The following is a 54,395-nucleotide window of genomic DNA, read 5'->3' on the forward strand; positions in this document are numbered from 1 at the left end:
GCAACACGCTGCTGCTGACGGACTGGTTCACACACACGCCCCCGGATGTGCTGGCCAAGAACTTCGGCGTCGCCCAGGAGGCCTTCTCCGACATCCCGCTGCACAACCTCTGGATCTTCCCCGGCGACGTGCCGGGCGACCTCGAGGCGGACCAGCTCTCCGCCGGCGTTCAGTGGGGCGGCACCGAACCGGTGATCTTCCGGCTCTCCCAGTCCAAGCCGGTCCACGAGAACAGCGGCGGGAGCATCCGGATCGCCGACAGCACCAATTTCCCCGCGGCGAAGACCGTTGCTGCCGCCCTCAACATCGTCGAACCGGGCGCAATGCGCGAACTGCACTGGCATCCGAACGCCGACGAATGGCAGTACTACCTCAAAGGGTCGGCGCGCATGACCGTCTTCAACACCGGACCGCACGCGAACACGACCGACTTCCACGCCGGCGACGTCGGACTGGTGCGCCGCAACCTCGGGCACTACGTCGAGAACACCGGGGACGAGCAGCTCATCTACATCGAGACGTTCCGCAGCGACCACTACGAAGAGGTCTCCCTCGCGAACTGGCTCGCCCACCTCCCCCCGAAGCTCGTCAGTGCCCACCTGAACATCCCGGAGGAGGTGCTCGCCACGTTCCCACGGGAGACCCAGGGCATCACCCCGATCCGGTGAGCGACGAGCTCGTCGGCCTCAGAAGTCGGTACCCGTGCTGAGTTCTGCCCACCTGTCCGCGTCTGCGAGCTGCTGGGTGAGCGCATCCCGGAAGCCGTTGAGCGCGTCCGATCCCAGTGTCACCAGCTGCGGGGGGTCGGCGGACTCGACCAGAACGATGATCGCTTTCGCCGCTTTGCGCGGATCTCCGGGCTGGGTGCCGTCGACCGTGTCGTTCTCGATCCGCCTCTTTCCGGCCGTCTCCGCGTAGTCGCCGATCGCCGCGGCCGACTGCGTCAGGGAACGACCGGCGAAATCGGTGCGGAAACCACCGGGCTCGATGGCGATGACCGCGATACCGAGAGGCGCGACCTCCTTTCGCAGGGAGCCGGAGATCCCCTCCAGTGCGGACTTCGTCGCCGCGTAGAAGCCGGAGCCCGCGGGCATCCATCTCGCTGCGATCGACGAGATGTTCACGATGACCCCGCTGCGCCGGGCGCGCATGCCCGGCAGCACTCGCTGCATCAACGAGACCGGGCCGAACACATTGGTGTCGAAGAGTCGCTCGACATCGCCCAGGTCGGCCTCTTCGACCGCCGACCTGAAGCCGTAGCCTGCATTGTTGACGAGCACGTCGACACCACCGAAACGATCGTTCGCCGCCTGGACTGCATCGGCGATGGCCCGCTCATCCGTGACATCCAGTGCGATTCCGATCGCCGTCTCCGGGAACCGCGCGACCAAGGCCGAGATCGACTCCGCATCGCGCGCGGTCACCACGACGCTGTGACCCTGGGTCAACGCCTCCTCGGCCAGCGCACGGCCGAGACCCGTCGAACATCCTGTAATCAGCCATCTGCTCATAGCGGCACCTTTCTCACATCACGCCACGTCATGTCACGTCCACGGGAAACGCTACGCGTCGGGATGCGGAGGAGACAGGCGCGAATCACTCCGTTCGGGTGATGCGGCCGCGTTCGCGCGCGCCGTAGCTTCATCCCAACGCGGATGTGATGGACACTCTGCGAAGGAACGGAGCTGTCATGACCATCTGGGACTTTTTCGTCTGGTTCTTCTGGTTCTACATCGTGATCGCCTGCATCTCGATCTTCATCCGGGTCATCATCGACGTGTTCCGCGACCCGGAGCTCAACGGCTGGATGAAGGCCCTGTGGGTCCTCTTCCTCGTGTTCCTCCCCTTCCTCGCAGCATTCATCTACCTGATCGCACGCGGGAACAGCATGGCCCAGCGAAGCGCCATGGGATCGCGACGGGCCGAGGCCGAGAACGCGGACTACATCCGCTCGGTCGCCGGTTCGGGGAACTCCGCCGCCAACGAGATCGAGTCGGGCAAGAAGCTGCTCGACAGCGGCGCGATCACTCCCGCCGAGTTCGACGCCCTCAAGGCCAAAGCGTTGCAGGGCACCGCCTAGAGGAAGTGGGTTCGGCGGTGTGCACCGAAACCGGCTTCACCGTGAGACCAGGTGGTAGCGGATGAGTGCGCCGCACGACGCGCCCCAGACCGTGGCGTTCAACGGGAGGCTCGCCCTCCTGCTGGCGATGGCGATGTTCGTGCTCGTGGTCGACACCTCGATCATGAACGTCTCCATCTCCGCTGTGGTGAAGGACATCGACGCGGCCGTCAGCGACGTGCAGTCGGCGATCGCTCTCGAGGCTCTGGTCTCGGCAGCGTTCATTCTCATCGGCAGCAAAGTCGGCGACCTCATCGGGCGCAAGCGCGCGTACGTGTTCGGACTGATCGGCTACGCCATCGGCGCCATCGCCATGACGCTGGCCCAGTCCATCGTGCCGATCATCATCTTCTGGGCGGTGATCGGGGGGCTCGGCGCTTCGCTTCTCCTTCCCGCCATGCAGTCCCTGATCCACGGGAACTTCGAGGGGGCGTACCGGCAGCGGGTCTACGCGCTCGTCGGCGCGTCTGCGGCGATCGCCGCCGCGGTCGGGCCCCTGGTCGGCGGCGTCATCACGACGTTCCTCTCGTGGCGCGTCGCCTTTCTGCTCGAGGCGGTGATCATCGCCATCGTCCTCTCGGGCATCCGGCTCGTTCACGACGTCCCGTACACCGGGGACCGGCACGTCGACGTCGTGGGGTCGATCCTGTCCGTCGTGGGAATGGGCGGAATCGTCCTCGGCATCCTCGTCTGGCAGGAGGGCGGTGAATGGGTCGGCCTGCTCCTGATCGTCGGTGCTCTCGCACTCGTCGGGCTCGCCTTCTGGCTCATCCGTCGAAAGCGGCACAAGAAGGCGACGCTGCTGGATCCCGAGCTCTTCCGGCTGAAGACGTTCCGATTCGGGGTCTCGCAGCAGATGCTCCAGCAGATCACACTCGGCGGCACCATGATCGTGCTGCCGCTGTACCTCCAGATGGTGCTCGAATACAACGCCCTCCTGGCCGGACTGTCGATCGCTCCCCTCTCGCTCACGATGTTCGGAGTCGCGCTGCTCGCCGGCAAACGCGTCGGCAGACGCCGCCCGGCCGTGCTGATCCTCTGGGGATTCGCCCTCCTCACCGTGGGACTGGTGATCCTCATCCCGATCGTGCCGCGCGCGGACTCCGGCTGGTGGCTCTTCGTCCCCCTGGTCATCTCCGGATGCGGACTGGGTCTGCTGGTGTCCCAGCTGAACAACTACACGCTGTCCCCGATCTCAGACGAACGCGTCAGCGAGGCCGCCGGTGTGAACTCCGCCGCGGGTTCGTTCGGGCTGTCGTTCGGGCTCGCCTTCGCCGGCGCCATCATGCTCGCCGCGCTCGCGCCCATCTTCACCAGCATGGCGAACTCGAGCACTGTGCTCCCGGCCGCCGAGCAGCAGCAGGTCGCACAGGCCCTCGACGAGGACGCTCAGATCTTGAGCAACACCCAACTCGACCAGCAACTCGAAGGCCAACCCCAGAAGATCCAGGACGAGATCATCCGCATCAATACGGATGCACGCCCCATCGCCCTGCAGATCGCGCTTCTGATCCCCATCCTCGCGGGCCTCGTCGGCCTGGTCCTGTCCATCCGGATGCTGCGCATCCCCGATCCGAAACCCGCGGGCGAAGGAGCAGGAACCGTCCTGGGGTAGGGATCGTTCCGCCGTGTGAGAGGAAGAGGTTTCACCATGAGCCAGTCCGTTCCGATCTCGCGGCTTCTTCGCCACCCCGTTGCGAACTCGGAGTCGCTCGAATCGTCTGCCCTCCTCATCGGCGCCGGCGTCTTCGTCGTGGCAGGGATCGTGGGCACGCTCGTCTTCTGGAACCAGTCCGCTCCGATCGCCGGGCCGGGCTCGGTCGGACAGTTCGTGGCCATCGGCGGAGGAATCGTGGCCGTTGTCGTGCTCGTCGCGGCGAGGATCCTGGTCACCGCATCCTCGACCTCGCCGCCGAACCCTCTCGACGCGACCGGCGTCAGGATGCACTGGTTCGACATCGCCGCGCTCGCCCTCGCATACGGCGTCATCGCCCTGCTGGGCTGGACGGCGATCGCCGATGTGGTGAGCAAGAGCTTCATCGGCGCTGTCGTGTACACGTTCTCGGCGTCCATCCTCGGCGGCGTCGCGATCGCTTTGACCGCCTACGCGGTCTTCTTGTCGGCGGTCTCGCTCACACCGATCATGCTGTCCTACATCCTGGCTGCGTTCCTCGCGGTCGGCACGTTCGCGAGCATGCTGAGCGCCTCCGATCCGCTCTGGTGGAAGGAGAACCTGAGCACGCTGGGCATCTCCGACGACTTCTCGGCGCGCGCGTTCAACATCACGCTCATCATCGCCGGTGTCATCGTGACGACGATCGCCCACTACGCCACCGCCACGATTCCGGCGAGCACTCCCAAAGAGATCCGCGGGCGCACGCTGGTGCGAACCGCCCTGATCGTCATGGGCATCCTGCTCGCCTGCGTGGGGCTCTTTCCCCTCGACGAGAATTTCGGCCTGCACAATGTGTCGGCGAGCGGGATGGCCGCCATCTTCGTCGCGATGGTGATCGGATTGCGCGGGCTCGTCCCGGCGATGCCCCGGGTCTTCATCCTGCTCGGCTACGTCTTCGTCGGTGTCATCGTCGTGCTGGCCGTGTTCTACATCACGGGCTACTACACCCTCACTGCGGTCGAACTGGTGGCGTTCCTCCTCATCTTCAGCTGGCTCATCGTCTTCCTCCGCAATACCGACGCCATGCGGGGTGGGAACGCCGCCTGACGGCGTTAGCCCCGGAGGCCGACGATGATGGTGGGGTGCCCCGTCTGCTCCTCGAGCTTCTGCCGCTCGCCCTGACCGTCGCCTTCACCCTGCTGCCCATCATCGGCACGCTCATCGTGCTTCTCAGCTCGGGACGCGCATCCCGCGGCTGGCTGATCACGGCCGGATACGCCATGGGACTCGCGCTCACCGCGACGGCGGCGACCATCGGCCTGGTTCGCGCGGATCTCCCCGCGCTCACGGGCGCCGGCTACGTCGAGTTGGCCGCCGGCGCCGCGCTCGTTGTCGTCGGGGTGGTCCGCTACCTGCGGCGGAGGGCGAGCCCGACCCATCCCGCGAACCAGTCGGCCCTGGCTCGCCGCCTGGAACACCTCTCGGGCGGAGGCGCGGCCGCGTTCGGATTCCAGTTCGCGTTCCATCCCGAGAATCTCGTTCTCGTCGCCGCTGCGAGCACACGGATCGTGGCGGCGGAGCTCACCCCGGCGGAAACGGTCGTGGTGATCGCTCTGTTCTGCGCGGTGGCGGTCTCGACCGTCGCCGTCCCGACGTTGCTGTTCGCGACGGCGGGCACCCGGGTCCGTTCCCGGCTCGCGGCGACGCGCGACTGGCTCCTTCGCAATTCGTCGATCATCACGGTCGCGGTCCTCGTGCTGGTCGGCGTCGTCCTCATCGTGATCGGGGTGTATCAGCTGGCGCGCGACGCGGGCTGATCCGCCTCGGGAACAAACCGGCATCGATCACGGTTGACTGACGTGTCAATTACTTTTCGACATGTCAAGGTGAGGTCCACATGGTCAACGATCGGCTGACGGAGCACGAGCTCACGGTCTGGCGGTCCCTGCTCGACACCACGACCGAGCTGCGGAGGCTCCTGGCCGCGCAGCTCCAGGAAGTGGAGCTGTCGCCCGGGGACTACTCGGTGCTGCTCGCGCTGACGGAGGCGTCGGAGCGCACGCTCCGCTCCTCGGAGCTCGCCGACGCCATCGACTGGGAACGCAGCCGGCTCTCGCACCAGCTCGGGCGGATGGAACGCCGCGGCCTCGTGCGCCGCGACGAGTGCCCCGGCGACAACCGCGGAGCCCTCATCGTGCTGACCGACGACGGTGCCGGTGCGCTGCGTCGCGCCGCCGGTCCCCACCTCCGAGCGGTCAAGCACTACTTCGCCGATGCACTGAACACGGATCAGGTCGAGAACCTGGGCGACGTGCTCGGCAGCATCCGGACCCACCTCGACGAACTCACCACCACCACTTCTGGAGGAAACTCATGACCGGCATGGAGGTCGGCCGCCCACGCATCGCGATTCTCGGTGTGGGACACGTGGGGTCCGCGCTCGCGCGCACGATGCTCGACGCCAGCTACGAGGTCGCGGTCGCCGCATCCGGAGACCCGAAGAAGATCGAGCTGATCGCGTCGGTGCTCATGCCCGGTGCGCGTGCACACTGGGCGAAGGACGCCGTCGCCGACGCAGACATCGTCGTGCTCGCGATCCCGCTTCACCGGTTCTCGTCCTTGGACCACCGGATGTTCGACGGCAAGATCGTCATCGACACGATGAACTACTGGGCGCCGACGGATGGGGTGCAAGCGCTCTTCGAGGACACTCCCCTCAGCAGCAGCGAGGTCGTGCAGGGCGCACTCGCCGGCGCGACCGTCGTCAAGACCTTCAACCACATCGGGTACCACGAGATGGAGGAGGAGCGTCGCCCGGCCGGCTCCCCCGACCGGCGTGCGCTCGGTGTCGCGTCGGACGACCCGCAGGTCGCCGCGCTGGTCGGAGAACTGGTCGACGCGATCGGATACGAGCCCATCGTGCTCGACGGTCTGGCCGAGGGCAACGCCTTCGAGCCGGGCGGCCCGGTGTTCGGTGCGCGGCTGACCGCGCCCGAGTTCGAGCGCGCCGTGACGGTGGACGCCGTCGCCTGACCCAGGAAGAACCACAAATGAACACCGCAGCAGACCTCACGCCGGCCGAACGGCCGTTCCCTCTGACCTTCGGACTCGACACCTTCGGTGACGTGACCGCGGACGCCGGCGGGCGACCGATCTCGCACGCTCAGACCATCCGCAACCTCGTTGAGCACGGCGTCGCTGCCGAGAGGGCCGGCATCGACTCGTTCAACATCGGCGAACACCACACGCCAGACATGCCGTTGTCGGCCGCCGACCTCGTGCTGGCGGCGATCGCAGCGCGCACCGAACGCATCCGGCTCGGCTCGGCCGTCACCGTGCTGAGCTCCGACGACCCGGTGCGGGTGTTCCAGCGCTACTCCACCCTGAACGCGATCTCCGACGGCCGCGCAGAGGTCATCCTGGGCCGCGGCTCGAGCATCGACTCGTTCCCGCTGTTCGGTTTCGACCTCGCCGACTATGAGGACCTCTTCGAGGAGAAGACCAACCTGTTCGCCCAGCTCCTCGAGGGTGGACCAGTCACCTGGGAGGGTCGCACCAGAAGCGCCCTGCACTCGCAGGACGTGGTGCCCCACCTCGACGCGGACCTGCACACGTGGATCGGCGTGGGCGGGAGCCCCGAGTCGGTCATCCGCGCCGCCCGCTACGGCTTCTCCCTCATGCTCGCGATCATCGGCGGACCCGTGGCCCGGTTCGCGCCGTACTCCGACCTCTTCCATCAGGCGCTCGAACAGTTCGGCCACACGCCGAAGCCGATCGGGCTGCACTCGCCGGGACACGTGGCCGCGACCGACGAGCAGGCGCGTGATGAGTTCTGGCCGCGCTACCTCGAAATCATCCGCAACGTGAGCAAGACCCGTGGCTTCGCGGTTCCGACCGAGGCGTCGTTCCTTCGCGAGATCTCCCCGGAGGGCGCCCTCTACGTCGGCTCCCCCGAAACGGTCGCGGCCAAGATCGCGGCGAACATGACGACGGTGGGAGCCAACCGCTTCGACCTGAAGTACGCGATGGGCGGGCTGGCCGACGACGCACTGCTGACCAACATCCACCTCTACGGAAAAGAGGTCGTTCCGCGGGTGCGCGAGCTGCTGGGGTGACACTCTGAGCCTCGCGGACGCACGGACATCAGAAGCCCACGCAGTTCTCATACGGCATGTCGGTTGCACCTGATTGCATCTTCGTATGACCGACACAACCGAAACATCCGAGCCAAGGCCGGCCGCCGCCCAACGGACTCGGTCGTTGGTTCTCAACCGCCACGACCGTGACGCGGTTCAACGCAGCGCGATCGCACATTTGTACAACGACCTCCAGGACATGGACCGGAGAATCGCGACGTTCTTGGCGGCTGCCCCAACCGTTCAGCGTCAGGTGCTCCGCGAACTCGAATACCGGAATGAGATCCGTCAGCCCGGGAACAGTTCTCCGGCGTTGACCGGGCTCATCACTGCGGTCGGGACAATCGTCACGCTCGTTGTCGGCTTCTACCTGGCAATCTTCAACGGATGGTTTGGCATGCTCACTGTCTTGACCGACCCGACAACAGGGAAGATTCATGGCGTCACTGAGGCGCAATCGAACAGCTTCATCGGAAGCGTGTTACCCAATGCCCTACTTTTCTGCGGCCTTCTCATCGGGATCGGATATCTCGCGGTACGGTTCGCCCGCTCACGAGACCGAGCTCGTGCCACAAGTCAGGTCTGGCATCGGGCCTTCGAAGATGCAACGACTCGGCACTAGTTCCCGGGTCAGCGACCTCCGCGCTTCGACCGCCCCGCGACCTCCGGTAGCAGCGCGCCCACCGACCGCCCCTTGAGCGCGCCCCACCAGACCCCGGCGCCGTACGCGAGATCGTCGAGTCGGCGAGCGAGCGCGAAGCGCAGCGGGTCGAGCTGCGGCCGCGTGCGGGCATACTCCACAACGGAATCGACCACGGCGGCAGCCACGACAGCCCTCCGGACCCTCCGCGAGACGAGGCTTCCGACCAGCGCCAGCGGCCACCAGTGCCGCAGGAGCAGCGCGCTCGCCTGAGTGAGCGACGCCGAGACACCCTGCGCCGTGAGCCCGGCCGCCACGCGGTACGGATGCTCACTCCGGCCGAGGCGAGCCGCGATCCGGACGGCCGCGAAGACCGAGATGAGAAGGGCCGCCGGCAGCGACCATCGTCGTTGCGCGAGCAGCGCCAGGAGCACCCCGGCGCTCCACGGTGCGAGCACGGCCGGCGCGATGTCCCGGCCGTGGCGCTGCGAGAGGGGATGCGCCGAGCTGCCGTAGAACGATTTGCGTCCCAGCCATGCCCCGAAGCGCGCCCGGTGGTCGTGATACACGGTGGCGGACGGTTCGTAGCGCACGCGCCAGCCCGCGTCCGCCAGACGCCAGACCAGGTCGACGTCTTCGCCCTCGCGCATCCCGGGGCTGAAACCGTCGCCGAGCGCGGACACGCGGGCGACGATGAACGTGCTCGGAACCCAGGAGACCGGGGAGCGCTGCCGCACGAGACCGGGGCGCTCGCCGAGGTCGAGCGACGAGCGGGCGTTCTCGTAGCGTCCGATCCAGTTGGTGTCCCTGCCCTGGAAGAGACCCCTCACGCGCGGAGCGGCGAGGGCGACCAGCGGGTCGCTGAAGTGGCGCAGCAGGGTGGCGAGCGCATCCGGGGCCACGACGACGTCGGAGTCGACGAACGCGACGAACGGAGTGCTGACCTCGCGCAGTCCGGCGTTCCGGGCACCGGCCGGCCCGACATTCGTCTCGAGCGGCAGATACGTCGCGTTGTGCGCAGCCGCGACCGCAGCGACGGCCGGGCGGTCGGGCGAGAGGTCGTCGACGACGATCACGGACGCGCCGGAGCCGAGGCTGTGCAGCAGCCGGTCGAGCATCTCCTCGCGTCCGAACACCGGCACGACGAAGGTGACGAGTGCCGGATCGAGCGGCGCGAGCTCGGCGAAGATCGGATCGGCCATACCGGCGTCGACCAGCCGGTCGGCGAGAGCTCGCGAGCGCGGGTCCCGCACGGTGATGGTGTCGCCGTCGAGCAGTGCGAGCGCCTCGTCAGTGAGGAAGAGAACGCGCGTCGGCGACCCTCCAACGAGCGCCCTCCCCCGGTCGCGTCGGCGCACCGAGCTGTTGAGCCGCACCGTGAAACCGTCCGGAAGGCGGCCGGATGCGGGAGCAGACGGGATCACGCGCGCCCCGCATCCGGGTCGATGAGGCACCCGGTGCTGTCGCGGGTGTCGTACCGGATGCGACGCACGGCCTCGTCGACCATCGCGCGGAGAACCTCGGCCCCGTCTCGCGCGTTCGCTGCCGTCGGATCGCCGAGCACGCCCGTCGGGGCCACGGAGCGCACACCATCCCGGGTGAGGTCGCCGAGCAGTTCGCCCAGGGGGCTGACGTTTCCCGCCTCCGCTTTGGCGAGATCGACCGAGCCCGGACGGAGAAGGGCCAGCACCGAGGTCTCGCCGTGGCCGGCGTGCGATCCCGCATCGTCGACGGTGCTCGCCGACGAGCACGGGATCCAGGCGAGCGCGTGACCCTGCCCGATCAGCGCCGGCACCACCTCGACGAGAGTCGGCACGTTGCCTCCGTGGCCCGTGACCAGAACGACACGGCCCGCCCAGGTGGCGATCGAGCGCACCGCCTCCGTGAGCACCAGAGCCAGCGCATCCCGGCCGATCGAGATCGTGCCAGGGAAGTCCTGGTGCTCGCCACTCGATCCGAACGGGAGGGTCGGCGCGACGATGCAGGGCAGCCTCTCCGCGATTCCTTCGGCGACCGCCGTCGCGATCACCGTGTCGGTGTCGAACGGCAGGTGGGGGCCGTGCTGCTCGGTCGATCCGAGCGGAAGCAGCACGGTCAGCCGCCCGTCGACCTCGGGCCAGGCCAGGTCGCTGAGTCGCGCGCTCATCCGTCTCCGCTCATTGCTCTTTCAGCAGGGTCGGGGCGCCGAGGGTGTGGAAGAAGCCGTCGGGGACGACCAGGTCTTCCCTGCTCAGCTCGTGCACCGAGGTGTGTGCCAACCCGAGCACCGCTGAATCGAGACCGCCGCGCATGATGTCGAGCACGTTCTCCACGCCCGCCTGCCCGTTCGCGGCCAGTCCCCACAGGTAGGCGCGGCCGATCATCACCGCGCGGGCTCCCAGTGCAAGGGCCTTCGCGACGTCGCTCCCGCGCCTGACACCACCGTCGAGGAGCACCTCGACCTGGCCTCCTACGGCTTCGACCACCGAGGGGAGCATCCGGATCGTCGCCGGCGTGCTGTCGAGGTTGTTGCCTCCGTGATTCGACACCGAGACGGCGCTCACTCCCGCATCCACCGCGCGCTTGGCATCGTCGACCCGGGTCACACCCTTGAGCATGAACGGCCCGCCCCAGGCCTCGCGCAGCCAGGCCACGTCCTCCCAGGTCGGAGGCGGGGTCTGCATCCACTCGTAGTACGCGCCGAAGAAGGTCGGCGCCTCGCCTCCCGGAGGGGCGAGATTGGGCGTGGTCAGGTCGGGGATGCCGCGCCGGGCGAAATCGAGCAGCCAGCGCGGGTGCGGGAGAACGTTCGGAGCGAACTTGACCATCGTCTTCAGGTCGATCTTGTCCGGGATGCTCGGGCTCCCCCAGTCCCTCCCGTTCGAGAACGACCAGTCGAGCGTCGCGATGAGGCCCTTGGCGCCGGCGGCCCGGGCGCGGTCCATCCGCTGCACCATCTGATCGCGCGTTCCAGTCCAGTACATCTGGAAGAACGTGTTGCCGTTCGCGGCGGTCACCTCCTCCACCGGCTTGCTCGCGAAGGAGCTGAGGCCCATGATCGTGCCGCGGTTCGTCGCCGCACGCGCCACCGCGACCTCTCCGTCGGGGTGGACGGCCTGCACGCCCGTCGGCGAGATGATCACCGGAAACGAGATCGGGATGCCCATGACCGTGGTCGAGAGATCCCGCGTCGCAGAATGCCCGGCCACGTGCGGCGCCAAGCCCAGCTGCGAGAAGGCCGCCATGTTGTCGTCGTACGTGATCCCCTTCTCCGAGCCCGCGAGCAGCGCGCCGTACACCGACGACGGAAGCCGCCTCTTCGCCCGGCGCTGCGCCTCGGCGACCGTCTCGAACCACCCGTTCCTGGCCATCGCTGACCTCCTTCTCTCGATTCTCGTCCCCGAGCGCTCATCCGGCCGTCAAGCGCGGAAGATCGCCCCGAGCGCGGGCGCGACATCGCGGTAGGTCCGCACCAGTTGCGCCATCCCATGTCCGACCCTGGCCAGCTCCCGGCCCAGTTCGATGTCCTTCTCCCCGCTCACGTCGATCAGCACGTCGAGTCGCGCGAGCCGCGCGGCGGCCTCCCGCGGGTCGGGGCCGGCGTTGTGCACGCAGTCCGAGAGCAGGATGACGCGCGCATCCCTCGCCGGAACCGTGGCGAGCTGCCGTGCGGCCAGTTCGAGGGGGAACGACACGTTGGTGAGCCCGCGCGCGGGAAGGCGCAGCAGAGTGTCCAGCAGCTCCATCGGTTTCACCGGACGGCCGAGCGGCAGCAGGAGGGCCGCATCCGACCAGAACGCGACCACCGCGAGGGCGTCGCGATGCAGTTCCGCGGCCAGTGCACCGACGGTCGCCGCCGCCGTCTGCACCCGTTCGCCCTTCATCGAGCCCGACACGTCGACCGCCAGCACCACCGACCTGGTCGTGCGGATGCGGTCGCGCACGACGATGTCCTCGTCATCCGGAACCGGGCGCTCGGCCAGCACCTCGATCGTCTTGTCGAGGTCGATCTCGTCGGACCCGCCCCGGTACGGGAGGCTCGCCAGCGTACCCGCGCCCCGCCGGGCGGTCGCGTCGTTGCGCGGCCGCGGGATCGACAGCCGCGCGGCGATCTGCTGCGCGCGAGCGCGCACCGCGGGGTCTGGTTCTTGGCTGTCGGCGGTTGCGAGCACGAGCTCGCCCTCCTCTGCGGTGAACCCCGGCACCACCGTGCCCGCCGGCAGCTTCACGGGCGCTCCGGTGCCGGGGCGGCCGGCGCGCAGCACCGTACCGCTGCCACCCCGTCCCGGTTCGAACACCGTCGGCTCCTCCTCCAACTGTTTCGGTCGCCGTCGCAGCGGCTCGCGCGCCGGACGCCCGCGGTCGGCGCTCTCGCGTCGCAGCGGGGAATCCGCCTCGACCTCTCTTCAGCCGGGAGCCGCTGCCGCGGGCTCGAGCACGAAATGGTCTTCCCAGATCTCGCGCAGCACCCTCTCGGGCGTGGTCTCCGCCGCCTCGTCGAGATGGATGCGCCCGGACAGCGACACGATCATCGCGTCGAACACCGCCTCGCGATAGCCCTCGTCGTCCGGGTCCCGGATGCCGCGCAGTCCGGCCAGCTGCTCGGCGACGAGAACGCAGTCGATGGCACCCCGAACGCTGCTGCCCTGACGCACCTCGGGATGCCGGCGCGTCGCACGCGTGACGGCGACCGCATCGTCCACGAGCCGGTCGCCGAGCGCACCCGACGCTCGGGTGCGGAGCGCGACGATGGCGCGCTCCGCCTGCTCGTCCTGGTAGCCGATCGACAGCCGGTTGAGCCGGTCGTGAACGCTGGTCGAGAGCCTGGTCGTGCCGACATTGTCGTACGGGTTCATCGACGCGATCACCCGGAACGTCGGCGCCGCAGCGATCGTTCCGACTCGTGGCACGGCGATCGAACGGTCGGCCATGGCGGTCAGCAGCGTGTTGAGCGTGTCCTCGGGGGCACGGTTGAACTCCTCGATGTAGAGGAATCCGCCGGCCTCCATCGCCTCGACCAACGGGCCGGCCACGAAGTTGTCGGCGCTGTAGTCCTCGCGGAGAACGCGCGCCGGGTTGTGGTGCCCGACGATCTTGGCGGGGGTCAGGTCGGCGTTTCCCTCGACGAAGAGCAGGGGGATCCCCCACTCCTCGGTGATCGCCTTGAGCATCGTCGTCTTGCTGGTTCCCGGCGGCCCCTCCAGGATGATGTCCCGTCCGGCCGCGACCGCCGCGAGCGTGAGCTCGAGCTCACGCTCGCGGCCGACGATGTGCGACGCGATGCGCTCGCGTGCGCCGGCGAGACCGTCGTCAGTCGGCATCCGGTCGCCCTACTTGATCAGCGATCCGGCGTCCACCGGCAGCGTGACACCGGTGACGTAGCGGGACTCGTCCGAGGCGAGCCAGAGCACGGCGTTGGAGATGTCGACGGGCTCCACCCACGGGATCGGGAGCGCGTTGAGCGTCTGGAACCGTGCGCCGAGCACTTCCTTGGTCCGCTCGGCGACCGGGAGGTCGGAGGCGAACAGCTCGTACGCGGCCGCGTTCTGGATCATGTCCGTGTTGACCGAGGTCGGATGCACGCTGTTGACCCTGATCCAGTCGGGCGCCAATTCGAGCGCGAGCGTGCGCATCAGGCCGACGACGCCGTGCTTGGCCGCGACGTAGTGTCCGATGTTCGGGATCGCCATCAGCCCGGCGGTCGAACTGGTGAGGATCATCGAACCGCCCCCATTCGCCCTCAGGTGCGGGATGGCCGCCTTGGCCGTGTGCCACACGCCGGTGAGGTTGACGCCGATCAGCTGGTCCCACTCCTCGTCGGTGAGGTCTTCCATCAGGCCAAAACTGAAGATGCCCGCATTGGCGGCGACGATGTCGAGCTTGCCGAGCTGGGCGACGCCGTCGTCGACGGCCGCCTTGACAGCGCCGAAGTCCCGCACGTCCGCCTGGGTGGCGACGATCCGCCGGTCGAGCGCTTCGATCTGGCGCACGGTCTCAGCGAGGTCGTCCGGCTTCGCCATGTCGTATGGCACTGTGCTCATCTGAGAGGCGATGTCGATCGCGATGATGTCGGCGCCTTCCTGGGCCATGCGCAGCGCGTGGCTGCGACCCTGACCGCGCGCGGCGCCGGTGACGAAGGCGACCTTGCCATCGAGTCTTCCCATGATTGTTCTCTCTCTTCTCTTCTTCTTTTCCTTCTCGGGTCCTGCCCTATTTGATGACCGCGCCGGCATCCACCGGCAGGGTCACGCCCGTGATGTACCGGGCCTCGTCGGAGGCGAGGAACAGCACGGCGTTCGAGATGTCGACCGCTTCGACCCACGGAATCGGCAGCGCGTTCATGGCCTGCGAGGCCGGCGCGAAATCGTCCCGAGTCGGGTTCGGGTTGTCGGGCATGAACAACCTGTACGTCGCCTCGTTCTGGATCATGTCGGTGTCCACCTGGGTCGGGTGGACGCTGTTGACGCGGATCATGTCCGGCGCGAGCTCCAACGCGAGCGTGCGCATCAGGCCCACCACCCCGTGCTTGGCCGAGACGTAGTGGGAGACGTTCGGGTAGCCCATCAATCCGGCCGCGGAGCTGGTCAGGATGATCGACCCACCGCGACCGCCCGCCTTCAGCGCCGGAATGGCCGCCTTCGCCGTGTGCCAGACACCGGTCAGGTTGATGTCGATCATCGTCTGCCAGGTCTCGTCCGACATCGATTCCGCGGGGCCAGGGCTGGTCGAGATCCCGGCGTTGGCCGAGACGATGTCGAGTCGTCCCAGCTGGGCGACCCCGTCATCCACCGCCGCCTTCAGCGCAGCGAAGTCGCGCACGTCCGCCTTGGATGCCACAATGCGCCGGTCGAGCGCCTCGACCTGCCTCACAGTCTCGGCAAGATCCTCCTCGGTCGCTCCGTCGTACACGGTGCCCGGGATCTTCTCGCACACATCGATCGCGATGATGTCGGCGCCCTCTTGGGCCAGCCGGATCGCGTGACTCCTCCCCTGCCCGCGTGCCGCTCCGGTGATGAAAGCGACCTTGCCTTCAACACGTCCCATGACGTGCTCCTCTCTTCGATTCCGCTCAGTACTGCGTGTTGCCGGCGTCGACCGTCATCGTCAGCGCGGTGACGTAACGGGCCTCGTCGGAGGCGAGGAACAGCACGGCATTGCTGATGTCGATCGGCTCGGTGATCTCCACGGGAAGCTGGTTGACGAGCATCCCGCCGAGCTTCGGATGCTCGCCGATCCATTTCGCGAAGTCCGCGGTCGGGTCCTGCCCCATCGGTGTGTCGACACCGGTCGGGTGAACCGAGTTGACCCGGATGCTGTACTCGGCGAGCTCCGCGGCGAACGCTCTCATCAGCCCCACCACACCGTGCTTCGACGCGACGTACGGTGTGAGGAACGGGAGCCCCTTCAATCCGGCGGCCGAACTGGTCAGCACGATCGAGCCGCCGCCCGCCTCGATCAGGTGCGGCGCCGAGAGCTGGATGGTGTTCCACGTGCCCATCAGGTTGATGTCGAGGGTCTCCCGCCAGATCTCCGGTGTCACCTCGTCCCACGGACTGGTGATGCAGATGCCTGCGTTGCCGACCACGATGTCGAGGTGGCCCAGCTGGGCGACGCCCGCGTCGATCGCGCCCTTCAGCGCATCCCGGTCGCGGATGTCCGCCTTCGTGGCGACGATGCGCCTGTCGAGCGCCTCGACCTGCCGGACGGTCTCGGCCAGGTCCTCCTCGGTCGCCGCCGGATAGCCCACTCCCGGCACGGCATCGCAGATGTCGACCGCGATGATGTCGGCGCCTTCCTGCGCGAGACGGACCGCGTGACTGCGGCCCTGTCCCCGGGCGGCTCCAGTGACGAATGCGACTTTGCCTTCTACACGCCCCATCGCGTGTCCTCCTCGTTCGGATCGGGCGGACCGCGGGTGTGGTCCGCACTGTGGTGGTGTGGACTCAGGGAACGGGGTCGAACCCCGCCAGCGGATCTTCGGCGCACTCGCTCACCGGCGGACGCGCGAGGTCTTCCCGGCGGCTCAACGTGAGCCGCACCGGTCCGAGCCCCTCTCGCGGAGCACGCGTCGTGCGGTGCGAGTGGTCGCCCGTCGGCTTCGGGATCTCGCCCTGCTTGTCCTTCCGGTTCTTGAGCAGTTCCTCGCCGTAGCCCTGAACGCACTCGGGGTCGGGGCCGTCGAGCGGGAGACCGGTGAAGAACTTGGCGGCCATGCAGCCGCCCTTGCAGGTGTCGAAGAACTGGCACGAGGTGCAGGCGCCGCCCGACTGTGGCTGGCGGAGCCGCAGGAACAGCTCCGAACTGCGCCAGACGGACGTGAATCCGCCCTCGCTGCGAACGTTGCCGGCCAGGAACTCCTCGTGGATGGCGAACGGGCACGCGTACACGTCGCCGATCGGGTCGATCAGGCACACGACCCGTCCTGCTCCGCACAGGTTCAGGCCCGGGAGGGCGCTCCCGAAGGCGGAGAGGTGGAAGAACGAGTCGCCGGTGAGCACATCCTCGCCGTGGGCGACGAGCCAGTCGTAGAGCTGGCGCTGCTGTTCCTGAGTCGGATGCAGTTCGTCCCAGACATCGGCGCCGCGTCCGGATGGCCGGAGCCGGGTGAGGCGCAGCTGCGCGCCGAACCGGTCGGCGATCGCCTTGAACTCGTCGAGCTGGCCGATGTTCTGGCGGGTGCACACCACGGAGAGCTTGAAGCCGCGGAACCCCGCGTCGAAGAGGTTCTGCATCGCGCGCATCGCGGTGTCGTACGAGCCCGGGCCACGCACATAGTCGTTGACCTCGGCGGTCGCGCCGTCGAGCGAGATCTGCACGTCGACGTAGTCGTTGCCGGTGAGGCGCTGCGCGACCTCGGGGCTGATCTTGACCCCGTTGGTGGAGAACTTCACGCCGACGTGGTGGGCGGTCGCGTAGTCGACGAGCTCCCAGAAGTCCGGGCGGACGGTCGGCTCGCCGCCACCGATGTTCACGTAGAACACCTGCATCCGCTCCAGCTCGTCGATGACGGCCTTGGCTTCGTCCGTGCTGAGTTCGCGGGGATCGCGGCGGCCCGAGCTCGAGAGGCAGTGCACGCACGACAGGTTGCAGGCGTACGTGAGCTCCCAGGTCAGGCAGATCGGGGCATCCAGGCCGTACTCGAAGAGATCGACCAGACGGTTCTTCGCGGCCGGGGGCGCTTCGGTGACCAGCGTCATGATGCGCGCTCCACGAGGATCGACGAGTCGGCCAGAGTCGCCAGGGCCGCTTGATAGCGAGCGAGCTCCGGCGCGCCGACTCCGGCATCCGTGCAGGCCGCTCGGGCCGTGGGTGCATCGGAGAGACCCCGGACGACCTCCAGCAGCGTGCGGTCCTTCAGGAAGGACAGCCGGCGGGTGCCGAAGTGGTAGAGCAGTGCGCCGAAGGGCTCGGGCCGCACAGACACCTGCGGGTGGAGCTGCCAGGCGCGATCGAGATCGATGGTGGGCATCGCGCGCCTAGTACACGCCGCACATGCCATCGATCGAGATCTCCTCGACCAATGAGTCGGATTCGATCAGCGTGGTTTCCACGGAGTCGGATTCGGCCGGATTCGTTTGCAACTTCGGATCCATGACTATCTCCTCGTGCTAGAAATCGACTACAACGGCGACAACTGCGACTACGCTCAGGCTAATGGCACTCGGTGCCGATTGGAAGGGCCTCAACCTATGAATCCGGTTCGAGTGGACCAGCCGGGTGCGACCAGGTCGGGCAGGCAGCCGTCGACGACCCGCGCCGAGCTGAGTCATATCGCACTGCAGCTCTTCATCGAGCGCGGATTCGACGAGACGACGGTCGACGACATCGCGGCGGCGGCCGGGATCGGACGGCGCACGCTCTTCCGGTACTTCGCCTCGAAGAACGACCTGCCGTGGGGCGACTTCGACGGCATCCTCGCGACCATGCGCGAGTTCCTCCGCAATGTCCCGCGGGAGCGCTCGCTCGTCGACGCCCTCCACGGCGCGGTCATCGAGTTCAACCGGTTCCCTGCCGAGGAGTCGCCGTTCCACCGCGAACGCATGGAACTGCTGCTCAACGTCCCGGCTCTGGTGGCGCACTCGACGCTGCGCTACGCATCCTGGCGGCAAGTCGTCGCCGAGTACGCGGCAGAACGGCTCGGCCTCCCCGAAGACAGCCTCGAGCCCCAAGCGATCGCCTGGACCTACCTCGGGGTGTGCCTGTCGGCCTACGAACAATGGCTGCGCCGCGACGACGCCGAGCTCCTCCCCCTCCTCGACGCCAGCCTCCGGATGCTCGAAGGCCTGCTCGCACCGCAGCTCGCGAGCACCGTCCACCCGCCGGAGCAGTCGTGACCTCGCCCGTAGAGTCCCGCTTCGACGTGATCGTCGTCGGCGCCGGAGCGGCCGGCTGCGCGCTCGCGGCGCGACTGAGCGAGGATCCGGAGCGCTCGGTGCTGCTGCTGGAGGCCGGCCCGGTCCCGCGGCACATCGCCGACTTCCCCCCGGAGCTGCTCGACCCTGGCACGGTGCAGGGTGCGATGCCCGGGCATCCCGAGAACTGGTCTTTCGCCGGCAACCTCACGCCGACGCTGCCCTATTCGATCGCGCGGGGACGCATCCTCGGTGGCTCCTCGACCATCAACGGCGCGTACTTCATCCGGGGACGCGCTGCGGACTTCGACCGCTGGGCCGCAGCCGGCAACGACGAATGGGCGTGGGAGAAGGTCCTCCCGGTCTTCCGGGAGCTCGAGACGGACGCGGACTATCCGGCGAGCGCGGTGCACGGCTCTTCCGGGCCGATGCGGATCCAGAGGCCCCCGCAGGAGCATCCGGTGACCCGCGCCTTCGCCGCCGCGGCGCGGGAACTCGGATTCGCGGACGAACCGGACAAGAACGATCAGGGAGCGCCGGGCTACGGGCCGATCCCGATGAATGTGGCCGACGGTGTGCGCTGGAACACCGGGATCGCCTACATCGAGCCGATCCTCGACCGCGCCAACCTGACCGTGCGCGGCGGCACCACGGCGCGCCGGATCCTGTTCGACGGCACGCGCGCGACCGGCGTCGAGGTCGAGTCCGGCGGGCAGGTATCCGTCGTCGAGGGCGACGAGATCGTGCTGAGCGCCGGTGCGGTGAAGTCTCCGCACCTGCTGCTCGTGTCCGGGGTCGGGCCGGGCGATGCGCTCGCCGCTCTCGGCATCCCCGTGGTCTCGGATCGCCCGGCCGTCGGACGCGACTTCAGCGACCATCCGGAGATCGCCGTCGGGTGGGAGCCGAAACGCAACCTCGTCGACGACCGCACCAGCCAGTCGATGGCCGCGTGCCTCACCTTCACCGCGACGGGCTCGGAGATCGCCGGCGACCTGGAGATCATCCCGTTGCTCAAGCCGATGGGGTATCTCCTCACCGGAAGCGCGTACGGGGCGACCAGCGGCGCGGCCACGTTCTTCCGGCATCCGGTGCGATCGCTGCGCGCCATGCGCGGTGTCTCGTTACGCCGTTTCGCGGCCCAGGTCGCGCACCAGGGCGATCTCGCTCTGCTCGTGGCCGTGCAGGCCGAGACCGCGCGGGGCCGGATCACCCTCGCCTCGGCGGATCCCTCGGTGCAACCGCGCATCGACTACCACTACCTGTCGACGGAGTGGGACCGGCGACGGATGCGCGAAGCCGTCCGAACGACCGTCGCCCTGCTGCGCTCCCGCGCGTTCTCCTCGCTGTTCAAGCGGCTCACCGAACTGGACGAGGCCACCCTGGCCGACGACGGACAACTCGACCGGTGGATGGCGACCCATCTCGGCACGGCCATCCACCTCTGCGGGAGCGCCTCGATGGGGCCCGTGTCAGACGAGGGAGCGGCGGTCGACCAGTACGGCCGGGTTCACGGAACGACGAACCTCCGGGTGGCCGACACGTCGATCTTGCCGACCACGCCCACTCGTGGGCCTGCGGCGACGGCGGTGCTGATCGGCGAGCAGATCGCCCGGTTCATGCGCTCGGGGCGGTAGCCGGCTACTGGATGGTTCCCTTGCGCGGGTCGCCGATCGGCACGTTCTCGACCACCAGCACGTCGGCGGGCGACGCCAGGTGCCCGGCGTTGAGACGGTTCAGCTCGCCGATCGCGGTCCCCTCGGAGTGCGCCTGGAGGTCCTCGATCTCAGTCCAGCGCTCGACGACGACCACCCGTGTGCCGTCGGTGTGCACGGCGTAGAGTTCGCAGCCCTTCTCCGCGTGGACCAAGGGGGATGCGACACCGAAAGCGTCGAGCACGTCCTGGACGTGCCCGTCGAGCGGAGTGAGTGTGGCGACGACGACCGGCATGGGAACTCCTCAGCGAGTGGGACAGCGTGAGACACCAGCCTCGCCGGTCGGGCGGGGCGACGTCAACGTCGTTGCGCCGGCCGTTCCGGAAGGGATGCGGGGAAATCGGCACGCACCCGGTCGGCGACCGCGTGCGGTTGCGCGGCCGCACTCCCCCTGGCACGCACGAGGTCGTGCCAGCCCGGCCACCACAGGAGGTCGAGCGGGTCGAGCGCCTCGCGTCTGGCGAGCAGGTCGGCCGGAACGTCTTGGGGATCGTCCGTCACGGCCCCCTCGATCACCCCGTCGTAGGCGTCGGCCAGGACCGTCGATGAAGCATCCAGGCCGAGCACGACGAGCGAGCCGGTCGGTTGGGTGTCGACGAGCAGGAGCGCAAGGTCGGGGCGATGTCTGCGCAGGATGCCGACGAGTTTGAACACGTCGCCCGTCCACGCGTCGGTGTGCCGTTGTCGGGCAGCCTCCTCGACGCTCCGGGGCAGCACATCGTCGAAGACGACCACGGTCGCGGGAGCGGAGAACTCTTCGATGTTCATCAGATCGCGGTAGGCGTACTCGATCAGGTGCATCCCGTCGACGAACGCCAGATCGATCGGCGTGCCCTCGAAGAAGCCGAGCGGGTCGTCCCGTGCGAAGAACTCGTCGCTGGTCACTCGAGCGAGCTCGAGCGGTGCCTTCACCTCGCGCGTGATGTGGAAGTCGGGGTCGATTCCGATCGTGCGGGCGCGCGACAGTTCGAGCCCGAACCCGTTCTCCACGCCGATCTCCAGGTACGTGCGGGGCTGGAGCACCCGGTGCAGTCCGGAGACGAACTCGTGGCGCGTCAGCCGCGGCCGCGCGCCGGAGGTTCCATCGCTCATGCCCGGAGATTACTCGCCTTCCGCGAAACGCGGTCAGCGCGGGCGGCGGCTCAGCAGCGCGGCGGCGAGGAAGCACGCAGCGCCGAGGAAGGTGCCGAGGTTCGCCCAGAGCAGGCTGACGAGGTCCTCCGTCGAGGGGATGACGAACGCGCCGATCGCAGAGAGCCCGAAGAACACCGAGCCGAGCATGTTGAGCCAGGTGCATCGCCAGGTGCGGGCGCTCGGGTCCCAGAGCCTGTCGCGTTCCGTCGTCGCGACCACTGCGAACGCGCTCGCGACGAGGAAGCAGACCGAGCCGAACGCATCCGGTCGCCAGCCGCTGTTCACCTTCGTCTCGCTGTTCAGCGCGGTGATCAGCGCATCCGTCGTGCTGACATTGAAGAACAGCGTGCCGACGAACTGCACGGCCGACGCCCACCAGTCGTACAGGTCGGGTCTGGACGCTCCGCGCCGGGGTGGCCGGCGGCCGCTCAGGCTCAGCTGGATGAACGCGGCAGCCGTGAAGAAGAGCGCACCGACGAAGAAGGTCAGGTCAGCTACGGGTGCGCCGACGGCGCGTTGGTAGAACGGCACAGCGCCGACGAGGAAGAAGAGGGATCCGATGGCGAACCCCCACGCCTCCCGCCTGAGACGAGTGGCTCTCTTCGCCGGCATGGTCCGAGCGTAGAAAGCGGGCCCGCGGCCGACATCACCCCGATGGGATGATGCCGAGCGGGCGGCGGGTTCCTAGCGTGAAGACATGACCCCCACCATCCCCCCGGTGCGCACGGGCGAGCCCAGCCACGCGCACACCGGCATCGGCACCCAGAACCAGCTCAACCCGTTGTTCGCGCGTGAAGGCGAAGCGACCGACTTTCCGATCGACGCGCTCCCGCCGACCGAGTCACTTCCCGAGACCGCGTACCAGGTGGTGCACGACGAGGCGATGCTCGACGGCAACTCGCGGCTCAACCTCGCCACCTTCGTCGGCACCTGGATGGACCCCTTCGCGGATCGCATCTACGCGGAGTCGGCCGACAAGAACATGGTCGACAAGGACGAGTACCCGCAGACCGCCGCGATCGAGACCCGCTGCTGGAAGATGCTCGCAGGCCTGTGGAACGCACCCGATCCCGAGAACGCGATCGGCACCTCCACGATCGGCTCGTCGGAGGCGTGCATGCTCGGCGGCCTCACCTTCAAACGCCGGTGGCAGAACGCGCGGCGTGCGGCCGGAAAGCCCACCGACAAGCCGAACCTCATCCTGTCGAGCGCTGTGCAGGTGTGCTGGGAGAAGTTCTGCAACTACTGGGATGTGGAACCGCGGTACGTCCCGATCTCGCTGGAGCACAAGGTGCTGGACGGTCACGACCTGGAGAAGTACGTCGACGAGAACACCATCGGCGTCGTCGCGATCATGGGCGTCACGTACACCGGGATGTACGAGCCGGTGGCCGAGATCGCGAAAGCCCTCGACCGCATCCAGGAGACGACGGGGCTGGACATCCCGATCCACGTCGACGGCGCATCCGGTGGCATGATCGCCCCGTTCCTCCAGCCCGAGCTCGCCTGGGACTTCCGGCTGCCGCGGGTGGCCTCGATCAGCACCTCCGCCCACAAGTACGGCCTCGTCTATCCGGGGCTCGGCTGGGTCATCTGGCGCACCGTCGACGACCTGCCGAAAGACCTGGTCTTCGATGTGACGTACCTCGGCGGTCACATGCCGAGCTTCGCTCTCAACTTCTCGCGTCCCGGCGCCCAGGTGCTGTTGCAGTACTACCTGTTCCTCCGACTCGGATGGGATGGCTACTACAAGGTGCAGAAGGCGTCGCAGGATGTGGCCGTGTACCTCGCGGGCGAGATCGCGAACATGCCTGCTTTCGACCTGTGGAACGACGGAACGGACATACCGGTCTTCGCGTGGCAGCTGACGCAGGGCTACACGGACAAGTGGAATCTCTACCACCTGTCGGAGCGGTTGCGGCTCAAAGGCTGGCTGATCCCCGCGTACCCGATGCCCGACGATCTGACCGACATCGTCGTGCAGCGTATCGTGGTGCGCAACGGCCTCAGCCGCAACCTGGCCGAGAGCCTCATCCTCGACATCCGGGAAGCCGTCGCCTACCTGGATGCGCTCGAGGCGCCGATGCCGACCGAGGGACTCGTGTCGAGCTTCACGCACTAGGGCGCGAGCCCCGACCCGGAGGGTGTGCAGTGGAATCGACCGAGGACGACGATCGGGCGCGGGATGCCGCGGTGCAGATCCGGCGCATCTACGAGGAGCCCCAGCGGACCGACGGCTTCCGGGCGCTGGTCGACCGGCTCTGGCCGCGAGGGGTCAGCAAGGAGCGAGCCCACCTCGACGGTTGGTTCAAGGACATCGCGCCGACGACCGAGCTGCGACAGTGGTACGCGCACATCCCCGACCGCTTCGTGGAGTTCACCGCCCGCTACCGGGAAGAACTCGTGCAGCCGGAGCAGGCTGCCGAGCTGCAGCGCCTGCGTGACATCTCCGCGACGGGACCGCTGACACTGCTCACCGCGACGAAGGATGTGGACATCAGCGAGGCAGCGGTCATCGCGCAGCTGCTCCGCGAGCGTTGAGCCGAGTCGACTCGCGCGATGTTGAACGATACGGTCGGTCGGTGAGGATCTCGCGGAGTGAGCTCGATTCGTACCGCGGCGCGAGCGTGCCGGATGTGCTCAGCGAGGGCGTCAAGCTCGTCTTCGCCGGCATCAACCCGGGCCTGCGCAGCGCTGCGGCGCGGGCGAGTTTCGCCAACCGGGGCAACCGGTTCTTCCCCGCGCTGCATCTGGCCGGAATCACCGATCACGTGCTCGACACGTCGGCGGGATTCAGTCAGGACGACCTCGACTATCTCGCGCGGCGCGGCGTAGGGCTGACCACGCTGGTGAACTATGCGACGGCCAAGGCCGCGGAGCTCACGGTGGAGCAGCTCGTCGGCGGACGGAAGTCCCTCGAACGCACCATCGAGGCCTACCGGCCACGAGTGGTGGCACTGCTCGGAGTGAGCGCTTACCGAATCGCGTTCTCGGACCCCCGAGCGACCACAGGGCGCCAGAGCATCACGATCGGCACGAGCCAGTTCTGGGTCGTGCCGAGCCCCAGCGGACTCAACGCCCACTACTCGCTCGCCGAACTCGCCTCCGCGTACCGAGAGGTGGCGATCGCCGCCGGTATCCAGCCGACCGATCCCGCGTGAAGAACAGACAGGGTCGGGTCAAGGCCTTCACCCGTTCGGGCTGAAGGCGGCGAGGAACCGATCCCGGAACGAGCTCATCGGCCAGAGCGGGGCGTCGGATGCGGGAAGCAGTCCGTCGTGCCAGTCCCATCCCGCGATCGACCGGAACACCGCCTGGTCCTTCGAGATGATGCTGATCGGCACCTGGTGGTTCGCACCCTGCCCGCTCACGATCGTGGACGGCTGATGATCGCCGAGGACCACGAGAACCAGATTCGGGTCATCGGAGTTGTGCAGGAACGAGAACATCGCGCCGAGTGAGTACTGAATGGACTGGCCGTACGCCTGCTGCACCTTCGTCGGATCGGGCCAGACGGCGCTTGCCGGCTGCCCCTGCGCCGGCTGCGGGTCGTACACGGAGTCGTCGCCGGCCTGCGACCACGGCACGAGCTTCGGCAGCGGAGCCCACGGCGTATGGGAGGAGACGAGGTCGATCTCCGCCATGACCGGCTGGTGGGGTCCCGCGAGCTCGTGGTCGGCGAAGTACTTCCAGGTGTACTGGTCGGGAATCCGCGCATATCCGAAGGTCGGCCCCTGGTATCCCACGTTCTTCGCGTTGTAGAGGGTGTCGAAATGGTAGAACGAGGTGCCGAACCGCCACGGTTCCGTGTCCGAGGGCACATCGCTGACGGTGCGCCACCCGGCGTTGCGGAATGCCTGGCTCAGCGTGAGCCGATCGCTCCGGATCACCTTGCTGTAGACCGGTTGCTGATCGATCCACAGCCCGGTCTGGAGCGTCGAGTGCGCGAGCCAGCTGAGGCCTCCGAAGGTCGGAGAGGTCAGGAACGCACTCTGGGACGAGTAGCCGTCCGCGGCGAGCTGGGATTCGCCCTCGTGCAGCTCCCGATCCACGCCACCCGAGAAGCCGGTCCCCTGAACGGCGACCTGGCCGTAGCTCTCGACGAACGCGAAGACGACGTCTTTGCCCTTCAACGAGGTCAGCAGGTCCGATCCGGGCATGTTCCGGTATGGGTCCGTGGCGATCTCGTGCGAGAGGTCCGCTTGGGCGGCGATCCCGGCGGAGGCGCGGGAGGCCGTGGCGGTGATCGCGCCGACGGATGCGGCAGCGGCCGCGGGTTGCCCCGGCACCACCACAGATCCGATCAGAGCGGCGAGCACCCAGGCGGCGGTGACTGTCGAGGCGACCATCGTTCCACGGCCGCGATCGGGCCGGACGGCCGCATCGACGCGAAGGGCGGCCCACGAGAGCGCCACCACTGCACCGACGGCGACGACCGCGAGTACCGCGACCACCGCTGTCGCGGCGGGTGCGCCGATGGAGTCCTGAACGACTCCGAACGCATCGCCCAGCCGCTGCCAGTCGAGCGGATCGAAGTGGGTGTCGAGCACGGACTCGAATCCCGCGTCGATCCCGGCCAGCACGACGGCGGCCACGACGAGGAGCCCGAACGCGACGGCGACCATGACGCGCGCTGCCCGCCAGGGCAGCACGGCGAGCAGCAGCAGCACGACGATCGACTCCACGGGCAACCGGATGAGCGCTGCCGGCGACCCGTCGGCGAGGACGCCCGGCACGAGCGGCACCGCTACCAGCAGCACGACCGCGATCACCAGGGAGATCCGTCCGCGCATCCGGTGGACCGTCGCCGGTTCCCGTTCTGTTCGCTCAGTGACCGTCACACAGGTGTAACGGTGGTGGGCATGACATTGGTTCAGATCCGGCCCGGATGCCCGATTGAACTCTTTCCGCCGCTCATTCGTGTCCCTGATGGAGGCCTCCGTCGGTGGAGGCTCGATTCGAAAGCGAGCATACAAATGACTGGAAACGGCCAGGGCCTTCTGTGGGTCATGCGAATCCTCAGCGCGATCGTTCTTCTCGCCATCGGCGGGATTCATCTTTTCCTCGTGTTCGACGGCGTCGGAGGCTTGCTCGGCACGCTCTTCGTGCTCAATGCCATCGCGGCCCTCGTGCTGGCGATCGGGATGCTCGCGCTGCGTGGCAGGCTCCTGAAGCTCGCGACGATTCTGAGCCTGCTGTTCACGATCGCGAGTCTTCTCTCGCTTATTCTCGCGCTCACGGTCGGACTGTTCGGCATCAGGGAGACGTGGGACTTCACCCTCGTTCCTCAGACGATCGTGGTCGACTCGATCGGTGTCGTGGTGCTCGCGATCACCTCGGTTGTCGCATTCCGCGCACCGCGGGAGGCGCGGACGGCGCAGGCGGCATGATCGCTCGTCGATGACGCGCCAGCCACAGCACGTCGCGACCGAATGATTCGACGAGCAGCGCAAGGGCGAATGCGACCAGCACGCCCGCTATCGCGGGAGCCAGGCCGGATGCCGCGAATGTCAACGCGATGCCCTGAACCGCTGTCACCACTTTGCGCCAGTAGCGAGGCGGGAGCTGCCGACGGAACCACGGCAGCACCCACCCGACGGCCACGAACACGTAGCGCATCAGACCGATCGCCAGGACCCAGGGGCCCGAGGTCTGTGCGACGTAAGCGCCGAGCACGAGGAGGAGGAACGCATCCACCTCCATGTCGTAGTGCGCCCCGAGCTCCGTGGCCGTTCCGGTGCGCCGAGCGACCCAACCGTCGACGGCGTCGAGGGCGAGGGCCGGGATGGCCAGGCCGACCAGCAGAGGCACCGAGATCGGCGCGATGAACGATGCGGTGACCAGGCCGACGATCATGCCGACCAGTGCCGATCTGATCGCCGTGACGACATTCGCCCAGCCGAACCGCGCCGCGCGCCGACGCCGCAGAGCCCTGAGCACCAGGATGGTGGAGATCAGCAGGTAAAGGAGCGCAGCGATCCAGCCGATCGCGGGCAGTCCGTGCACGAGTCCGATCACTGCCACGCCCGCCGTACCGAGAACAGCCAGTCCGATGGGCGCGAGTTGAACCTTCTTCATCGCAAGCACGTGTCCTTGGTACGGAGCAACTTTACGGAGCATGTTCATTAACACGCAGAGCGACACCGACTCGTTCACCGAAGGAGAAGCGCAGTTGCCTGAGGCCATGGCGTTCTGGATCGAGGAACCGGGTGTCGGCGTGCTGCGCAGGCAGCCCGTCGCCCGTGCGGGAGACGGAGACGTGCTGGTGCGCACGAGCTACACCGGCATCAGCCGCGGCACGGAATCGAGCGTCTTCCTCGGGCGCGTGCCGGCCAGCGAACACGACAGGATGCGCGCGCCGTTCCAGGAGGGCGACCTTCCCGGCCCCGTGAAGTACGGCTACCTCAACGTCGGGGTCGTCGAGCAGGGGCCGGCAGCTCTGCGCGGGAGAACCGTCTTCACGCTGTTCCCCCACCAATCGGCCTTCGTCGTGCCCGCCGACGCGGTCGTCCCCGTACCGGAGGGGGTTCCCGCCCGGCGTGCGGTGCTCGCCGGCGCCGTCGAAACGGCGGTGAACGTGCTGTGGGATGCCGGCCCCGTGATCGGCGACCGGGTCACGATCGTCGGCGCCGGGATGATCGGATGCAGCATCGCACGACTGCTGCAACGCATCCCCGGGGTCGACGTCGTGCTCGTCGATGTGGATGCGTCGCGCCGCGAGGTCGCCGACCGACTCGGCGTCGGGTTCGCCGACGCGGCGAACGCGCCGGGCGACCGCGATCTGGTGATCAATACGAGCGGGTCGGATGCGGGTCTCCGGCTCGCGCTGGAGTCCGTCGTCACCGACGGCGAGGTGATCGAGGCGAGCTGGTACGGCGACCGCCCTGCGACACTCATGCTCGGCGCCGATTTCCACTCGCGGCGGCTGACCATCCGATCGAGTCAGGTGGGCGCTGTGGCCGCTCGCCGACGTGGCACGCGCACGACGCGCGACCGGCTGATGCTCGCGCTCGACCTTCTGCACGACGATGCCTTCGACGCCCTGCTCACCGGGCACTCGTCGTGGCGCGACCTGCCGGCGGTGATGGCGGCGCTGGCGGACGGCCGGAGCGGCGATCTCTGCCACACGATCGATTGGGAGGATGCCGCATGACCTACACGGTGACAGTGCGAGACCACATGATGGTCGCCCACAGCTTCACCGGCGAGATCTTCGGCCCGGCGCAACGGCTGCACGGTGCGACGTTCATCGTCGATGCGTCGTTCCGGGCGAGCGAGCTGGACTCCGACGGAGTGGTCGTCGACATCGGGCTCGCGGCCGCCGAACTGGGCGAGATCACGGGTTCCCTGACCTATCGCAATCTGGACGACGACCCGGAGTTCGCCGGGACGAACACCTCCACGGAACGACTGTGCCAGGTGATCGCGGACCGCCTCGCCGACCGTGCAGCCGATGGGCGGCTCGGATCGGCGGGCGAACGATTGTCGGCGATCATCGTCACCCTTCACGAATCGCACATCGCCTGGGCGAGTTACGAGAAGGCGTTGTGACGGGCGCACCGGAGGCGACCGTGCATTTCGTCGTGCCCGACAGCATCGACGACGTGGAACGCGTCAGCGGCGGCAATGTCTACGACCAGCGCATCCGGGACGAGCTGCGTGCCCGGGGCTGGAGCGTTCGGATGGAGCTCGTCGCCGAAGGACAGGAGCCCGATTTCGAACGCACGCTGTCCCTTCTGCCGTACGACTCGCTCGTCATGATCGACGGGTTGATCGCCGTCACCGCACCCGCCGCACTGGAGGCGCAGTCGACGCGTCTCCGGATCGTCGTGCTGGCACACATGGTCGCCACCGTCATGCCGGGCTTCGGCGATCGCGCGGGGACCGCCGAACGCGAGCGCGCCGCCCTGAGCGCGGCGCGCCGAGTGATCACGACGAGCGAGTGGACTCGGTCCGAACTCATCGCCCGCGCTCTCGCAGAGCCCGATCGGATCACGGTCGCTCGTCCGGGGACGGATGCGGCACCGGCCGCGACGGGATCGACGTCGGGTGTTCGCCTGCTCTGCGTCGGAACCGTCGCCGACCATAAGGGCCAGGATGTGCTCGTCCAAGCGCTGGCGGGCCTGGCCGAGCTGCCCGGCTGGACCTGCTCGGTGGCCGGCTCGGTGAGCGCCGAGCCCGACTTCGCCGCCCGGCTAGCCGAGGCCATCCGCTCCGCCGGGCTCACCGAGCGAATCAGTCAGGTGGGCGTTCTGCCCGGTCGACGGCTCTCGGAGGCGTACGACTCGGCGGACCTCGTCGTCGCGCCTTCCCGGGCGGAGAGCTACGGCATGGTCGTCGCCGACGCGCTCGCCCGGGGTATCCCTGTGGTGGCGACGCGTGTCGGTGGGATACCGGAGGCGATTGCGGGCAGCGAGGCCGGCATCCTGATCCCGTCGAACGATCCGACGGCCTTGCGGACGGTGCTTCAGCACTGGTGCGAGGACGCCGGTCTCCGCGCCGCGCTCAAGGCCGCGGCGCTCAGGTCGCGCTCGGCTGCGCGCAACTGGGGCGAGGCCGCGGAGATCGTCGCGGGCGTGCTGAGCGAGTGCCGCGAGGCGGTCCGGAGCGTGGCCGGATGAGCGAGATCATCGAGGTCAGCACGGATTGGCTGGCCCTACGCGAAGCGGAGGATGCGGGCGCGCGTTCCCGCGAGCTGGCGCTCGAGGCGGCCCGCAGAGTCGGACCGGGTCCGATCGTCGTCCACGACCTCGGCAGCGGAACGGGCTCGATGATGCGCTGGCTGGCGCCGATGCTGCCCGGGCCGCAGACCTGGGTTCTCCACGACTGGAACCCGAGCCTCACCGAGCGTGCGACCGACGGCATCGCCCCGCGCGATCGTGACGGACATCCGGTCTCGGTTCGATCGCACAGCGGGGAACTCGCCCAGCTCCGTCCCGGCGACCTCGACGGCGCATCCCTCGTCACGGCGTCCGCCTTGCTCGATGTGCTGACCTCGAAGGAGGTCCACGCCATCGCCAACGCGTGCATCGCGGTCGGCCGTCCAGTGCTGCTGAGCCTGAGCGTGACGGGCGAGGTCTACCTCGATCCCCGCGATGCGCGCGACGAGGCCTTCGAGTCGTCGTTCAACGCGCACCAGCGGCGCCTGGTGAACGGACGCCGCCTTCTGGGGCGCCACGGTGCCGCCATCGCGAGAGGGATCTTCCTCCGGGCCCGCTGGAACGTGCGACCGGTCGACACCCTCTGGCGATTGGGCCACCACGATCCTCTCCTCCTCCGCGAATGGTTCGACGGATGGGTGGACGCGGCCGTCGAGGAACGGCCCGATCTCCGAGCCGAAGCCCGGGCGTACCGCGAACTGCGTTCGGCACAGCTGCGGCGCGGCGAGCTCTCCGCCGTCGTCGTGCACACGGATCTGCTGGCGTGGCCGCGATGACCACGCGGACGCACGCGCCCCGGGTACGCGAGCTCCTCGCGACGCGGTGGTTCCGTGCCACCGCACGACTGGTCGCCGGCGCGGCTGTGCTGATCGCCGTCGTCGCACAGGTCGGCACCGGTCCCTTTCTCCACGGCCTGCTCAGCATCGATGTCCGCGCGATCGGAGCCGCGATTCTCCTGACCGCTGTGGCCACGGCGGCGGCGGCCTGGCGGTGGCGCGTCATCGCCGTCCGACTCGGAGCGGGTGTGGGCTGGCCGACGGCCTACCGGATGTACTACCGGTCGCAGTTCCTCAATTCCGTGCTCCCGGGAGGTGTGGTCGGCGACGTCCAGCGCGCCATCGTCCAGGGACGCAGCGCAGGCAACGTCGCGCAGGCCACCCGTGCCGTCGTCATCGAGCGCACCATGGGGCAGGTTGTCCAGGTCGGTCTGGCGGTCATCGTTCTGGCGTACTTCGGTCTGGAATTCGAGGGATACCTGCTCTCGGCTCTCGGTATCGCCCTCGCTCTGCTGATCGCGGCAGCGATCGTGGTGAGCGCGACGAGCATCCGGCTGAGAGGCGCGATGAAGCGCGAACTCGACGAGCTCGCCGCCGGCGTGGGATCCGCCGGCGCATTCGTGCAGGTCGTCGTCGCCTCGGTCGTGGTGGTGGTCTGCCACATCGTGACCTTCGGAATCGCCGCCGACGCGGTCGGTGCACACGTGCCGCCACTCCGTCTGGCCGCCATCGCGCTCGTCGTGCTCATCGCGGGCTCGATCCCTCTGAACATCGGCGGCTGGGGTGCGCGCGAGGGAATCGCCGCCTGGACCTTCGCGGTCGCCGGATTCGGCGCCTCGACGGGTGTCGCAGCATCCACCCTGTTCGGTATCCTCGCCATTATCGCGGTGGCCCCGGGCCTGATCATCACCGTGGCGTCCGCTGTTCGTTTTCGTCGAACACCCGCGCCGATCCCCGACCTCGCGCTCGCGGGCACCCACCGAAAGGGAAGATCGTGATCGACAGGCCGTACGTGATCCTCAACGCCGCCATGTCCATCGACGGCTATCTCGACACCGCATCCCCACCGCGTCTCGCCCTCTCCAACGCTGAGGATTTCGACCGGGTGGACGAGATACGCGCACACTGCGACGCCATCCTGGTCGGAGCGCGCACCGTTCGCTTGGACAACCCGAGACTCCTGGTTCGAAGCGAAGACCGACGCAGTCGGCGACAAGCCGACGGACTGTCGCCGTCGCCGTGGAAGGTGACCGTGACGGCCACCGGCGACCTCGATCCGCAGTCGGCGTTCTTCAGCGCCGGCGACTCGCAGAAGCTGGTCTACTGCCCGAAGTCGGCGTTCAAGCGCATCCGCGACCGGCTGGGCGAACGGGCGACCGTCGTCGGCCTGGGTCGCGAGGTGACGGTTGCCGATCTGGTCGACGACCTGGGCGAACGGGGCGCGCGTAACCTCCTGGTCGAAGGAGGCGGCACGGTGCTCACCCAATTCCTGGCGTCCGACCTGGTCGACGAGCTCCAGTTGGCCATCGCCCCCTTCTTCGTCGGCGACCGACGGGCGCCCCGACTGATCGGTGACGGCGATTTTCCGTGGACGGCCGGGCGGCACGCCCCCCTCGCGGAGAGCCGCCACATCGGCGACATGGTTCTGCTGCGATACGCGCTCTCCGAACGCTGCCCCACCGGCGACGCACCGGGACGAGACGGGCTGAGGATCCGGTCCTTCGTGTAGCAGTCGCGGCCGGTACGGAGCACAATGGGGGCATGACCGACCGCTCGGTCCCGTCGTCCGACGATTTCGAACAGGTTCCTCCGTCGGTGCGAGCGCAGCTGCTCGCAACCGAGCACTGGAGCCTGCTCGCCTCCCGCAGCACCACGCAGGCCGAGGTGCTCACCCGGATCAGCATCTTCCTGACTCTCACCTCGGCCGGGCTCGTCAGCCTCGCTCTGGCAGGGCAGGCGATGGACTTCGGCGGTATGTTCCCCGTGCTGGCGATGATCGTGCTGGCCATCGTGCTGGCCATCGGCATCCTCACCCAGATCCGGGTGTTCAACGTCGGGTTCGAAGACCTCGCCTATGTGCTCGCGATGAATCGGCTCCGGGCCGCGTACGCCGAGCTGTACCCCGGCATCCGGCCCTACCTGATGACGTCGCCGTTCGACGACCGGATGGGCAGCCAGCACACCTACGTCATGCTCGGCCGCCGCTCGGGACCCGGTCATTTCGCGGGGAGCAGCATGATGCTGATCACTGTGGTCAACGCCGTGCTCGTCGGTGTCTTCGTGGCCGGGATCGTCGCGAGCCTCACGTTCCCACCGACGGCCGCGCTCGTCACGGGACTCGTCGGCGGAGCGCTCTATCTCGTGATCGTGCTCGTAGCGATGGACCGGCGCTTCCAGCGGGAGTGGGCAGGCTACGAGCCCCGGTTCCCGTCTCCGCCGGCCGACGACAGCCCGCGCTAGCCGTTTTCGGCTCAGCGCCCGCGTCGCGCCCCGAACAGTGTGTAGAGCAGCGGCACGACCGACGCGACGATCAGCACCGTGCCGAACACCTCGTCGTCTGCCCGGACGACCGCCCCGGCGATCAGGAGTGCCGCGAACACGACCGCCGACCCGAGCCGCCGCGCAAGTCGCTCCAACCGCGCGATCCGCTGCTCCAGACGCGGGCTCGACACCGCCACCGACCCGTCCTCGATCCGAGTGAGGAGCCCATCCACCCGCTTCGGCAACCGCACGGCGACCCCGGCGACGTCCCAGGCCTCCCGCGCGATGTCCTGCAGCAGGTTCCCGCGCTCGTCGCGCACCAGCTGCGCCGCATACGGCTCCACCGAATCCCACAGGTTGAACTCGGGATCGAGCGAGCTGCACACCCCGGAGGTGAGCGACATCGCCCGGATGATGAGCAGAAAGTTCTCCGGGAGCTGGAACGGCAGCGAGCGCACCACTTCACCGAACTGCATCGCGAAGTCCCTGAACTCGCGCGGGTCCACTTCGCGCAGCTGGGCGAAGCCCATGCCGCCGAATCGGGCGAAGAGCTGCGTCATCGCCCGCTCGAGCTCGGTGGTCTCCGCCGTCGGCAGCAGCACACCCACCTCGCGCATCGCATTCACCAGGCCCTTGCCGTCGCGCGCGGCCGCAGCGATCAGCAGCTTTCGCAAGCCGCTGCGCGTCGCTGAGTGGACCTCCCCCATCATGCCGAAGTCGATGAAGGTCAGCTTCCACGGCCGACCCCCGGAGTCGTCGGGCGCACCGATGACCGGCGTCACGAAGATGTTGCCCGGATGCGGGTCGGCGTGGAAGAAGCCCATCGTGAACAGCTGATCGAACATGACCTCCGCGAAGACCGGGGCCACGTCCACCGGGTCGATGCCCGCCGCGCGCAGCGCTGCAGCATCGGTGACCTTGATCGCCGTCACGTCCTCGAGCGTGAGGACGCGCCGAGTCGTGCGTTCCCAGACGACGGCGGGAACGGCCACCCGCTCGTCGCCGGCGAATTCCTCCGCGAAACGCTCGGCACTCGCCGCCTCGTGCAGATAGTCGATCTCCTGCAGGCTGGTGCGCGCGAACTCCTCGACGAGCGCGGGCGCGTCGACACGGTCGGAGACAAGCCTCACGTGACTGAGCCACCGACCCACCCTGCGCAGTGCGGCCAGGTCCACGTCGACGATCGCGTCGATGCCCGGCCGCTGCACCTTGATCACGACCCTGTCCAGCCCGGTGTCGGCCGCATCCATCGGGCCGAGCCGGGCTTGATGGGCCTGCCCGAGGGATGCCGCCGCGACCGGCGTCTCGTCGACCGTCGTGAACACCCGCTCGAGCGGCGCACCCAGCTCCGCCTCCGCGAGCTCGCGGATCGCCGCGAACGGAAGGGGCGGCACTTCGTCCTGCAGCCCTTCGAGCTCGGTCGTGATCTCCGGGGGCAGCACGTCGAGCCTGGACGACATGAACTGTCCGACCTTGATCATCAGGCCGCCGAGCTCCACGGCGAGCACGTGGAAGCGCTGGGCGAAGAGCTGCATCCGCTTCGACCGGGTGCGCTCAGCGACCCTGGCGAGCCCGATGCGCGGGAGCACCAGTTCGTACCACCACGTCACCGCGAGATTCCAGCCTGCGAAGCGCAGGATGCGGCGGTAGCGGGCGCGAGTGGCTCCCGCGTCGGGCGAGCCCGTTCGATTCGGGCGAACCGACGTCACCCCCGTCAGTCCTGAGCGAGGATCGAGTAGAGCCGCCGACGTGCCTCGTCGAGCACCTCGGCAGCCTCGCGGACCTGCTCGGGAGTTCCCGTGCGTCGAACCTGGGCCGCGGCCTGAGCCAGTTCGAAACCGGCCTTGGGGAGAACACCGAACCCGGCGTCGTCGCCGGAGCCCTCCGACTCCCACGGAGCCGGGCCTGCTGCCTCCGCCTCCGCCCGCCCTCCTTCGGTCAGCGCATAGGTCTTGCGACCGTTCGACTCCTCGGCGCTGACGAGCCCCTCGTCGGCGAGCAACTGCAGAGTCGGGTAGACCGATCCGGCGCTCGGCTTCCAGCTTCCGCCGCTGCGCTCCTCGATCTCACGGATGATCTGGTAGCCGTGCATCGGCTTCTCGGCGAGAAGCGCGAGCACTGCGGCACGCACATCGCCCCGGCCCATGCGCGGTCCCACCCGCTTCTCGAACGTCGAGCGCAACTGCTCGAACGCCTGCCATATGCCCTCTGTCGGGTTGCCGGACCCGAATCCGCCGGTAGGGATTGACCCGCCCATGATGACCTCCTGAATGAATTGTCAACGATACTCAACGATATATCGTTAACGGGTCCACGTATAGGGATCCGAAGCAGGAGGTCCCCTCCGTCGTCAAGAACTGGTATGACTTCGGGTATGACCGGCTTCGTTCAGTCGGCGCACGCCTCACAGACGAGGAGAGAACTCATGAGCGCAACAGCCTCAGCCGCCTTCGGACGACCACGGGTCACCCCGGTCGGCGCGTTGACTCGCGGAGCGGCAGCGGGCCTGATCGGCACCCTGGCCATGGACGTCTGGTTGTACGGCCAATACCGGCGAGAACGCGGAACCGAACCGTTCCCGGAGTGGGAGTTCTCGTCGGACGTCACGGGATGGAGCGAAGCGCCCGCACCCGCTCAGGTCGGACGGCGCATCGTCGAGGGTGTCTTCGAGGTCGAGCTCCCCGACTCGCGCGCCGCTCTGGCCAACAATGTCATGCACTGGGGATACTCCGTCTCGGCGGCCATGGGCTACGCGACGATCGTCGCCTCGCTCCCCCGAACCCGAGTCGCCTACGGGCTGATCTTCGGCGCGGGCCTGTGGGGCTTGAGCTACGCCCTTCTGACGCCGATGCACCTGTACAAGCGGATCACCGAATACGACGCGAAGACGCTGGGCAAAGACCTGCTCGCGCACCTCGTGTTCGGGGTGACCACCGCAGCAGCGCTCTCGGTGCTCCTGTCACGCGGACGCAGGCGTCGGTGACGATTCGCTGATTCGACCGGGAGGCCGACCCCGTCGACGTGGCGCCCGTCAGTGGAGCCTGCGGGCATCGGCCGGTACCCACCCCAAGCCCGGTCCGGTCGGCGCGACAGCGGTATCGCGCAGGCCCCTGCGCGAATCGACACCGAGCTTGGAGAACACCTTGCCGAGATGCCACTCGACCGTGCGCGGGCTGATGAAGAGCTGAGCCCCGATCTCCGGGTTGCTCCGGCCCTCGGCGGCGAGGCGTGCGATGAGCATCTCCTGCGCGGTCAGTTCGTTCGCCATATCGACGGAGCGGGCTCGCGCTGTCTCGCCGGTGGCCGCCAACTCGCGACGCGTTCGTTCCGCGAACCCCTCCATTCCCGTCTCCCGGAAGAATTCGTGCGCCGAGCGCAACTGCTCGCGGGCATCCGTTCGCCTGCCGCTTCGGCGAAGCCATTCGCCGTAGAGCAGCTGCGTTCGGGCCAGCGCCAGCCGGATGTGCGTGCGGCGGAGGCGTTCGATCGCCTCGTCGTACAGGGCCTCGGCGACGTCGTCGGCGCCGAGCAGTGCACGGCACCGAGCCAGAACGCCGAGCGACCAGTCCGTGCCGGCGGCGCGCGCGACCTCCTCCAGGCGGTCGAGCGCGGGAGCTCCGCGATCCGCGTGATCGCTGCGCACCGCCGCTTCGATCAGCTCGGGATAGACCCAGGTCGACAAGCCCAGTTCGAACGGATGCTCGGCGGCGTGCCCGGCCACGGCGAGCGCTTCTTCGTAGCGTCCGAAGCTATTCAGGAAGACCGCGGTGGTCAGTTCGGTCCCCATCAGGAAGACCCCCTCACCCCGGGTGGTGACGTCGTTGCGGCTCGCCTCGATCAGTGCACGAGCCTCCCGCTCGCTGCCGCCCCAGGCGGCGCGGAGGAACGCGATGTGCGGACTCAGGGCGCTCCCCGTGGCGGCGGTCACCGCATCCGACTCGGCGGCCAGTGCGAGCGCCGCCGGAAGATCGCCCCTGAACAGCTCGACGCTGAACCGCTCGGTCAGGGCGATCGGCAGCATCGCGAGCGCACCGGATCGTCGTGCGAGCCGCACATGTCGGTCCGTGAGGATCAGCCAGCTGGCGTCGTCGCCGAGGGCCCGAGCGGCGCGCGAGGCCGGCCAGAGCCACCGCAGGGAGTCCTCGTCGCTGATCCGCTCATTCCTCATCGCCTCGAGAGCGCGGCGGAGCAACGGCACCCCGGAGGCGTATCCGCTCGTGACGACCGTCGCGAGTCCGTCGAGCAGCAGTTCGCAGGCAGACGGAAGCCGTCGTCCGGCGTCGCTCCAGCGGGCGTCGATGATCGCGTTCGCCACATCGTCGAGCGCTCCCCCGCCGTCCGCCAGGCGTCCGGCGAAGAGCGCAGCCGTGAAGGCATCGAGATACGTCTCGCGAGCCACCGTTCCGTCCAGCGTCTCGTACCGCTTCGCCGCTCGCAGGAGGAGCGACGGCGCCTCCCTCCCTCGCGTGGACGCGAACGAGATCTCCGCGCCGAGCAGCTGCGCTCGTGCGTCGTCGACGTCGCTGAGCGGGCCGGCCGACGCTATCGCCAGCATGGCGTGCGCTGAATCGGTGGCTCCCGCCTGCAGCCTGGCGTTCGCCGCGGCGAGCGCCCGTCGGGCGCGCTGTCCCGGATCCGGAGTCAGTTCCATGGACCGCGCCAGGAACGCCGCGGCCGCCGCCCAGCCACCGCGCGCCTGCGCGCGGACGGCAGAGACCTCGAGCTCCGCTGCGATGTCCTCGTCCAGACCACCGGCGGCCTCGGCACGATGCCAAGCGCGGTAGTCCGAATCGGTGTCGCCGACCATGGACTCCGCGAGCACCTCGTGCGCCCTCCGTCGATCCCGTTCGGAGGCCGCGCGATAGACCGCCGACCGCATCAGGGGATGGCGGAAACGCACGTGGGCACTCAGCTCGAGCAGGCCGGCCTCCTGCGCCGGCACGACCGCATCGGCCGGAATGCCGAGCCGTGCGGCTGCCCGCCACAGCAGGGTCACGTCGCCGGACGGTTCGGCCGCGGCGATCAGCATCAGCTGACGCGTCGGTGCGGGGAGCTGATCCAGCCGCCGGGTGAAACCGCGCTCGATCCGGCCGGTGAGTGCCGCGTGGTCGAACGAGCCGATCCCGAAGGCGAGCTCCGCGGCATCCAGGTCGCGCGGCAGTTCGAGGAGGGCGAGCGGGTTTCCGCGCGCCTCGGCGATGATCCGGCTGCGCACACGCTCGTCGAACGGCCCAACGATCACCGAGTCGAGCAGAGCGGCGGCATCGGTGTCGGAGAGACCGCGGACGGTGAGCTCCGGGAGAGTATCGAACGCGTCGCCGCCTTCGCCCGGGTCGATCGTATCCAGCACCGCGAAGACCATCCCGACGCGTTCGGCGGCGAGACGGCGGGCCACGAAGGTCAGTGTCTGCGCGGACGCGGTGTCGACCCACTGCGCGTCGTCGAGGACGCAGAGCAGCGGCATCGTCTCCGCCACCTCGGCGAAGAGCCCCAGCACGGCGAGTCCGACGAGGAAGCGGTCCGGGGGCTCTCCCGTTCGCGAGCCGAACACGGTTCCGAGCGCCTGTTGCTGCGGCGCCGGAAGGTGGCCGATGCGGTCCAGGAACGGAGTGCACAGTTGATGGAGCACCGCGTACGCGAGCTCGACCTCCGACTCGACGCCCGTCGCCCTCGCGACGACGAAACCGGCTGCACGGTCTACCAGGTAGCCGAGCAGAGCGGTCTTGCCGACACCCGCCTCCCCCCGGAGCACCAGCACGGCACTGCTGCCCGAGACCGCGCTCGCCAGGAGCTGATCCAGCTTCTCGCACTCGCCGCGCCTGCCTCGCAGTGCACGGCTCTCTTCATGACTCGTCATGGGAACCCACCGCCGGTTCCGACACTAGGGACCGCCGAGTCGCCTGGCAAGGGATGCCACCCGGGTGCAGACCCGGGTATCCCCCGGGCGCGACGGGGAGTCGTGCGGACGAGCATTGCTGCCATCGACAAAGAGATCTCTTGAAAGGGGATTGTCATGGACACCACAACCACCAACACACTCACCAGCGCGGCGATCGAGGTCGGCACCGACCTGCGGGAAGGCTTCGCCTCCGTCGGCGACGTGACATTGCACTACGTCGAGGCCGGCGAAGGACCGCTCGTCGTCCTGCTGCACGGGTTCCCGGCATTCTGGTACAGCTGGAGAGAGCAGATCGCTCCGCTCGTGCACGCGGGCTTCCGCGTCGTCGCGCCGGACCTGCGCGGCTACAACCTGTCATCGAAGCCGGGCGACTTCACGGACTACACGGCCGACAAGCCGGCTGCGGACATCCGGGGTCTCATCCGCGAGCTCGGGAGCGAGACCGCAACGGTCGTCGGTCACGACTGGGGCGGATCGATCGCCTGGACGCTCGCGATGAACTCCCCGGAGGTCGTCGACCGCCTGGTCATCCTGAACGCGGCCCACCCGCGCAAGCTGAACGAGGGCCTCAAGAACCCGCGTCAACTCCTGAGAAGCTGGTACTTCTTCTACTTCCAGCTCCCGGGGTCGCCGGAGCGTCGGGCGGCTCGGGACGACTGGAAGTTCTTCAAGGGCTTTCTCCGCGACGCGCAGCCGGAGTACACCGAGCAGGAGCTGGACCAGTACACCGCGGCGTGGACCCAGCCGGGGGCGGCCACAGGGATGATCGACTACTACCGCGCGGCCGTTCGGCACGGTTCGAAGCAGAAGGTCCTGCCGATCTCGGCACCCACCCTCGTCATCTGGGGACAGGACGACCGGTACCTGGGCGCCGAGCTCGCCGAGCCGCACAAGGAGGACGTGCCCAACCTGGTCTCGGTCGAACGCCTGCCCAACGCTTCGCACTGGGTGCACCACGACGAGGCAGCGCGGGTGAACGAACTGCTCGTCGACTTCCTCGGACCGGCGACCCTGTCGAGCTGAGAGTCGACAGTCGGAAGCAGTGAAGAGTGGTGGATCGGCCGATGGTCGACCCGCCACTCTTCACGTGACAAGATACCTTCCACGGGTAGGTTTTTTGCGTCACGTCATGCCCCTCATCTCTGGAGTTCTCCCATGAAGGCTGTTTCATCCTGGTCGTTGCATCGCACGCTCGGCCGGTATTTCGGAGCAGCCCCGGCACCCGCCCAGCGTCCGTCTGCCGCTGACACGGCGACTCCTCGCGACGGCGTACCGCTGCTCGAACTCCCTGCGTTGCTGAAGGAGCACGGATTCGACACCGTGCAGCTCTGCCATTTCCATCTGCCATCCCGGGACCGCACCTATCTCGACGAACTTCGGCACGCTTTGGCGGAGTCGGCGATCGAACTCGATGCCCTGCTCGTCGACGACGGCGACTTGACCCACCCCGACGAGGGCGAAGCGCATCGAGCCTGGATCAGCGGCTGGGTGGATGACGCGACCACGCTCGGAGCACGCCGCGCCCGGGTCATCGCAGGCCGCGCGGCACCGAGCGCCGAGGCTCTCCGGGCGAGCGCGCACGGTCTCGCCCAACTGGCGCGCGATCACGACGGCATCTCCATCGTGACCGAGAACTGGCTCGAACTCACCCCCGGCCCTCGCGAAGTGCTTCACATCCTCGATGCGACGGACGGTGCGGTCGGGCTCCTGATCGACACGGGCAACTGGTCGGGTCCGACCAAGTACGACGATCTCGCCCTGATCGCCGCTCGCGGCGAGACGTGCCACGCAAAATGTCACTTCGGACCCGAAGGCGCCGATCTCGACGACTACCGTCGCGCCCTCGAAACGCTTCGCGACAACGGCTACACCGGCCCCCTCGCCCTCGTCTACGACGACGAGCACGTTGACGAGTGGACCGGCCTCGACATCGAGAACCGCGTCGTCGACGCGGTATTCAGCGGCACGCGATGAGCGACTCGACTCCGGTCGTCGTCGCGACCACCGGCGTGAAGACCTCGGCCATCCGACTCGTCCTCGCGCATCCGCTCTACCGGGCATCGACGCTCGCCCTGTTCCTGTCGGGCCTTGGGATCTCCGCGGCCGCACCCCTCATCGCCTCGTTCCTCGTCACCGAACTCGGCGCGTCACTCCCCGTCGCCGGGCTCTTCTACCTCACCAACCTCGCCGCGCCGGTGGCCGGATACCTCGTCGGAGCCCGTTCCGACCGCACCGGGAGACGGCTCGGGCTCTTCCGGATCTGCGCGTTCGCGGGATTCGCCGGCTGGATCGGCATCGCCTTCTCCACCGAACTGTGGATGCCGTTCGTCATCAGCTTCGTGGTGCTCGGATTCGCCGGCGCCGCGACATCCCAGCTGTTCGCCGCGGTTCACGACGAGATCACCGCACATCCCACCGGCTCCGATGACGGCGTCGTCGCCATCGTGCGTATGGCCCTCACCGCCGGCTGGGTCATCGGTCCCGTCGTCGGGTCCTTTCTCGCCGCATACTCCGGCCTCCGCGTCATGTTCGTCGCCGTCGCCGTCGCGACCCTCGCTCAGATCGTCCCCCTCGGACGCCTCCGCGGCACCCCGCCGTCGGCGCACGAACACGCGACACGTTCGAAGAGTTCGCCGACCTTTCGCGCCATGCTGCCGCTGTTCGCGTTCACCGCCCTCTACATCTGCGTCTACGCAGGCGAATCGGTGAAGTACGCGTATCTGCCGATCTACATGAATGAACAACTCCGCCTCGCTCCTGCGCTCAGCGGTGCGATCATCGGCATTCAGCCTCTCGTCGAACTCGCCCTCATCCCCCTCGCCGTGATCGTCGCCCGCCGCACAGGCATGACCCGACTCATGGCCCTCGCTGCAGCCTGCGGTGTTGCCGCGAACATCTGCTTCGCCACGACCGGCACCCCTCTCGGTCTCTTCGCCGGGCAGATCCTCATGGGCGCGGTCTGGGGAGTGTTCGCGGCCCTCGGAATCATCGTCGCCCAGCGCCTCCTTCCCGCAGCGGTCGCCACAGCGTCCGCGATCTTCCTCAGCTCGACTGCGATCAGCTCCGCCATAGGCGGCCTCGCCGGCGGCTTCGGCGTCGCCGCGATCGGCCTCCCCCTCGTGTTCCTCATCCCCGCAGGGTTCGCCGCCATCGCGGTGATCGGCCTCCTCGCGATGACTCGCATCGTGCGATAGTCGCGCCGACTCCGCCACGAGCGATGGTGCAGCGCCGGGGCGGCCGGCGTAGAATGTCCGGAACGGGAGTGGGGGGCGAGATCGTGGCTTTCTGGCAATCGACGCGCCGCATCGCAGTGAGAATCGGCGACGTCACAGGCAGGGTGCTGGCTCGTGTCGGCCAAATCCTGATGATCGTTTTCGGGGGCCTTCAGGGTGGTCGCTCGGCCGATCCGTCAGCGAGGTCGCTCTACGAGCCGAAGAAGAAGGACTATAGGCCCTAGAACCACCGAGCTGCACTCTCGGGTTTCGCGGCTACCCCTCTTTCGCGATCCGGATGAGAACCCGCGCTCGAACAGCTGCCCAGTAGGCAGCGGCGACGAAGTTGCCGGCGTCCTCGGCTTCCAGCATGCGCTCAGTCACGACGATCAAGGCCATGTTCGGATTTCCCATCGAATCCTCGCATCCCGTTCGACGTATAATGAGTTCTTCTCACTATTCGAGAGGGTACGCCCCAGGGCGCCGCACCGGTGACCCCACTATGGGTGTCGTTGCACTGCGTCCACCACGAGTTGCAGGATGCGAGCGATCGCCGCGCGACCATCGGCCGCCGGTCAGCTGGCGCAGGCGCCCCCGTCGACGCCGCAGGTGTCGCCAACGTCGAGGGTGACGATCTTCGGCGGCTGGGATTCTCTCCAGGCGCGGTCGATGGCGCTGAGGAGGGTATTCGTGTCGACACCGCCACCGATGCCGTACTTTTCGTCGATCACGATGAACGGTGTGCCGTGCGCGCCCATCCGCTCGGCGCGGCGCTGCTCCTCCGTCACTTGGCGTCGGTAGCGGCGGGACTCCAGAACGCTGCGGGCTTCCGCCGCGTCGAGGCCGATCTCGTCGGCGAACTCGACGAGCTGGTCGACCGTCCACAACTGCCGGTTGCCGCTGAAGTGCGCACGGAACATCCCGATCCAGGCCTCGTCGTGCTTGCCTTTCTCCGTGGCATGGGCGAGCAGCTCATGGGTGAGCTCGGTGGGCCCCAGTGTGCGGTCGATCGCGTGGTACGGACCGAAGCCCTCGGCCTCGGCCGCGATCTCGACGGGCCGGAGGATGGCGTTCATCTGCGCGACGCTCATGCCCGCATTGCGGCTGAGCTGTGTCTGGGTCACGCCGTCGGGCGGCAGGTCGGGGTGCACCTGGAAGGAACGATGGATCACCTCCATTTCGTCTCCGTGCTCGAACTGAGCGACGGCATTCCGGAGCCGTTGCTGGGTGACTCCGCAGATCGGGCAGATGATGTCAGACCACATCTCGATACGCATCGGGCGTACTCCTCACTTTTTGTGTGTAACCTCATCATGTGTGCGTTTGAAAACGGTTACAAAATGCACATTCATGTGCGTGGAGGAGATGTTCATGGCTGGTGTTCGGTCCGCAGTTCGCACGGTCCCCGGTCCGTGCTCGCACTGGAATGACGACGACGCGGACTTCATCCGTCACGTGCTCGACCGGGTCGGCGACAAGTGGAGCGTGCTCGTGGTCGGAACGCTCGAGAGCGGTCCCCTGCGCTACTCCGAGCTCGTCTGGGCGATCCCCGGCATCTCGCAGCGGATGCTCACGCTGACTCTGCAGCAGCTTGCCCAAGACGGCATCATCTCCCGCACCGCATACGCGGAAGTGCCGCCGCGTGTCGAGTACGAGCTGACGCCGCTGGGACGAAGCCTGCTCGGCGCCGTCCTCAGCCTCGCCGCCTGGGCGGTCGACAACCACGAGGAGATCGGCCGGAACCGCCAGGCCGCGGCCGAAGCGGCGCGGACGCCCGTCGGGGTGGGGGCTCCGGCGTAGCGGCCTAGCGGGTTCTCGCTCTAGTTCGCCTCGGAGGCCTTCTTGCCGGGCAGGAATGCCAATGACAACATGACACCTGCGACCGCTACACCGGTGCATACCAGCAGCATCACGTCCAGGCTTCCGGTGAAGGCAGCCGTCACTGAGTCCAAGAGGTCGGGCGAATTGAGCTGCCCGGCCACCACGACACCGTTCGCCGCACCTTTGCTTGCGGTATCGGCTGCCGCTGTGGAGAGGCCGGTCGTGTCGACGCGCGCCCGATAGACGGCATTCAGCACGGTGCCGAGCACCGCGATTCCGACCGTGCCTCCCACCTGACGCATTGCCTGAATGAGTGAGGATCCGGCGCCCGCACGATCGAGCGGCAGTTCACCGAGGGCAGCGTTCATCGCCGACGGCATCGCGAATCCTGCGCCGGCTCCGGCAACGGCGAACCACGCAGCGACGAAGCCGTAGGGCGTACTGGTGCCTGTCAGAGCGCCGGCACCGACACCCACCGCCATGATGAAGAAGCCGACGGCAGCGGTGTACTTCGGCCCGAGCCGGGAATCGAGCGGCGAAGCCAGCTTGGCCCCGACGAGCATCCCGCCGATGAAAGGAAGCAGCTGCAGCCCGGTGTTGAGCGCGTCGGCGCCGCCGATGATCTGGAAGTACTGCGGCATCACGAAGAGCAGGCCGAACATCGAGAACACGGCCACCGTGATGAGCACGGTGCCCCAGACGAAAGCGGGAGAGCGGAACAGCTCGAGCTGCACGAGCGGAGTCTTGTCCATTCTCGCGAGGCGACGCTCGTGGGCCACGAACATGGGGGCGGCCACAACGAAGACGGCGATCAGGATGAGGGCGGTCGGGTCTCCCCAGCCACGCTCCCCCGCCAGCGTGATTCCGTAGACGAGCGACGCAAGCGCGCCAGACGAGACCAGGATGCCGAGGTAGTCGATCGAAGGACGGCGCGCGCTCTTCGACTCCGGAACGAGCGACGCAACAGCAATCGCGGCGATGCCGGCAACGGGCACGCTGATCCAGAAGATCGATGACCACGAGAAGTGATCGAGAAGCAGGCCGCCGACGATCGGGCCGAGCGGAAGGCCGATGCTGTTCGCCACCACGAAGAAGCTGATCGCCTTCTTGCGCTCGGCGTCGTCGGGAAAGAGGACCGTGATCAGCGACATGACCACGGGGACGAGCAAGGCCGCACCGATCCCGAGGAAGGCGCGAGCGGCGATGAGTTCGTCGGCCGAGACCGAGAGAGCGCACCAGACCGAGGATGCTCCGAAGGTCAGCAGCGCGATCACAAGGGTCTTCTTGCGACCGAACCTGTCGCCGATGAGCCCGGCCGGCAAGAGAAGTGCGGCGAGCACGAGGTTGTAGGAGTTGGCCATCCACTGTAGTTGACCGGTCGATGCCTCGAGCTCACGAGACAGGGTGGGAAGGGCCACGTTGAGCACTGTCGTGTCCAGCCCGACCACCAAGACAGCGAGGCAGAGTGCGATGAGGACACCGAGGCGTTTGCCGCCGGCGATGGGCGATGTCGGTGCCTCGGCGGCCGCCCCAAGACCGTCGATACCAGAGCGGGAAGTTGTCATAGCGACAAACTATTTGTCTTTTGTGATAATTGCAATATATATGAACGTTAGGAAATCGTATAGAATTGCGACATGTCTGACGGGCTTGAGAAATCGTCGATCGGCCCCGCCTCAGCGGCCCAGCTGGAGTTCGTGCAACGCTTCGCGAGCGCGATGATCCAGGGGGGCGCGCCTCCGATGGCGTCCCGTGTGATGGCATCCCTGCTCGCGAGCGACTCCGGCGTCATGAGCTCGGCGGAGCTCTCCCAATCCCTCCAAGTGAGTCAGTCCGGCATTTCCGGCGCCGTGCGCTTTCTCATCCAGCTCGGGTTCGTTCGTCGCGAGCGCCTGCCGGGGTCTCGAATGGACCAGTTCCGCATCCGCGAGAACGTGTGGCATACCGTGCTCGACCAGCGCAACAGCTCGCTCGACGAATGGCGCACGAGCGCCCAACACGGTGTCGAACTTTTCGGCGCCGACAGTTCAGCGGGCAGACGCCTGAGCGAAGCGGTCGAGTTCTTCGACTTCATTCAGCAGGACATGCGGGGAATTCTCGAGCGCTGGGACGAACATCGCCGCGCCCGGGAGCACGCCGAGAACTGACCGACGACGGGGCTTGCCGCAGCACCGCGACGAGAATGGGCCGTGTCGCAGGCACGGTAGTGGCCCAGCCTTCTGATCAGATCGACCGCCCGCGACTGTCGACTCGACCTGCGATCTCCTCGACGGCCGCAAGAGACGCTACGGTCTCCGTCGTCGGGGTGTATTCCATGCCGAACCAGTCGGTGTAACCCAACTCCCGGAGGATGCCGAGCTGCCGCTCCCAGTCGATGGTGCCCGTGCCTGGCTCATGTCGTCCTGGGACGTCCGCGACCTGCACGTGACCGATGAGTGCAGTGTCGCCGCCGACCACCTCAGCGAGATCCTCGTCCATCATCAGGGCGTGGTATGCGTCGAGGAGCAGCTTGACGTGCGGCGAGCCGATCTCTCGGACGATGTCGAGGCCTTCGCGGGTAGAGGAGAGATACGTTCCGACGTGATCGACGCGTGTGTTCAGGGGTTCCAGCAAAAGCGTGACGTCGCTGCCCTCAAGGATCGCTGCCGCTGCCGCGAGCGTGTCGACGACTGCCTTATGCTGCGCCGAGCGCTCGATTCCGTCGATCTCATCACCGGCGACGGCCACCAGGAACGGCGCGTGGAGGCGCTGCGCGACGGCGAGCGAGTCGCGTACTCCCTCAAGGTATTGGACCCTTGTTGTGGGATCCGTGAGGTCGAGCTTCGGGTCGACGATCAGCGACAGCAGAGTGACGCCGGTGTCATTGAGAGCCTTCTCGATGGCGTCGAGGTCTTTGTCGCGCCATCCCCAGATCTCGACGGCGGTGAGCCCGTGGTTTGCGGCCGCACGGATGCGATCGGCGGTGCTGTCTCCGGCTTCAGTGAAGAGCCACTCCATGTTGGCGGCGATGGATTTCATACGTCAGATCTCCTGCTGGTTCAGTCGGTGTAGGTGAGGACGAATTGGACGAGGTCGTTCGGACGTGAGTCGACGATGCGGTAGGCCTCCGCCGCTTCCTCGATGGGGCGCTCGTGGGTGATGAGCGGTTCGAGATCGAGCTCTCCCATGAGGCTCGAGACGACTTCTTGGCGTCGTTTGAGCGACCACAGCGGGCCGAGGTCGGGGCTGAGACCGCCGACCTGGGAGGAGATGATCCGCGGCCGGTTGTGGTGGAATTCCCCCACCAGGCTGAGGTTCTCGAAGCTGCCGCCGTACCAGGACATGGCGATCACTGTGCCGTTGTAGCCGGCGATGCGGATCGCTTCGTTGAGAGCGGCACTGGCGCCCGATACCTCGATGACGATGTCGGCGCCGCGATTGTTCGTCAGCGCACGGACCTCCCGCGCGACGTGATCTCCGGGTTCGAGGGTGACTTCCGCGCCGAAGCGCTCGGCCAGTGCCCGGCGCTCGGCCACGCCGTCGACCCCGATCACGCGTACGCCGAGCCGTCGGAGGAGTTGCACCTGAATCAGGCCGATGACACCGAGACCGGAGACGACGACCACGTCGCCGAGGTTCGGGTGGGCGTCGAGGACGCCGTTGTACGCCGTATTGAGGTTGGCATTGAGCACGCCGATCCGCGGGTCGTCGAGCGGCGGCAGCACGATGACGGACGCTGCGGGCACGACCGCGGCCGACGAGTGCGACGTATAGGTGTAGACCAGGTCGCCCACGCTGACCTCGATCACCTCGGCACCGGCCTCGACAATACGGCTGACTGCCGCGTATCCGTACGCCATCGGGTAAGTCCACTCGGGTTCGTCCGTCGGTTCGAACAGGCCGTTGTCCGGATCGCGCCGGGTGCGCCAGAGGGCCGCGGAGCCGCGGTAGACGTTCATCTCCGTGCCGGCGCTGATGCCCGAGTACAGCGTCTGGAGCAGCACATCCGTCGCGCCGATTGCCGGAAGCTCCTCGTCGAACACCTCCAAGCTGCGAGGAGCGACGAGGGTCGCCGTGCGGGCGGTGCGTGTGGTTGTGGATGTCATTCTTTGACTCCTCCGGTTCCGAGGTTGGAGACGAAGCTCCGCTGGATGAACATGAACAAGATCGCGACCGGCAACGAGATGACGACGCCGAACGCCATCACCACACCGAGGTCGACACCGTAGAGCTGGAACAGCGACTGCATCGCCAATGGCAACGTCTTGTTGCTTTCCGTTGTGATGAGGCTGAGCGCGACCACGTATTCACCCCAGGAGAGGATGAACGAGAACGCCGTCACCGCCGCGAGCGCCGGGCGGAGCAGCGGCAGGACGATGCGGAACAGCGCCCCGATCCGGCTGCAGCCGTCGACGATCGCTGCCTCTTCCAAGGCGACAGGGATGTCGGAGAGGTAGTTGCGCAGCAGCAGCACGGCGATCGGGATTCCGAGGGTCAGGTGTGCGATGGTGACGCCCACCAGAGAGTCGGCGAGGCCCATCTGGCGGAACGCGACGACGAGCGGCACGAGAACGACGAGCCCGGGAACGAGCTGGCCGGCGAGCAGGAGGCCCCCAGCGAATCCTTTGCCCCGGAATCCGAACCTGCTGAGCCCGTAGGCAGCGAGGGTCGAGACAACGGTGACGATGACGGCGCTGATGGCGGCGACGACGGCACTGTTGAGGAACGCCTGCGGCACGATCCCCAGCTGGAACAGGTGGACGAAGTTGTCGAACGACACGCGCGTCGGGAACGGATTGCCCGACCGGATGTCGAGATTCGGTCGCAACGACGCCACGTACATCCAGATGATGGGGGCGAGGAAGATGACGGCAGCGGCGATCTGCGCCGTCGCGACCAGCGTCGTCTTCCTGTTCCGACGCCCCTTCAGCAACCGTGCCCGCTGCCCGAGAGTCTCACTGCGGTCGGTGGTTTCGGGGCCTTCCGGAGCCGGGGCTGCACGTGTGATGACGGTCATCGAGTCCTCCTCGAGGTCGCCCGGAGCACAGGCACGAGCAACACGAGCGCGAGCAGCAGCATGAGCGTGCCGAGCGCGGCCGCCTGTCCTGGGCTGGCCTGTGTGAAGAACGTCTGGAAGAGCTGGATCCCAAGGATGGTCGAGCTGGTGCCAGGACCGCCCTGAGTCAAGATCCACACGAGATCGAAGCTGTAGAACGCCTGCACGCCGAGGACCACACACATCGCGCCCAGGGTCGGGCGCATCAACGGAAGGGTGATCGCACGGAAGTTCTTCCACCATCCTGCGCCGTCGATCGATCCGGCCTCGTACAGCTCATCCGGGATGCTCTTCAGCGTCGCCAGCAGCGCGATGGTGAGGAAGGGCACACCCTTCCACCCGCTGATCAGCGTTATCGACCACAACGCCGTCGCCGGGTTGGCCAGAGGCGTGGAAGCGCCCACCAGGCCGAGCGACTGCATGATCGCGTGCAGCGGTCCGCTCTGACCGTCATAGAGGAACAGCCACGCGTACGAGAGGACGACGAAGGGAGTGATCCAGGGAATCATGATGGCCCCGGTCACCGCTCCGGTCACCGGTGTGCGGATGTTCAGCAGGAGTGCCAGCGGCACCGCGATCACGACCTCGACGACCAGAGTTCCCAGGGTCCATTCGATGGTGCGGACAAGGTTGGCCCAGAAATTCGGGTCGGTGAGGATGACCTTGTATGCGGTCACCCCCTCGAGCGTGGGGGTGAGGGATGAGCTCAAAGACCAGTTGGTGAAGGACAGGTACAGCCCATAGAGCAGGGGTGCGATCGTGAGCAGCCCGACGACGATCATCGCCGGGGTGACGTAGTACCAGGGGTTGGCCCCGCCGGTCGACCGGCGGGACCTTCCCTTGTTGGCGCGGAGAGCGAGGGACATGCGCTTCTTTCGCTACTTGGCGAGGATGTTGTCGATGTCGGTGCACAACTGTTTGGTTGCGTCGTTCACATTCAGCGCGCCTGTTGCGACCTGCTGCACGGCCGTCTGGATCGACGCGGTCTCGATCTCACCCATCTTCGGGCTGGGGCCGGCAGGGTACTGATACGGGTACGCCTTGCTCAGCTGGGTGGCGAACTGGTCGTACGGTGCCTCGGTCCACGGTGACTTCTCCGCCAGGGACTTGCGCCCGGGCAGGATGCCGCTGGTCTGGGCGATCTTCGAGAGCGCGCCGTCGGGACTGGTGGCGTAGTGGATCCACTTCGCCGCCGCATCCTTCGCCTTCGACGTGTTCCACATCACGAGCGGCCAGCCTCCGAGGAATCCGAACTGCCCTTTCGGGCCGGCCGGGATCGCGGCGACGCCGATGTTCTTGAACAGGTCGGGATTCGCCGTCTTGATCGCGTTGTAGCGGCTCGGGCCGTCGATCAGCATGCCGGCCTTGCCGTTGGAGAAGAGGTTGGCGAGGTCATCGCTGGTCTGGTTGGCCGCATCCGGTGAGGTCAGTCCATCCTTGGCGATGCCGGTGTACCAGGTGAGCGCATCCTTGAACTCCGTCGTGTTGAGGCCGCATTTGCCGTCGTCGGTGAACAGGGATGCGCCGTAGCTCAGGTACACGGACATGAACGTCTGCACGGTCACGTACTGCTTGCTCATCGGTGCGCTCCACGGCACCGACACGACCGACTTCAGTGCCTTGGCGTCCTTCTCGACCTCGTCCCAGGTGGTGGGCGGAGTGTTCGGGTCGAGACCCGCCTTCTCGAAGAAGTCCTTGTTGAAGTAGAGCATGCGGGTCTCGTCAGCGACCGGCGAGCCGTAGAGCTTGCCCTTGTACGTGTAGTACGAGAGGTCCCCGTCGTACATGTCCTTCTTCACGTCGGTGCCCTCTTGCTTGGACCAGTCGGCGATGTAGGAGTCGAGTGGCGCTAGAGAGCCGTTCGCCGCGTACTGGGCGACGACATCGTTACCCAGCATCGAGACATCGGGCAATGCGCCCGACGCCAGGGCGGTGGTGATCTTCTGCTGCTGATCGGCCCACGGCACGATCTGCATGTCGACGGTGATCGTCGGGTTCTTCGCCTCGAAGTCTTTGATCGCCGCCTTGTACGCGTCGATCGATGCCTGGGCAGTATCGAACTGCCAGAAAGTGACCTTCTGCTTGTCTGAGCTGGAACCGCCGCCCGAACAGGCGACCAGGGATGCGCTCAACGCCAAGACGCTCGCTGCGGCGACGATGGTGCGGCCGAGTTTCACGGGGTTTCTCCTTCACTTCGTTGTGCGGGATGCCTGGGGAGGTTGGGCTGTGCTGGCACCCTCGGTGAAAATTAAACATAGAATAGCTTTCAATAAAATGCAATGAAAAGGTTTTAAACCCTGATGGGATATAGTGATCGCATGGTGGCGACATACGAACGTGGCCCGTACGCGAAAGGGCGGGAGAGGCGTGAGGCCATCCTGAAGGCCACCCTCGACGTCTTCTCCCAGTCGGGCTACCGGGGCGCGTCCCTTCGGGCGATCGCGCGCGAACTCGATATCAGCCCGGCTTTGCTCCAGCACTACTTCTCCACCCGGGAGGAGCTCCTCATGGACGTCGTCGCGGCATGGGATGACGAGAACGACCGGCGCTCCGAGGGGCTCACCTTCCTGGCGCACTGGCTTGTCAACATCAAGCACAATACGGAGATCCCCGGCCTCATCCGCCTCTACACCGCACTTGCGATCGAGGCCACCGACCCGGACCACGCAGCTCGGGACTACATCAAACGCCGATATGACAACCTGACGTCCCAGATCGTCGACGACATCAAGCGCCAGAAGTCCGTCGGCCTGTGCCCCGAAGACGTCGCCCCCGAGAGAGTCGCCCGCCTACTGATTGCGGCCTGCGAGGGCCTGCAGATTCGTTGGCTGCACACACCCGACTTCGACATGTACGAGGAGTTCGTCGGACTCCTCCGGGACTTCCGGCTCACCCCACCAGTGGAGGAAGCAGAGCTCGCCCTCAGCCGCGCGGTGGTCTGAGCGCCTGGTGTGGCGCGCGCATGCTGTCGAACAGCACGTCGAGCGCCGCCTCCAGATGCTCGGTGGTCCCGGTCGACCACATGACCACGACCCCGCCCTGGATGCCGGCCAGGAGCGCGGCCGCGAGCCGGTCGGCCGACCGGTCGGTCCGCATCCGGCCGGCGTCCTGCATCGCCCGGATGCCTGCTGCGAGGTGACCCTGCCACCGCGACAGCAGTGCCCGGGTGACATCGCCGGCTCCGGGGGTGGTGCCGAGCTGGGCGACGAGCGAGTTCAGCGGGCAGTGCGCCCCCTGCGCGCGGTAGCGCGCGACGAGGACCTCCCGCCAGCGCTGCCACGCCACCCACGACGTGAGTTCGCCGAGATAGGGCTGCTGGTCGGAGAGGACACGATCGGCTTCGTGGCGCATGACCTCCAGGAGGAGCTCGTCCTTCCCGCCGGGAAAGTAGTGGAACAGCTGCCCCTTGCTCGTGCGTGTGGCCGCGCGCACGTCGTCGAGGGTCATCGCGGAGAACTCGATCTCGCGCAGATAGGCTGCCGCACCCTCGATGATCCGCGCGCGGGTCGCCGCGCCCTTCCGTGTGAATGCCACTCGGTGAGCCTATTCGAATTTGGACTTGCCGGTCCAGAAATGGATCCGTAGAGTCGCCGCCATGACGCACAGACTGAATGGCAGAACGGCGCTCGTGACGGGCTCCACCAGCAACATCGGCCGGGCAATCGCGACCGCGCTCGCCGCCGAGGGGGCGCACGTGATCGTGTCCGGGCGCGACGCGGGCAGGGGCGAGGAGGTCGTCCGGGAGATCCGGGAGTCCGGCGGACGGGCGGACTTCGCGCAGGCCGAGCTCGACGGTTCGCCCGAGCAGAGCCGGGAGCTGGCGGAGCGGGCACTCACCCTGCTCGGCGGGCGACTCGACATCCTCGTCAATAACGCGGGCGTCTACCCGCCGCACACGACCCTGTCGGCGGACGGCGACCTCTTCGACCGGATATTCGGCGTCAATGTGAAGGCGCCCTTCTTCCTCATGCAGGCGGTCACGCCGTCCATGATCGCCGCCGGCGGCGGCGCCGTGATCAACCTCGGCTCATGGATCACCACGCGGGGCGTTGCGTCCAGCCCGCTGTACAGCGCGTCGAAGGGAGCGGTCGAGACGCTCACGCGCGCGTGGGCGGCCGAATTCGGCGCCAGGGGTGTACGTGTGAACGCGATCTCGCCTGGCGTGATCCGACCGCCGGAGATCGGTCCCGACGCGGTGTTCCCCGGCGAGGTGCTGATGGCCGGATCGCCTGCCGGTGCAGCGGGGCATCCGGACGCGATCGCCGCCGCAGCCGTCTATCTCGCCTCCGACGACGCCGCGTTCGTGCACGGCACGGTGCTCGACGTCGACGGCGGCCGTCTCAGCGTTCACGCCGCCGCCTAACGACTCCTGATCAGGACATCGTCTGGGCAGACATGCCCGGTGCCGTGGTCAAGCGGCACTTTCGTTCCGGGTGCCCTTACGCGAATGCCTCACAGGTGCGCCACGGGACGGTGGCCGTGGTGGGTTCGGCCGAAAACCGCCCACCACGCGACGCTCAGCTTGCGCCGTGCGTCGACGACCGGCCGGCCGGACGATACGGTCGCGCTCCGGTCGGCCTGCGAGCGACGCAGTTCGTTCTCGCGCGCCAGGGTCGCCGCGCGGCCGGAGTCAATGCGGAAGGCGACGAACGTGTCGTAGTTCATGATCTTTCCTTTCTGCAAGCAGAACCGCAGTGCCAGGTCGGAGATACGGACCACGGGTGCGGCCGGCGATGTGACTGCGAGGTGTGCATGCGTCCACCATCACGTGACGCGGTACTCGATCCCTCTTCGGCTGGTACTCGTCCGATACTCGCCGGCGGC

General features: G+C 67.6%; 60 protein-coding genes (1 of these 60 running past the window's edge). 30 read left to right on the forward strand and 30 right to left on the reverse strand.

What is annotated here, in order from left to right; all coding sequences use genetic code 11:
* A protein-coding gene (locus ACFVV0_RS08320) for a cupin domain-containing protein (RefSeq protein ID WP_387060931.1) crosses the window boundary here: on the forward strand, positions 1-668 show its 3' portion. 565 nt of this gene lie to the left of the window's left edge; 668 of the gene's 1,233 nt are visible here — the last part of the coding sequence; its start codon lies off the left edge, out of view; it ends in the stop codon at positions 666-668.
* Between the two features lie 18 nt (positions 669-686).
* On the opposite strand, the gene ACFVV0_RS08325 is transcribed toward ACFVV0_RS08320, so the two are convergent.
* Complete coding sequence (locus ACFVV0_RS08325; RefSeq protein WP_387060933.1) at positions 687-1,511, reverse strand: oxidoreductase; 825 nt, start codon at positions 1,509-1,511, stop codon at positions 687-689.
* Positions 1,512-1,690: 179 nt separating this feature from the next.
* Here ACFVV0_RS08325 and ACFVV0_RS08330 point away from each other — a divergent pair, with 179 nt between their 5' ends.
* The 8 genes from ACFVV0_RS08330 (at position 1,691) to ACFVV0_RS08365 (ending at position 8,492) form a co-directional block, all read left to right on the forward strand.
* Positions 1,691-2,080 carry an SHOCT domain-containing protein gene (locus tag ACFVV0_RS08330; protein WP_387060936.1) on the forward strand — a complete coding sequence of 130 codons (390 nt, stop codon included), beginning with the start codon at positions 1,691-1,693 and terminating at the stop codon, positions 2,078-2,080.
* 61 nt (positions 2,081-2,141) lie between these two features.
* Positions 2,142-3,734: an MFS transporter gene (locus ACFVV0_RS08335; protein ID WP_387060939.1), complete on the forward strand. Its 1,593-nt coding sequence runs from the start codon at positions 2,142-2,144 to the stop codon at positions 3,732-3,734.
* Between the two features lie 36 nt (positions 3,735-3,770).
* The gene (locus ACFVV0_RS08340) at positions 3,771-4,841 is read left to right on the forward strand and encodes a DUF998 domain-containing protein (protein ID WP_387060942.1); all 1,071 of its coding nucleotides are present in this window, start codon (positions 3,771-3,773) and stop codon (positions 4,839-4,841) included.
* Positions 4,842-4,876: 35 nt separating this feature from the next.
* Entirely contained in the window at positions 4,877-5,551 is a 675-nt protein-coding gene (locus tag ACFVV0_RS08345) for a GAP family protein (protein WP_387060945.1), read from the forward strand.
* Positions 5,552-5,631: 80 nt separating this feature from the next.
* Entirely contained in the window at positions 5,632-6,111 is a 480-nt protein-coding gene (locus ACFVV0_RS08350; protein ID WP_387060948.1) for a MarR family winged helix-turn-helix transcriptional regulator, read from the forward strand.
* On the forward strand, positions 6,108-6,767 hold the full coding sequence (locus ACFVV0_RS08355) for an NADPH-dependent F420 reductase (protein ID WP_387060951.1): 660 nt from the start codon (positions 6,108-6,110) through the stop codon (positions 6,765-6,767). The genes ACFVV0_RS08350 and ACFVV0_RS08355 overlap by 4 nt, the downstream gene beginning before the upstream one ends.
* A gap of 17 nt (positions 6,768-6,784) precedes the next feature.
* On the forward strand, positions 6,785-7,849 hold the full coding sequence (locus ACFVV0_RS08360) for an LLM class flavin-dependent oxidoreductase (RefSeq protein ID WP_387060953.1): 1,065 nt from the start codon (positions 6,785-6,787) through the stop codon (positions 7,847-7,849).
* 85 nt (positions 7,850-7,934) lie between these two features.
* Positions 7,935-8,492, forward strand: a complete 558-nt coding sequence (locus tag ACFVV0_RS08365) for a hypothetical protein (protein WP_387060956.1) — start codon at positions 7,935-7,937, stop codon at positions 8,490-8,492.
* A gap of 8 nt (positions 8,493-8,500) precedes the next feature.
* Here the strand turns inward: ACFVV0_RS08365 and mftF are convergent, their stop codons facing one another.
* From mftF to mftA, 11 genes are all read right to left on the reverse strand, one after another.
* The gene (gene mftF / locus ACFVV0_RS08370) at positions 8,501-9,934 is read right to left on the reverse strand and encodes a mycofactocin biosynthesis glycosyltransferase MftF (protein ID WP_387060959.1); all 1,434 of its coding nucleotides are present in this window, start codon (positions 9,932-9,934) and stop codon (positions 8,501-8,503) included.
* Positions 9,931-10,656: a mycofactocin biosynthesis peptidyl-dipeptidase MftE gene (gene mftE, locus ACFVV0_RS08375; RefSeq protein ID WP_387060962.1), complete on the reverse strand. Its 726-nt coding sequence runs from the start codon at positions 10,654-10,656 to the stop codon at positions 9,931-9,933. Before mftE ends, mftF begins: the two co-directional genes overlap by 4 nt.
* Before the next feature lie 10 nt (positions 10,657-10,666).
* Complete coding sequence (gene mftD, locus ACFVV0_RS08380; protein WP_387060964.1) at positions 10,667-11,860, reverse strand: pre-mycofactocin synthase MftD; 1,194 nt, start codon at positions 11,858-11,860, stop codon at positions 10,667-10,669.
* A gap of 48 nt (positions 11,861-11,908) precedes the next feature.
* On the reverse strand, positions 11,909-12,787 hold the full coding sequence (locus ACFVV0_RS08385; RefSeq protein ID WP_387060967.1) for a VWA domain-containing protein: 879 nt from the start codon (positions 12,785-12,787) through the stop codon (positions 11,909-11,911).
* Positions 12,788-12,895: 108 nt separating this feature from the next.
* The gene (locus ACFVV0_RS08390; protein WP_387060970.1) at positions 12,896-13,810 is read right to left on the reverse strand and encodes an AAA family ATPase; all 915 of its coding nucleotides are present in this window, start codon (positions 13,808-13,810) and stop codon (positions 12,896-12,898) included.
* Positions 13,811-13,819: 9 nt separating this feature from the next.
* On the reverse strand, positions 13,820-14,653 hold the full coding sequence (locus tag ACFVV0_RS08395; protein WP_387060973.1) for a mycofactocin-coupled SDR family oxidoreductase: 834 nt from the start codon (positions 14,651-14,653) through the stop codon (positions 13,820-13,822).
* A gap of 46 nt (positions 14,654-14,699) precedes the next feature.
* Positions 14,700-15,533: a mycofactocin-coupled SDR family oxidoreductase gene (locus ACFVV0_RS08400; RefSeq protein WP_387060976.1), complete on the reverse strand. Its 834-nt coding sequence runs from the start codon at positions 15,531-15,533 to the stop codon at positions 14,700-14,702.
* A 25-nt stretch (positions 15,534-15,558) separates the two neighbouring features.
* The gene (locus ACFVV0_RS08405; RefSeq protein ID WP_387060977.1) at positions 15,559-16,368 is read right to left on the reverse strand and encodes a mycofactocin-coupled SDR family oxidoreductase; all 810 of its coding nucleotides are present in this window, start codon (positions 16,366-16,368) and stop codon (positions 15,559-15,561) included.
* A 64-nt stretch (positions 16,369-16,432) separates the two neighbouring features.
* The gene (mftC, locus tag ACFVV0_RS08410) at positions 16,433-17,686 is read right to left on the reverse strand and encodes a mycofactocin radical SAM maturase (protein WP_387060980.1); all 1,254 of its coding nucleotides are present in this window, start codon (positions 17,684-17,686) and stop codon (positions 16,433-16,435) included.
* A complete protein-coding gene (gene mftB / locus ACFVV0_RS08415) occupies positions 17,683-17,958 on the reverse strand; it encodes a mycofactocin biosynthesis chaperone MftB (RefSeq protein ID WP_387060982.1) in 276 nt (91 codons plus the stop codon). The genes mftC and mftB overlap by 4 nt, the downstream gene beginning before the upstream one ends.
* Positions 17,959-17,965: 7 nt before the next feature.
* Complete coding sequence (gene mftA, locus ACFVV0_RS08420) at positions 17,966-18,082, reverse strand: mycofactocin precursor MftA (RefSeq protein ID WP_387060985.1); 117 nt, start codon at positions 18,080-18,082, stop codon at positions 17,966-17,968.
* 96 nt (positions 18,083-18,178) lie between these two features.
* Between mftA and mftR the strand changes: the two genes are divergently transcribed.
* Positions 18,179-18,823 (forward strand): mycofactocin system transcriptional regulator, encoded by a 645-nt coding sequence (mftR, locus tag ACFVV0_RS08425; RefSeq protein ID WP_387060988.1) that lies wholly within the window; start codon positions 18,179-18,181, stop codon positions 18,821-18,823.
* Positions 18,820-20,475 carry a GMC family oxidoreductase N-terminal domain-containing protein gene (locus tag ACFVV0_RS08430; protein WP_387060990.1) on the forward strand — a complete coding sequence of 552 codons (1,656 nt, stop codon included), beginning with the start codon at positions 18,820-18,822 and terminating at the stop codon, positions 20,473-20,475. Before mftR ends, ACFVV0_RS08430 begins: the two co-directional genes overlap by 4 nt.
* A gap of 4 nt (positions 20,476-20,479) precedes the next feature.
* Here ACFVV0_RS08430 and ACFVV0_RS08435 read toward each other — a convergent pair whose 3' ends face one another.
* From ACFVV0_RS08435 to ACFVV0_RS08445, 3 genes are all read right to left on the reverse strand, one after another.
* Positions 20,480-20,788, reverse strand: coding sequence for a putative quinol monooxygenase (locus ACFVV0_RS08435; protein WP_387060993.1), 309 nt, complete (start codon positions 20,786-20,788; stop codon positions 20,480-20,482).
* Between the two features lie 62 nt (positions 20,789-20,850).
* Positions 20,851-21,645 carry a class I SAM-dependent methyltransferase gene (locus ACFVV0_RS08440; protein WP_387060995.1) on the reverse strand — a complete coding sequence of 265 codons (795 nt, stop codon included), beginning with the start codon at positions 21,643-21,645 and terminating at the stop codon, positions 20,851-20,853.
* 33 nt (positions 21,646-21,678) lie between these two features.
* Positions 21,679-22,299 carry a hypothetical protein gene (locus tag ACFVV0_RS08445; RefSeq protein WP_387060998.1) on the reverse strand — a complete coding sequence of 207 codons (621 nt, stop codon included), beginning with the start codon at positions 22,297-22,299 and terminating at the stop codon, positions 21,679-21,681.
* Positions 22,300-22,384: 85 nt separating this feature from the next.
* On the opposite strand from ACFVV0_RS08445, the gene ACFVV0_RS08450 reads away from it, so the two are divergent.
* The 3 genes from ACFVV0_RS08450 to ACFVV0_RS08460 are packed head-to-tail and all read left to right on the forward strand — an operon-like array spanning position 22,385 to position 24,848.
* On the forward strand, positions 22,385-23,809 hold the full coding sequence (locus tag ACFVV0_RS08450) for a glutamate decarboxylase (RefSeq protein WP_387061000.1): 1,425 nt from the start codon (positions 22,385-22,387) through the stop codon (positions 23,807-23,809).
* Between the two features lie 29 nt (positions 23,810-23,838).
* Positions 23,839-24,228 carry a DUF488 domain-containing protein gene (locus ACFVV0_RS08455; protein ID WP_387061003.1) on the forward strand — a complete coding sequence of 130 codons (390 nt, stop codon included), beginning with the start codon at positions 23,839-23,841 and terminating at the stop codon, positions 24,226-24,228.
* Between the two features lie 41 nt (positions 24,229-24,269).
* Positions 24,270-24,848: a mismatch-specific DNA-glycosylase gene (locus ACFVV0_RS08460; protein WP_387061005.1), complete on the forward strand. Its 579-nt coding sequence runs from the start codon at positions 24,270-24,272 to the stop codon at positions 24,846-24,848.
* A 27-nt stretch (positions 24,849-24,875) separates the two neighbouring features.
* Here the strand turns inward: ACFVV0_RS08460 and ACFVV0_RS08465 are convergent, their stop codons facing one another.
* A complete protein-coding gene (locus ACFVV0_RS08465; protein ID WP_387061008.1) occupies positions 24,876-26,480 on the reverse strand; it encodes a CDP-alcohol phosphatidyltransferase in 1,605 nt (534 codons plus the stop codon).
* A gap of 183 nt (positions 26,481-26,663) precedes the next feature.
* Between ACFVV0_RS08465 and ACFVV0_RS08470 the strand changes: the two genes are divergently transcribed.
* Positions 26,664-27,077, forward strand: a complete 414-nt coding sequence (locus tag ACFVV0_RS08470) for a hypothetical protein (protein WP_387061010.1) — start codon at positions 26,664-26,666, stop codon at positions 27,075-27,077.
* On the opposite strand, the gene ACFVV0_RS08475 is transcribed toward ACFVV0_RS08470, so the two are convergent.
* Positions 27,019-27,765: a CDP-alcohol phosphatidyltransferase family protein gene (locus ACFVV0_RS08475; RefSeq protein WP_387061013.1), complete on the reverse strand. Its 747-nt coding sequence runs from the start codon at positions 27,763-27,765 to the stop codon at positions 27,019-27,021. The genes ACFVV0_RS08470 and ACFVV0_RS08475 overlap by 59 nt on opposite strands.
* 40 nt (positions 27,766-27,805) lie before the next feature.
* On the opposite strand from ACFVV0_RS08475, the gene ACFVV0_RS08480 reads away from it, so the two are divergent.
* Genes ACFVV0_RS08480 through ACFVV0_RS08510 form a run of 7 tightly spaced genes read left to right on the forward strand, consistent with a single transcriptional unit; the run spans position 27,806 to position 33,583 of the window.
* Entirely contained in the window at positions 27,806-28,840 is a 1,035-nt protein-coding gene (locus ACFVV0_RS08480; RefSeq protein WP_387061016.1) for a zinc-binding alcohol dehydrogenase, read from the forward strand.
* On the forward strand, positions 28,837-29,238 hold the full coding sequence (locus ACFVV0_RS08485; protein WP_387061019.1) for a 6-pyruvoyl tetrahydropterin synthase family protein: 402 nt from the start codon (positions 28,837-28,839) through the stop codon (positions 29,236-29,238). The genes ACFVV0_RS08480 and ACFVV0_RS08485 overlap by 4 nt, the downstream gene beginning before the upstream one ends.
* Positions 29,235-30,308 (forward strand): glycosyltransferase family 4 protein, encoded by a 1,074-nt coding sequence (locus ACFVV0_RS08490; protein ID WP_387061021.1) that lies wholly within the window; start codon positions 29,235-29,237, stop codon positions 30,306-30,308. The genes ACFVV0_RS08485 and ACFVV0_RS08490 overlap by 4 nt, the downstream gene beginning before the upstream one ends.
* Positions 30,305-31,123 carry an SAM-dependent methyltransferase gene (locus ACFVV0_RS08495; protein ID WP_387061024.1) on the forward strand — a complete coding sequence of 273 codons (819 nt, stop codon included), beginning with the start codon at positions 30,305-30,307 and terminating at the stop codon, positions 31,121-31,123. The genes ACFVV0_RS08490 and ACFVV0_RS08495 overlap by 4 nt, the downstream gene beginning before the upstream one ends.
* Positions 31,120-32,121, forward strand: coding sequence for a lysylphosphatidylglycerol synthase transmembrane domain-containing protein (locus ACFVV0_RS08500; protein WP_387061027.1), 1,002 nt, complete (start codon positions 31,120-31,122; stop codon positions 32,119-32,121). Before ACFVV0_RS08495 ends, ACFVV0_RS08500 begins: the two co-directional genes overlap by 4 nt.
* Positions 32,118-32,852, forward strand: coding sequence for a RibD family protein (locus tag ACFVV0_RS08505; RefSeq protein ID WP_387061030.1), 735 nt, complete (start codon positions 32,118-32,120; stop codon positions 32,850-32,852). The genes ACFVV0_RS08500 and ACFVV0_RS08505 overlap by 4 nt, the downstream gene beginning before the upstream one ends.
* Positions 32,853-32,884: 32 nt before the next feature.
* Entirely contained in the window at positions 32,885-33,583 is a 699-nt protein-coding gene (locus ACFVV0_RS08510) for a hypothetical protein (RefSeq protein ID WP_387061033.1), read from the forward strand.
* Between the two features lie 11 nt (positions 33,584-33,594).
* Here ACFVV0_RS08510 and ACFVV0_RS08515 read toward each other — a convergent pair whose 3' ends face one another.
* Both ACFVV0_RS08515 and ACFVV0_RS08520 read right to left on the reverse strand, forming a co-directional pair.
* On the reverse strand, positions 33,595-35,313 hold the full coding sequence (locus ACFVV0_RS08515) for an ABC1 kinase family protein (RefSeq protein WP_387061036.1): 1,719 nt from the start codon (positions 35,311-35,313) through the stop codon (positions 33,595-33,597).
* A gap of 5 nt (positions 35,314-35,318) precedes the next feature.
* Positions 35,319-35,861 carry a PadR family transcriptional regulator gene (locus tag ACFVV0_RS08520; protein ID WP_387061039.1) on the reverse strand — a complete coding sequence of 181 codons (543 nt, stop codon included), beginning with the start codon at positions 35,859-35,861 and terminating at the stop codon, positions 35,319-35,321.
* A 168-nt stretch (positions 35,862-36,029) separates the two neighbouring features.
* Between ACFVV0_RS08520 and ACFVV0_RS08525 the strand changes: the two genes are divergently transcribed.
* Positions 36,030-36,587: a hypothetical protein gene (locus tag ACFVV0_RS08525; protein WP_387061042.1), complete on the forward strand. Its 558-nt coding sequence runs from the start codon at positions 36,030-36,032 to the stop codon at positions 36,585-36,587.
* A 48-nt stretch (positions 36,588-36,635) separates the two neighbouring features.
* Here the strand turns inward: ACFVV0_RS08525 and ACFVV0_RS08530 are convergent, their stop codons facing one another.
* Positions 36,636-39,461 (reverse strand): AAA family ATPase, encoded by a 2,826-nt coding sequence (locus ACFVV0_RS08530; protein ID WP_387061044.1) that lies wholly within the window; start codon positions 39,459-39,461, stop codon positions 36,636-36,638.
* A gap of 156 nt (positions 39,462-39,617) precedes the next feature.
* Between ACFVV0_RS08530 and ACFVV0_RS08535 the strand changes: the two genes are divergently transcribed.
* The 3 genes from ACFVV0_RS08535 (at position 39,618) to ACFVV0_RS08545 (ending at position 42,697) form a co-directional block, all read left to right on the forward strand.
* Entirely contained in the window at positions 39,618-40,526 is a 909-nt protein-coding gene (locus ACFVV0_RS08535; RefSeq protein WP_387061048.1) for an alpha/beta fold hydrolase, read from the forward strand.
* Between the two features lie 132 nt (positions 40,527-40,658).
* Entirely contained in the window at positions 40,659-41,477 is an 819-nt protein-coding gene (locus ACFVV0_RS08540) for a sugar phosphate isomerase/epimerase family protein (RefSeq protein ID WP_387061051.1), read from the forward strand.
* The gene (locus ACFVV0_RS08545; RefSeq protein WP_387061053.1) at positions 41,474-42,697 is read left to right on the forward strand and encodes an MFS transporter; all 1,224 of its coding nucleotides are present in this window, start codon (positions 41,474-41,476) and stop codon (positions 42,695-42,697) included. The genes ACFVV0_RS08540 and ACFVV0_RS08545 overlap by 4 nt, the downstream gene beginning before the upstream one ends.
* A 294-nt stretch (positions 42,698-42,991) precedes the next feature.
* On the opposite strand, the gene ACFVV0_RS08550 is transcribed toward ACFVV0_RS08545, so the two are convergent.
* Positions 42,992-43,129, reverse strand: coding sequence for a hypothetical protein (locus ACFVV0_RS08550; protein ID WP_387061055.1), 138 nt, complete (start codon positions 43,127-43,129; stop codon positions 42,992-42,994).
* Positions 43,130-43,290: 161 nt separating this feature from the next.
* Positions 43,291-43,992 (reverse strand): DsbA family protein, encoded by a 702-nt coding sequence (locus ACFVV0_RS08555; RefSeq protein WP_387061057.1) that lies wholly within the window; start codon positions 43,990-43,992, stop codon positions 43,291-43,293.
* A gap of 94 nt (positions 43,993-44,086) precedes the next feature.
* Between ACFVV0_RS08555 and ACFVV0_RS08560 the strand changes: the two genes are divergently transcribed.
* On the forward strand, positions 44,087-44,515 hold the full coding sequence (locus ACFVV0_RS08560) for a winged helix-turn-helix transcriptional regulator (RefSeq protein ID WP_387061060.1): 429 nt from the start codon (positions 44,087-44,089) through the stop codon (positions 44,513-44,515).
* A 20-nt stretch (positions 44,516-44,535) separates the two neighbouring features.
* Here ACFVV0_RS08560 and ACFVV0_RS08565 read toward each other — a convergent pair whose 3' ends face one another.
* Positions 44,536-46,101, reverse strand: a complete 1,566-nt coding sequence (locus ACFVV0_RS08565; protein ID WP_387061063.1) for an MFS transporter — start codon at positions 46,099-46,101, stop codon at positions 44,536-44,538.
* Positions 46,102-46,173: 72 nt separating this feature from the next.
* Between ACFVV0_RS08565 and ACFVV0_RS08570 the strand changes: the two genes are divergently transcribed.
* Entirely contained in the window at positions 46,174-46,683 is a 510-nt protein-coding gene (locus ACFVV0_RS08570; RefSeq protein WP_387061065.1) for a GbsR/MarR family transcriptional regulator, read from the forward strand.
* Positions 46,684-46,759: 76 nt separating this feature from the next.
* Here the strand turns inward: ACFVV0_RS08570 and ACFVV0_RS08575 are convergent, their stop codons facing one another.
* From ACFVV0_RS08575 to ACFVV0_RS08595, 5 genes are read right to left on the reverse strand one after another with little or no spacing between them, the layout of a single operon-like run.
* Positions 46,760-47,554 (reverse strand): hydroxypyruvate isomerase family protein, encoded by a 795-nt coding sequence (locus ACFVV0_RS08575; protein ID WP_387061068.1) that lies wholly within the window; start codon positions 47,552-47,554, stop codon positions 46,760-46,762.
* Positions 47,555-47,574: 20 nt separating this feature from the next.
* Complete coding sequence (locus ACFVV0_RS08580) at positions 47,575-48,621, reverse strand: zinc-binding alcohol dehydrogenase (RefSeq protein WP_387061071.1); 1,047 nt, start codon at positions 48,619-48,621, stop codon at positions 47,575-47,577.
* Positions 48,618-49,532, reverse strand: coding sequence for a carbohydrate ABC transporter permease (locus ACFVV0_RS08585; RefSeq protein ID WP_387061074.1), 915 nt, complete (start codon positions 49,530-49,532; stop codon positions 48,618-48,620). Before ACFVV0_RS08585 ends, ACFVV0_RS08580 begins: the two co-directional genes overlap by 4 nt.
* The gene (locus ACFVV0_RS08590) at positions 49,529-50,437 is read right to left on the reverse strand and encodes a carbohydrate ABC transporter permease (protein WP_387061077.1); all 909 of its coding nucleotides are present in this window, start codon (positions 50,435-50,437) and stop codon (positions 49,529-49,531) included. The genes ACFVV0_RS08585 and ACFVV0_RS08590 overlap by 4 nt, the downstream gene beginning before the upstream one ends.
* A gap of 12 nt (positions 50,438-50,449) precedes the next feature.
* Positions 50,450-51,748, reverse strand: coding sequence for an ABC transporter substrate-binding protein (locus tag ACFVV0_RS08595; protein ID WP_387061080.1), 1,299 nt, complete (start codon positions 51,746-51,748; stop codon positions 50,450-50,452).
* 141 nt (positions 51,749-51,889) lie between these two features.
* Here ACFVV0_RS08595 and ACFVV0_RS08600 point away from each other — a divergent pair, with 141 nt between their 5' ends.
* Positions 51,890-52,513, forward strand: coding sequence for a TetR/AcrR family transcriptional regulator (locus tag ACFVV0_RS08600; RefSeq protein WP_387061082.1), 624 nt, complete (start codon positions 51,890-51,892; stop codon positions 52,511-52,513).
* On the opposite strand, the gene ACFVV0_RS08605 is transcribed toward ACFVV0_RS08600, so the two are convergent.
* Positions 52,494-53,105: a TetR/AcrR family transcriptional regulator gene (locus ACFVV0_RS08605; protein ID WP_387061084.1), complete on the reverse strand. Its 612-nt coding sequence runs from the start codon at positions 53,103-53,105 to the stop codon at positions 52,494-52,496. The genes ACFVV0_RS08600 and ACFVV0_RS08605 overlap by 20 nt on opposite strands.
* A 61-nt stretch (positions 53,106-53,166) precedes the next feature.
* Between ACFVV0_RS08605 and ACFVV0_RS08610 the strand changes: the two genes are divergently transcribed.
* Complete coding sequence (locus ACFVV0_RS08610; RefSeq protein ID WP_387061088.1) at positions 53,167-53,934, forward strand: SDR family NAD(P)-dependent oxidoreductase; 768 nt, start codon at positions 53,167-53,169, stop codon at positions 53,932-53,934.
* A gap of 89 nt (positions 53,935-54,023) precedes the next feature.
* On the opposite strand, the gene ACFVV0_RS08615 is transcribed toward ACFVV0_RS08610, so the two are convergent.
* Positions 54,024-54,236, reverse strand: coding sequence for a hypothetical protein (locus ACFVV0_RS08615; protein ID WP_387061091.1), 213 nt, complete (start codon positions 54,234-54,236; stop codon positions 54,024-54,026).
* Between the last annotated feature and the right edge of the window lie 159 nt (positions 54,237-54,395).

This window comes from Leifsonia sp. NPDC058230, assembly GCF_042882245.1.
GTDB lineage: Bacteria > Actinomycetota > Actinomycetes > Actinomycetales > Microbacteriaceae > Leifsonia.

Excerpts from the sequence above, each read along its gene's own strand:
- ACFVV0_RS08610 (WP_387061088.1), top strand. The coding sequence starts at position 53,167 with ATGACGCACAGACTGAATGGCAGAACGGCGCTCGTGACGGGCTCCACC.
- ACFVV0_RS08600 (WP_387061082.1), top strand. The coding sequence starts at position 51,890 with ATGGTGGCGACATACGAACGTGGCCCGTACGCGAAAGGGCGGGAGAGG.
- ACFVV0_RS08520 (WP_387061039.1), bottom strand. The coding sequence starts at position 35,861 with ATGGGCGGGTCAATCCCTACCGGCGGATTCGGGTCCGGCAACCCGACA.
- ACFVV0_RS08570 (WP_387061065.1), top strand. The coding sequence starts at position 46,174 with ATGTCTGACGGGCTTGAGAAATCGTCGATCGGCCCCGCCTCAGCGGCC.
- ACFVV0_RS08355 (WP_387060951.1), top strand. The coding sequence starts at position 6,108 with ATGACCGGCATGGAGGTCGGCCGCCCACGCATCGCGATTCTCGGTGTG.
- ACFVV0_RS08465 (WP_387061008.1), bottom strand. The coding sequence starts at position 26,480 with ATGCGCGGACGGATCTCCCTGGTGATCGCGGTCGTGCTGCTGGTAGCG.
- ACFVV0_RS08560 (WP_387061060.1), top strand. The coding sequence starts at position 44,087 with ATGGCTGGTGTTCGGTCCGCAGTTCGCACGGTCCCCGGTCCGTGCTCG.
- ACFVV0_RS08580 (WP_387061071.1), bottom strand. The coding sequence starts at position 48,621 with ATGACATCCACAACCACACGCACCGCCCGCACGGCGACCCTCGTCGCT.
- ACFVV0_RS08390 (WP_387060970.1), bottom strand. The coding sequence starts at position 13,810 with ATGCCGACTGACGACGGTCTCGCCGGCGCACGCGAGCGCATCGCGTCG.
- ACFVV0_RS08350 (WP_387060948.1), top strand. The coding sequence starts at position 5,632 with ATGGTCAACGATCGGCTGACGGAGCACGAGCTCACGGTCTGGCGGTCC.
- ACFVV0_RS08510 (WP_387061033.1), top strand. The coding sequence starts at position 32,885 with ATGACCGACCGCTCGGTCCCGTCGTCCGACGATTTCGAACAGGTTCCT.
- ACFVV0_RS08535 (WP_387061048.1), top strand. The coding sequence starts at position 39,618 with ATGGACACCACAACCACCAACACACTCACCAGCGCGGCGATCGAGGTC.
- ACFVV0_RS08485 (WP_387061019.1), top strand. The coding sequence starts at position 28,837 with ATGACCTACACGGTGACAGTGCGAGACCACATGATGGTCGCCCACAGC.
- ACFVV0_RS08550 (WP_387061055.1), bottom strand. The coding sequence starts at position 43,129 with ATGGGAAATCCGAACATGGCCTTGATCGTCGTGACTGAGCGCATGCTG.
- ACFVV0_RS08445 (WP_387060998.1), bottom strand. The coding sequence starts at position 22,299 with ATGCCGGCGAAGAGAGCCACTCGTCTCAGGCGGGAGGCGTGGGGGTTC.
- ACFVV0_RS08330 (WP_387060936.1), top strand. The coding sequence starts at position 1,691 with ATGACCATCTGGGACTTTTTCGTCTGGTTCTTCTGGTTCTACATCGTG.
- ACFVV0_RS08575 (WP_387061068.1), bottom strand. The coding sequence starts at position 47,554 with ATGAAATCCATCGCCGCCAACATGGAGTGGCTCTTCACTGAAGCCGGA.
- mftD (WP_387060964.1), bottom strand. The coding sequence starts at position 11,860 with ATGGCCAGGAACGGGTGGTTCGAGACGGTCGCCGAGGCGCAGCGCCGG.
- ACFVV0_RS08365 (WP_387060956.1), top strand. The coding sequence starts at position 7,935 with ATGACCGACACAACCGAAACATCCGAGCCAAGGCCGGCCGCCGCCCAA.
- ACFVV0_RS08555 (WP_387061057.1), bottom strand. The coding sequence starts at position 43,992 with ATGCGTATCGAGATGTGGTCTGACATCATCTGCCCGATCTGCGGAGTC.
- ACFVV0_RS08400 (WP_387060976.1), bottom strand. The coding sequence starts at position 15,533 with ATGGGACGTGTTGAAGGCAAGGTCGCTTTCATCACCGGAGCGGCACGC.
- ACFVV0_RS08545 (WP_387061053.1), top strand. The coding sequence starts at position 41,474 with ATGAGCGACTCGACTCCGGTCGTCGTCGCGACCACCGGCGTGAAGACC.
- ACFVV0_RS08440 (WP_387060995.1), bottom strand. The coding sequence starts at position 21,645 with ATGAGCGATGGAACCTCCGGCGCGCGGCCGCGGCTGACGCGCCACGAG.
- ACFVV0_RS08590 (WP_387061077.1), bottom strand. The coding sequence starts at position 50,437 with ATGTCCCTCGCTCTCCGCGCCAACAAGGGAAGGTCCCGCCGGTCGACC.
- ACFVV0_RS08325 (WP_387060933.1), bottom strand. The coding sequence starts at position 1,511 with ATGAGCAGATGGCTGATTACAGGATGTTCGACGGGTCTCGGCCGTGCG.
- ACFVV0_RS08470 (WP_387061010.1), top strand. The coding sequence starts at position 26,664 with ATGACTGGAAACGGCCAGGGCCTTCTGTGGGTCATGCGAATCCTCAGC.
- ACFVV0_RS08335 (WP_387060939.1), top strand. The coding sequence starts at position 2,142 with ATGAGTGCGCCGCACGACGCGCCCCAGACCGTGGCGTTCAACGGGAGG.
- ACFVV0_RS08450 (WP_387061000.1), top strand. The coding sequence starts at position 22,385 with ATGACCCCCACCATCCCCCCGGTGCGCACGGGCGAGCCCAGCCACGCG.
- ACFVV0_RS08475 (WP_387061013.1), bottom strand. The coding sequence starts at position 27,765 with ATGAAGAAGGTTCAACTCGCGCCCATCGGACTGGCTGTTCTCGGTACG.
- mftC (WP_387060980.1), bottom strand. The coding sequence starts at position 17,686 with ATGACGCTGGTCACCGAAGCGCCCCCGGCCGCGAAGAACCGTCTGGTC.
- ACFVV0_RS08530 (WP_387061044.1), bottom strand. The coding sequence starts at position 39,461 with ATGACGAGTCATGAAGAGAGCCGTGCACTGCGAGGCAGGCGCGGCGAG.
- ACFVV0_RS08525 (WP_387061042.1), top strand. The coding sequence starts at position 36,030 with ATGAGCGCAACAGCCTCAGCCGCCTTCGGACGACCACGGGTCACCCCG.
- ACFVV0_RS08340 (WP_387060942.1), top strand. The coding sequence starts at position 3,771 with ATGAGCCAGTCCGTTCCGATCTCGCGGCTTCTTCGCCACCCCGTTGCG.
- ACFVV0_RS08360 (WP_387060953.1), top strand. The coding sequence starts at position 6,785 with ATGAACACCGCAGCAGACCTCACGCCGGCCGAACGGCCGTTCCCTCTG.
- ACFVV0_RS08585 (WP_387061074.1), bottom strand. The coding sequence starts at position 49,532 with ATGACCGTCATCACACGTGCAGCCCCGGCTCCGGAAGGCCCCGAAACC.
- ACFVV0_RS08480 (WP_387061016.1), top strand. The coding sequence starts at position 27,806 with ATGTTCATTAACACGCAGAGCGACACCGACTCGTTCACCGAAGGAGAA.
- mftB (WP_387060982.1), bottom strand. The coding sequence starts at position 17,958 with ATGCCCACCATCGATCTCGATCGCGCCTGGCAGCTCCACCCGCAGGTG.
- ACFVV0_RS08395 (WP_387060973.1), bottom strand. The coding sequence starts at position 14,653 with ATGGGAAGACTCGATGGCAAGGTCGCCTTCGTCACCGGCGCCGCGCGC.
- ACFVV0_RS08565 (WP_387061063.1), bottom strand. The coding sequence starts at position 46,101 with ATGACAACTTCCCGCTCTGGTATCGACGGTCTTGGGGCGGCCGCCGAG.
- ACFVV0_RS08405 (WP_387060977.1), bottom strand. The coding sequence starts at position 16,368 with ATGGGGCGTGTAGAAGGCAAAGTCGCATTCGTCACTGGAGCCGCCCGG.
- ACFVV0_RS08540 (WP_387061051.1), top strand. The coding sequence starts at position 40,659 with ATGAAGGCTGTTTCATCCTGGTCGTTGCATCGCACGCTCGGCCGGTAT.
- mftE (WP_387060962.1), bottom strand. The coding sequence starts at position 10,656 with ATGAGCGCGCGACTCAGCGACCTGGCCTGGCCCGAGGTCGACGGGCGG.
- mftA (WP_387060985.1), bottom strand. The coding sequence starts at position 18,082 with ATGGATCCGAAGTTGCAAACGAATCCGGCCGAATCCGACTCCGTGGAA.
- ACFVV0_RS08435 (WP_387060993.1), bottom strand. The coding sequence starts at position 20,788 with ATGCCGGTCGTCGTCGCCACACTCACTCCGCTCGACGGGCACGTCCAG.
- ACFVV0_RS08615 (WP_387061091.1), bottom strand. The coding sequence starts at position 54,236 with ATGAACTACGACACGTTCGTCGCCTTCCGCATTGACTCCGGCCGCGCG.
- mftR (WP_387060988.1), top strand. The coding sequence starts at position 18,179 with ATGAATCCGGTTCGAGTGGACCAGCCGGGTGCGACCAGGTCGGGCAGG.
- ACFVV0_RS08495 (WP_387061024.1), top strand. The coding sequence starts at position 30,305 with ATGAGCGAGATCATCGAGGTCAGCACGGATTGGCTGGCCCTACGCGAA.
- ACFVV0_RS08500 (WP_387061027.1), top strand. The coding sequence starts at position 31,120 with ATGACCACGCGGACGCACGCGCCCCGGGTACGCGAGCTCCTCGCGACG.